We start from the raw sequence: 52,820 nt of genomic DNA on the forward strand, positions 1-52,820 counted from the left end.
CCGGCACCTGGGCCTGGCCGCCCAGGATGCCCTCGGTGCCGACCTCGCGGGCCACCCGCGTGACCTCGGCCGCGAACGAGGACAGTTCGTCCACCATCGTGTTGATGGTGTTCTTCAGCTCGTGGATCTCGCCCCGGGCCACGACCGTGATCTTCTGCGAGAGATCGCCCTTGGCCACCGCCGTGGCGACCTGGGCGATGTCGCGCACCTGCGTGGTCAGATTGCCCGCCATGGCGTTGACCGAGTCGGTGAGGTCCTTCCAGGTGCCGTCCACCCCGGGCACCGCGGCCTGACCGCCGAGACGGCCCTCGGTGCCCACTTCCCGGGCGACCCGGGTCACCTCGGAGGTGAACAGCGACAGTTGGTCGACCATGCCGTTGAAGACCGTGGCGATCTCCCCCAGGAGGCCGTCCCGGTCGGTCGGCAGATGGGTGCCGAAGTCGCCGTCCCTGACCGCCGTGAGGCCCACCAGCAGCTGCCGTAACTCCGGCTCCGCGACCGTGCCGACGCCACGGCTCTTGGGCGCGCGCGCCGCGGTGCGCTGCCCCGTGCCAGAACTCGCCACCATGGTTCTCCGCCCCTCGAGTAGCGGTCCCGCCCACCGGGTGCCCCTCAGGGACCGGTGAGCCTTCGGCCCGGGAGTGATCAGACGCTCCGATGCGTCATACTGCCACATTTGCCATGCGGCAACTATTGTCCTTGTTGTGCGGAGAACGGGCTCGCGTCAGCTGGCCGGATTCCACTCCGCGGCCCGGTGCCCGCCCCCTCGGAGCCGCGTACGGTCGCGCCGGGCCCCCTTGGGTAGGGTGGTCCGGACCTCCGGCCGCTCACTGGGCGATTCGTCCGGAGTCGTCCGGGGCCGGATCCGGGCCCTGTCCGTCCGTGATCGGGGTGAGGCCGTGGTGAGCGCCGAAGCCGTCGCCGATCCCTTCGTCCACCCGGCCCTCTTCTACCGGGACGACGAGGACTATCTCGCGGGCACCCTGCCGTTCGTACGCGACGGGCTGCGCGCCGCCGAGCCGGTCGCGGTGGCCGTGCCCGGCGCCAACCTCCGGCTGCTGCGGGCGGCGCTGGGGCGGGACGGCGAGCGCGTGCGGTTCCTCGACATGGCCGAGGCCGGGCGCAACCCCGGGCGGATCATCCCCGCCGTGCTGCGGGACTTCGCGGACCGGCATCCCGGCGGCCGGGTACGGATCATCGGCGAACCCATCTGGGCCGGGCGCACCGAGGCCGAGTACGGCCCGTGCGTCCAGCACGAGGCGCTGATCAACCTGGCCTTCCTCGGCCGCGCGGTCACCATCCTGTGCCCGTACGACACGGGCGGGCTGGACGCCGACGCGCTCGGCGACGCGTGGCTGACCCATCCGGTGGTCATCGAGGACGGCCGGGAGCGCCCCAGCCACGGCTACGCGCCCCAGCAGGCCATCGCGGCGCACAACGAGCCGCTGCCCCCGCCCGCCGGGATCGCCGTCTTCTCCTTCGACGCGGACCGGCTGCCCGTCGCCCGCGACTTCGCGGTCGCGGCCGGTGAGCGGTTCGGCCTCACCGGGCAGCGGCTGGGCGATCTGGCCCTGGCCGTCGCCGAGTTGACCACCAACAGCGTGGTGCACGGCGACGGCCACGGCACGGTACGGGTCTGGGCGCGGGCCGGGCAGGTGCTGTGCCAGGTCGAGGACGGCGGCCGCCTGAGCGACCCGCTGGCCGGGCGGCGCCCGGCCGCGCCCGGTCAGCTCGGCGGCCGGGGCCTGCTCATGGTGCACCAGGTCGCCGATCTGGTCCGGGTGCACACCGGCCCGGACGGCACCGCCATCCGGTTCCACCTCGGCCGGTAGGCCCCGGCTCGGTCGTCAGGAGACGGTGGCGGCTGGCGGGGCCCACCGGTGGGTGCGGGGTACCGCGCTGGAGACCCCGTAGTCCTTCTTGAGCTGTTCGGGGATCGCGTAGTGCATGACGCGTCCACGGGTGAGGGAGGACAGCTCGAAGACGGCGGTGAGATGGCCGAGGCGGTCCAGGGCCCAGGCGCCGAGCGGGGAGCGGTCCTCGATGCTCTCCAGGACGCCGAGCAGATGGGGCACGGCCTTGGTGACGGTGTCCCACGGTGTGCGCGGCACCTGGAGCCAGTCGGCGCAGGTGTCGCCGATGAGGTAGCGGATGAGGGCGGAGACGATCGGGTCGAAGAAGGTGCCGGGCACCACCTCCTCGTACAGGTCGATCAGCTGCCGGGTCAGGGTCGTGCCCGCCTCGGACGGCCCCATGTGGCGGACCATGTACAGGTCGAGGAACTGGCGGGCCTCGTCCAGGGTCTTGGGGACGGCGTCCTCGGCGACGCCGAGCATCGCGCCGACGACCCGCCACGCGTAGTAGTAGGCCTCCGCGCCTTCCTGGGACATGTGGATGCCGAGGCGGTGCAGGCTGTCCAGGACGAGCATCGAGAAGAACATCTGCCCACCGATCATGTCTTCCTGACAGATCGGCGTCCCGTCGGCGTCGGTGTCCCAGCGGTTCTCGCTCTTGAGGTGGTGGCGGATGGAGGCGTGCAGGAGGCGGACCTTCTGGGCCGCGGGGATGAAGCGGCTGCCCGCCTCGAAGGCGTCGGGCTGCATGAGGTAGACGGTGAACTGGCCGGTCTCCGCCATCCGCTTGGAGGGGTACTTCAGCCCGTGGGTGGTCGACAGCAGTTTCGCGACGGGCGGGACGAGATAGCAGGCGGGCATGGAGGCGAAGGACAGGGCGGTGGTGATGTGGACGTTGTTGTCGATGAAGAACAGCCGGGCCTTCTCCATCTCCGACCAGTCCACCCAGGACGGCGGGGCGCTGGTGGCCTCCAGGTACTCGCGCGCCACGTCGGGCAGCCCGTCCGGGAGGGGCGCGCCCGCGGTGGAGACGTAGCGCATCAGCGTGTTGAACTTGCCGACCTCGCCCCGTTCGAAGAGGGCGGCGACGGTGGCGTCGGCGAGTTCGTCACCGGCCTGCCGCAGGGCGTCCATCGATGCCTCGGTGTAGGTCATGGCAGGGCTCCTTGTCTTACGGATTCGTCGGGGATCGTCCGGGAACGTCTTCACGACAGGCGGACCGCCGCCGAATGCGCCAGCGCGGTCAGGGCGGCGGTGGCGTGCGCCGGTACGTCCAGCCCGTGGAGGGCGTCCAGCGCCTCCTCGACACGCCCCCTGATCATGTCCTCGATACGGTCGGGCGCCCTCAGACGGCGCATCACCTCGCGCACCGCGTCCAGGCCGTCCCCGTCCAGATCGCTCCGGCCCAACAGACCACGCAGCAGCCCCCGTTCGGCGTCGTCGGCGAGGCGCCACGTCTCCGCCAGCAGCGCCGTGGGCCGCTGGCCGCGCACATCGTCGGCGTTGACCTTGCCGGTGCGCTCCGGGTCCCCGAACAGGCCGAGCAGGTCGTCCCGCAGCTGGAACGCCTCGCCCAGCGGCAGCCCGTACGCGGAGTAGCCCTCGCGCAGCCGCGCGCCCGCCCCGGCCAGCGCGCCACCGATCAGCAGGGGATGCTCGACGGTGTACTTGGCCGCCTTGTAGCGGATCACCTTCAGCGACGCCTCGGTGTCGGCGCCGTCCGGACCGGCTCCGGTGCGCAGGATCTCCAGGCACTCGCCCGCGATCAGCTCACGGGCCATCACCGTCCATAACGGGCGGGCCCGGACGGTGTACGCGGCGGGCAGACCGCTGGTGGCGAACAGCTGCCCGGCCAGCGCCATCAGCAGATCCCCGACCAGCATGGCCAGCGACCGCGCTGCGGTGTCGTCGTCCGGGCGGTGCCCCACGGCGTCGCGCAGTGCGATGTGGACCGTGGGCCGCCCGTGCCGCAGGGGGCTGTCGTCGATGAGGTCGTCGTGCACGACCGCTGCCGCGTGCACCAGCTCCATGGAGGCGGCCGCCCGTACCAGCGCGTCGCTGTCGGGCTGTCCGACCGAACGCCATCCCCAGTAGCAGAAGGCCGCCCGCAGCCGCTTGCCGCCCGCGACCGCCGCCTCCAGCGCCTCGGCCACCGCGCTCAGGCTCGGGTCGATGGCGGCGAACTCGTCGGCCTCCTGGGCGACGAAGCCGCGCAGCACCTCATCGACGCGGTCCTTGTAGGCGCCCGGTTCCCACGGGTCACACGTCATCGGTGGCCCTCCGGGACCGCGCGTGGCGGGCAAGGACCTCCAGGTGGGCCGGGGGCATGGCCGTGTACCGGTCCAGCGCCAGGCGCCCCCGCGCCATCAGGTCATGCTCGGCCTCCGCCGCCAGCTCCCCGGTGTCCGAGCGGCGCAGCAGCCCTCGTACCGTCCCCAGGGCCGAACCCAGCGTGCTCACCGCCAGATCGGCCAGCCCCGCGGCCAGCACCAGCGCCTGGCTGTCCCGGCCCCCGTTTCGTCCCGACTCTTGACTCATGCGATCTCCCCCACCGTTGCGCGTCCGGGCGGCGGCCACACACCGCCGTGCAGAGCCTCGCGCCACCGTGGACACGAACGGGGGAGGAAATCACGATCGAGTGACCCCTTCGCCAGTCTGTGCTGGTCAGTTGGGGTCTTTCATGGCCGTCAGTCCAGCGGTTCGATCCAGAGGTTCCGGAAGCGGACCTTGTTGCCGTGGTCCTGGAGCCGGATCGCGCCCGCCGCGGCCGATTCGGGGTCGCCGCCGCCGGTCGGGCCGTCCACCGCCACGTTGTCGTGGACCTTCTTCCCGTTCCACACGACGGTGATCCTGGCGTCGCCGGTCTTCCGGCCCTCGGTGTCGAAGCGGGCCGCGCGGAAGTCGATGTCGTACGTCTGCCAGGTTTCCGGCGCGGTGGCGGCGTTCAGGTCGGCGGCCTTCTTGTTGTAGATGGACGCGGCCTCGTCCTGGGCGAGTTTCTCCACGCCGAAGGAGTCCAGGATCTGGATCTCGTACCGCTCCTGGAGGTAGACGCCGCTGTTCCCACGGTCCTGCCCGGTGACGTCGTCCGGCAGTTTCGGCACCCGGAACTCGGCGTGCAGCCGGAAGTCGCGATAGGCCTGTTTGGTGCGGATGTCGCCGCAGCACACCTCGATGGAGTCCTCGGCGGTGTGCGGCCATTGGACGCCTCGGCCGTCGGTGTGCTGCCAGGCGGTGGAGGCGCTGCCGCCGGAGAACAGGTCGACGCGGCTGCCGGGTTTCCGTACCTCGATCATGTCGAGGTTGACGTGGCCGGTGTCCTCGGGCCGATGGGTGTAGGTGATGGTGTTGCGGCCCTTGCGTAGGGTGAGCCGCTCGGTCGTGGTGGACCAGCGGTTCCAGGCCCCGGTGGAAGGGAGGCTGGTCTGCCGCGCCTGCCCGCCGTCCACACTGACGCCGATCGTCTTGGTACCGGTGAAGGGGTTGGTGCCGTTGGCGTAGCGCAGTGCCACGTCGTAGCCGCCCTTCGCGGGTGCGTCGACCTCGAAGGTGGCGGTGGCGCCCGGGGTTCCGAAGCCGTCGACGAAGCCACCGCCGGTGTAACCGGCGTGCTCGGTGTCGATGTCCGCCCCGCCGGACAGCCGCGCCGACTCGGCGTCGTACGAGGTGACGGGCTGCTCGGGACCCGGGCGCGCGTTGAGGGTGTACCAGGCCTCGGTGGACCAGAGCTGCTCACCCTGGGCCGAGGAGAACGGGCGCGGTGAGCGCAGGTGCACCACCCGGTCGGTCTTCAGGCCGGGGATGGTGAGCCGGACCCGGCGCCGGTCGTCGGAGAGCCGTGCGGCCGTGACGGGGAGGGTCTCCTCGTCTACCTTGGGGCCGCCGTACGCCGGGGTGGGGACGTAGCGCCACTGCTCGACGGAGTAGGCGCCGCTCGTCAGCTTGGCGGCGGTCTCCTCCGACAGGGGCTTGGTGTAGGTGAGTTCGAAGCCGTCGCGGGTGGCGCGCATGGTCTTGATGTCGAAGGCGCTCTTGCCGTTCGGCGTGAGTTTCTGCAGGCCGAAGCGGAGTTTGCCTTCCTGGCCCCAGTTTCCGTCGGCGCCGAGGCCGCCCGCGTAGATCGCGCCGTCCGGCCCGGTGGAGATGCGGCTGATGCCCGCCTCCAGGCCCTGGGTGTGCCGGAACACCGCGCCCTGGTATTCGCCGTCCACCTTCTCCAGGTCGGCCCGCTGGAGTCCGCCGTAGGTGACGTCGCCGAAGAGCATCTGCCCGGCGAAGGGGCCCTTCTTCAGCAGCATCGGTGTGCTGGGCGAGTTGGCTATCTCGTTCTGCGGCAGCCAGAGCACCGGCTTGGTGACCGCGCGGTCGTCGAACGGGCCGTCCGGGTTGGTGTGGTGGTTGAAGAACCGGTCCTTCTTGATGTGGACGAGCTTGGAGGCGGGCAGCCAGCCGCCCTGGTTGTCGGTGACGAACAGCTCGCCCTCCGGGCCCCGTCCGATGCCGTTCGGGGTGCGGAGGCCGCCTGCCAGGTAGCTGACCTTTCCGGTCTTCTTGTTCACCTTGATGGTGGTGCCGCGGTTCTGGGCGGGCTGCGGATCGGTCGTCGCACCGCCCTGGTTGATGGCGACGGACAGGTTGAGATAGAAGTTTCCGCGCTCGTAGAGCAGTCCGAAGGCGAACTCGTGGAAGTTTCCGCCGTACGGCCACTCGGCGACCTTGCGGATCTCGTCCGGGGTGTTGCCGCCCTCGGTGTCGGACAACTCGGTGAGCTGGTGCTTCTCCGAGACGTACAGCTTTCCGCCGACGTACTTGATCCCCATCGGCTCTCTCAGGCCGTCGGCGATCTTCTGGTACGTGACCTTCTCGGGTCCGGTGTCGCCCGTGACGTGGTCGAGGACGTACACCTCCCCCTGGGTCTTGGCACTGCCGCCCCACGTGGTCACGGCGAGGCGGCCGTCCGGCAGCCAGTCCATCGCGGAGACCTGCGGCTCGAAGCCCTCGGGGCGCAGATCGGTGAGGGTGTAGCCGGGGTTGACCGAGGTCAGCGGGAGGCCGTCGCCGGGGGTGTCGTAGCTTCCCTCGCACTCCTTGCGGCCGGGCGCGGTGACCCGGACGACACCGGCGTCGGTGCTGAGCACGGAGTTCGGGACGAGGGTGAACTCGGCGGCGCCCGGCGGCTTCCACTGGAGGGTGACCTGCTGCTCGCCACCGCGGTCGAAGTGGTCGATCCGCAGGGGGTGGTAGCCGGGGGTGAGGGTGATCTCGCCGTCCTTGGGCTCGGCGGCGTGCAGCCCGTCGTGGTCGATGACCCTCTTGCCGCCGATGAGCAGCCGGGAGCCGTCGTCGCTGATCAGGCGGAAGGCGTAGGCGCCATCGGCGGGGACGTTGATATTGCCGATGATCTGCGACATGAAGTTGTCGCTGAAGCCGAAGCCCTCCGTGGAGGACCAGTCGGCGGTGGGGATCAGCTTGTCGACGTTGGGCGTCTGGGCCGGTTTGAGGTCGCACAGCTTGCTCAGCGGGGACTGGACATCGAAGACGCGGAGGGTGACGCCGGGTTCCTGGGGCGGCAGGTCCGCTGACGGCTTCTCGTCCGCCCCGGCCGCCGGTGTCGCGAGACCGGCGGCCATCAGGGCCGCGAGGAGCAGGCCGGGGAGTCTTCGTGGTCTACGGCGATGGCTACGGAGGCACTTGCGTGACGTCACTCTTCCTCCTGCTGGGCGCGAGGCGGCGCGACCTGCGGTGGACCGCGGTCGCGGAGTGGAGTTCGTCCACGTACGGGGAGTGCGGCGGCATTCCGCCGTGATGCACGCAGACGTCCGTACGAAAGCGCCGCCCAGCGTACGAACAACACCCCGAACCGTCCATACTTTGTCCTCGACCCGTCGAAAGTCCCCGCCCCCCGCCCTCCCCGCCCTGCTCCCGGCGGACTTCGGCGGGCCGGTCAGCCCCGGGCGACCGCGATGCTGCCCTTGAGGCGTTCACCGGCCTCGTAGACCATGTAGGGCACTCCCCCTTCGGTGCCGAAACTGGGCGCGGCGCTGCGGCCGTTGTCGGGGGCGCCGTTCGCGGAGTCGTAGAAGCGGCCGAGGTGGCGGCGGAGCGTGAAGTCCTTCCCCACCTCGGTGATCATGAGGTCGCCGCCGCTCTGCTTGTCCTTGTTGTAGACGACGAACGCGCTGCCGCCGCGGGTCAGCAGATGCGGGCCGCCGATGTTGACGGCCGAGACGTCGGTGTGGCGGACGAGGGCCTTCTGGTCGAAGGTCCAGGTGCGGCCGTCGGCCGACCAGCCCCAGTGGATGTCCCGGTGGTTGGTGGTGTTGTTCAGCATGAACAGCATCACGAAGTGGGCTTTGCGCGCGGGCAGTTCGTACGGGAAGACCCGGGCGTACGAGGTCTCATTGGTGCCCGCGGGCAGCATGGACGCCGTGAGGACCACCTTGTCGTACGTGAAGGTGATGCCGTCCTTGGAGCGGGCCAGCCGCGTCGTGTGGTTCTCGCCGTGGAAGTAGAGCCACATCTCCTTGGCGCTCTCGTTCCACATCACGTGCGGGGAGGAGACGTGGGTCACGGAGTAGTGCGGCTGCCAGCGGTTCGAGACGATCGGGTTGTGCGGGTACTCGGTGAAGGGCCCTTCGATGTGGTCCCCGTAGGCGAGGCAGATCCCGCCGGGCGCGTCGTGCGGCGCGTAGTAGAGGTAGTAGCGGCCCAGCGGTGCGGAGAGCCGCCCCTTGGTGCCCCGGATGCACGGGAAGATGATCTCGCCGGTGGGGTTGTACTTGAGCTGCGCGGGCGTCAGGAGGGTCTTGACGTAACGGTAGTCGGGGAACCCGCCGGGGGCGGCGAGCGCCGGGGAGGCCGTCGCGCCGACGGCGAGCGCCGCCGTGGTCGCGGCGGCCGAGGTGAGGAGGATGCGGCGGCTGGGGTGCTGCGGCTCGTGCATGGTGTGCTCCGTCCCGTACGTAGAGGTGGGTGGGTGCCGGAGATGAGCGGTCAGAGGGCGGTGGCGGCGGTGACGCAGAAGCCGCCGAGGGCGGCGAACCAGACGTAGGGCAGGGTGCGCGTCATCACCTGCTGGGGGCCGACCCCCGCGTACTGCGCGCTCCACACGGTCTGGGTGCTGGTGGGGTCGGCGACGCCGAACACCTGGTTGTAGGAGGCGGTGATGCCGAGGACGGCGGCGGCCGGGTAGATACCGGCCGCGATGAGGACGCCCGCGATGCCCGCGCCCAGGCCGTACACATTGAGCGGTCCGCGGTACAGGCACAGCGGCACCAGCGCCGTGAAGACCACGACGAACAGCACCGGGTTCTGCGGGCTGACCGCCGTGACGAGGGGTTCGAGCGCGTCCACGGCGCCGGGGAGCTTGACCGCGGCGAGCAGGATGCCGATGGCCACGAACAGCGTGATGGGCGCGGCGGCCACCTCGAAGCCGCCGTACAGGGTGCGCAGCAGCCTCCGGTTCATCTCGCGGGGGCGGGTGGTCGTGACGAGCGCGTAGAGCACCCCGGCGAGCAGCGAGGGGATGATCGCGAGCTCGAAGCCGAGCGCCAGCACGAGCGGTACGACGGGGGTGAGCAGCGCGTACCACGGCGCGTCGCCGAGCCGGGCGCGCCGCTTACCGGCCTTGGTACGCGGCGTCTTGGTACGTGGTGCGTTGGTACGCGGCGCCTCGGTGCGGAAGGCCCAGGTGTGTTCGACCCCGCGCCTGCGGGACTCGACCAGGACGAACATGACGGCGGCGAACAGTGCGAACGGGAACAGCTTGACCATGAAGTCGCGCACCTCGGAGACCGGCAGGTCCAGGGCGCTGGAGAAGAACTGCCACACCGGCAGTTCGAAGGGCATTCCGGCGGCGATACCCATGAGGATCGTCCCGGCGGCCGTCACCTTGGGGATGCCGACGGCGATCATGGCGGGGATGCCGATGATGCCCGCGAGCATCGCCGCGGGCGCGGAGCCGGTCACGGTGCCGACGAGGGTCGAGACGAGCAGCACGCCGAGCGCGACGACCGTGGGCCGGTCGCCGCCGAACTCGACTATCTTGCGGACGAGGGTGCCCGCGATGCCGGTCTCGTCCAGCAGTTTCCCCAGCCAGGAGCCCAGCAGGATCGCGATCATCGTCGCGGCGAGCGCGGGCGCGCCCTCCTGGAGGACCGTGTCGAAGACGCTGTCCTTGCCGGTGACCGGGGCGCCCGAGACGAAGGCGATGACCACGCCGAGCAGGACGAGCGCGAAGGCGGTGGGGAGCTTCTTGGTGAGGATCGCGGCGACACCGGCCGCCATGACGATCAGGATGACGATGCCCATGACCTACTTCTCTCTTGCCGGTGCGGCAGACGCGTGTCTTTGGGCGGTACGGCGGACGCGGCCAGGGCGGCGGACAGCAGAAGCGGGCTGCGGCCCAGGCCGCAGACGGCTTGCGCGTAGGCGTGCGCGGCGAGTTCGTCGGCGCCCGCGACGTGCGCGAAGACCCGAAGGCGCCCGAGGCGCAGCGCGGTGTGGCCGAGGGCCTGCTTGAGCGCGGTGCGCTCGGGGTCGTGGTGGAGCCGTTCGTGGACCGCCTCGTGGGCGAGGGCTGCGGCGCGGACCGAACCGGCCGGGAACCACGCCCGCCAGCCGTGGGCGGCCACCAGGCGCTCCACCGCGTCGATGGAGTCCGTGTACAGCTCGACGGTGGGCGGCCGGGAGGTGTAGCGGGCGAGCAGCCCGCGCTCCAGTCCGCCTCCGCTCTCTACGATCCGCAGCGGGGCGGGCGCCGGGGCGGGGGCCAGGGCGGCGCCGAACTCGGCGGCGGCCACGGCCCACTGACGTAGGCGCGCGGGGTCGCTGCCCTCGTGCAGCGAGAGCGAGCCGAGGAAGCGCGCGCCGTACTCGATGTCGTCAACGGCGGCGAGGCCGGTGTGCGCGAAGGTGGCGCCGGGGCGGGTCATGAGCGCTCCTCCACGATCGCGACGACGGGCTCGTCGCCCGGGCGCCCCTCCAACTCGGTGCGGGCCAGGGCGAGCAGGGGGTGCGGATCGAGCACCCCGGAGAGGTCGGCGATACGGGAGCCGATGAGCAGCCGCAGCGCCGGGGCGCGCACACCGCCGTCGCCGTAGGCGGTGGCGGCGTCCACGAGGGCGGCGAGGGTCTGCGGGGCGGAGCCGACGGTGGTGGTGTCCACGCGGGCGTCCGGGGCGTACAGCCGGATCACGCCGTCGGCGTCGACCACCCGCACCGGGTGGCGTACTCCGCGCAGCCTGCGGCGCAGTTCGGTGCCGTAGACGGTGTAGGCGGGGGTGCCCGCGAGGATGTCGACCCGGTGCGCGGGGACCTTGAGGCTCGCGGCGGCCAGCCGCAGACGTTCGGCGCCGTCGGCGCGGTGGGCCCGGTCCTGGGTGCGCAGTTCGGTGGCGCCGGTGGCGACGGCGCGTACGGTGCTGGTCTGCGGGTCGACGGTGACCTCCACCTCGACGGCACCGGCGGCGGCGCCCTGGGCGACGACGGCCCGTTCGGCCTCGGCGCGCACCGCGAGGATGTCCTCCTGACCTGCGCCGGGGATGATCCGCTCGATCTGTTCGCGCACCAGGGCGAGGGCGACCCCGAGGGGGCTGATGACCTCGCTGTGGGCGGCGATGCGGCCCTCGCGGCCGGTCGTGGCGGCCAGATGCGGGGTGACGGAGGCGGCGCCGCCGCCCCCGCCGACGAGCAGGACGGTGTCCTTGTCGAGGCGATAGTCGTCGATCATGGTCTCGACGACGCTCCGGACCCGGGCGACACCGGCGTCCAGGACCTGGGTGGCGGCGGTGTCGACATCGGTGCCGAGGGCCTCGGCCAGCGGGGCGAGCGCGGCGCGGGCGACATCGCGGTCGGCGCGCGCGAAGTCGCCCTCGGGGACCCGGCCCAGGGCGTTGGCGGCGCAGGTCAGGGTGAGGGCGTAGCGGCCACCCGTAGCGTCGAGTACGACGTGGTCCCCGGCGTCCTCGGGCAGCGGGCGGACGGTGGCGAGCCGCGCGCCCGCGAGGTCATCGGCGGAGGCGAAGCAGGCGTAGGGCAGTCCGGCGATGTGCGCGCTGCGCGGGCCGACGGCGGTCACCTTCCCATCGCTGATCCGGATCATCGAGCCGCCGCCGACGCCGACGGTGCGCACGTCGAGGGCGGAGAGGTACGAGGCCTTGCCGAGGAGGGTCGCGTGGCGCACGGCGACCTTGCCCCGGCGCACGACGCTGATGTCCGTGGACGTACCGCCCGTCTCCAGGAAGACGCCCTCGCTGACGCGTTCCTCCATGAGCGCCCCGGCGACCCCGGCCGCCGGGCCGGAGAGCACGGTCAGCAGCGGGCGGCGGCGCATCTCGTCCAGCGACATGACGCCGCCGTCGCAGCGCATCACCATCAGCGGGGCGGTGACGCCTGCCTTGGTGATGGACGCGTCCACGAGGTCGGCGGTGGCGAACATCTTCGGCAGGATCGCCGCGTTGACGACGGCGGTCCGGCTGCGCTTCCGCAGACCGTAGAGCGAGGTGATGTCGTGCGCTGCGGTCATCGGCAGACCGCGCGCGGCCGCCACCTCGCGCACCGCGTCCTCGCCCTCGGGGCGGTCCACGCTGAAGGGCTGGGTGGCGACGAGGACCTGGGCCCCGCCGCGCACCACCTGGTCGACGGCCCGTTCGACGGCGGTCCGGTCCTCGGGGTCGGCGACATGGGCGTAGACCAGCGGAAGCCGCTTGCCGGGCGTCAGTTCCAGCTTGGCGAGGGCGGCGAGGCGGCGGGTGAAGGAGGCCCCGGCCCCGGTGCCGAGGCCGAGCAGTCCGACGGTGGCCACATCGCCCTCCAGCAGGGCGTTGGTGGCCTGGGTCGTGCCGTGGGCGAGGAAGGCGACGTCCTCGGGGGCGTGTCCGGTCTGTTCGAGCAGACGGCCGAGCGCTTCGACGATGCCGTGGGCGACCCCGTCCTCGTGGTGGTGGCTGGTGGGCACCTTCACCTGCCCGAGCAGGTCGAAGGTCGTGGCGTCTACGGCCACGGCGTCGGTGAAGGTTCCGCCCACGTCGATGCCGACGCGGATGCGGTGGGTGGTCATGGTCCGGGCACCTCCTTGTGGTACCGCTCCCGGTCTCCGGTGGGGTCCAGCAGGCTGAGGCTCAGTAGCCCTCAGGTTCAGTAGCCGCGCACCTGCGGCCAGTGGCGTTCGACTCCGGCGCGGTCGAGCAGGGCGGCGAAGGTGTCGAAGTGCTTCTCCTCGGCCTGCACTTGACGCGGTTCGACGCCCCCGTCCAGGCAGTGCGCGGCGAGCGCGCCCGCGACCTCGCCGATGTTCCACTCGACGGGGTGCAGCCGGTAGCAGCCGTTGGTGATGTGGGTGGTGCCGATGTTCTTTCCGGCGGGCAGCAGGTTGCGCGTCCGGCGCGGGATGAGCGCGCCGAGCGGGATCTCGAACGGCACGGAGCCGATGTCGATGTAGTTGTCGCCACCGGTCGAGGGGTGGAGGTCGATGCGGTAGCTGCCGACACCGACCGAGTCCCGGTAGCGGGTGCCGCCGGTGGGGCCGACGAGGTCGGTCGCCACGTCCTGTTCGGTGACGGTCGTGACGGCCTTGATCCGGCGGGACTCGCGCACGTACGGGGCCTTGGCGAGGCCGTCCTCGGTGCCCATGACGTCGGGGCGCAGTCGCAGGCCGGGGAAGCCGGTGCCGCCGTCGGGGCGCGGGGCCTCGGTCTGGAGCCAGTACAGGACGGACAGCGACAGCTGCCTGGCCTCGCGCACCGCGTCGGCCGTGGTCTGCTCCCCGGCGCCGATCAGCGGCTTGAGCCAGTAGTCGTTGAGCGGCCAGTTGACGAGCGTGATGTCGGAGCCGAAGGCGCCGTCCCGGTGCAGCTTGCGCGCGAGGATGCGGCGGAAGCCGAAGAGTTCCTTGTCCCCGGCGTCGGCGGACTGGTCGGCGCTGACGGCGAGCGGGTCGGTGTCCGGGTTCGGTACGAACGTACGCGGCACCGCCTCCAGACTGCGCGGGTCGGGCGCCAGGAAGCCGAGCAGCGGGCCGGGCCAGAACTCCGGGGTGTAGCCGCGCCAGAAGTCGTAGTCGGCGGGCTTCTCGATCGTGTGGTCCTCGCCCTCGTGGTGGGAGAGCGCGAAGCAGAAGGTGATGCCCTGCTGGTTGAGCGGGTCGGCCCGCTCGGGTGCGTGCGGTTCGCCGAACTCGGCGCGGGACTCGGCGCCCAGGGCGTGTTCGACCCCGGCCAGCTCCAGCAGTTCGCCCGTCTCGGTGGCGTCGAGGACGTAGCGGGCGGTGAAGGTGCGCAGGCGACCGCCGCGTAAGTCCTCCAGGGTGACGGACCGTACGGTGTCGCCCTCGGACTCGGCGGCCACCGGGCGGTGTTCGGTGAGCAGGGTCAGCCGGCCGGCGGAACGGTACGGGGCGAGCAGGCCCTCCAGCGCGGCCAGCGCGACGCGCGGTTCGGCGCACAGCTTGCTGACGCGTCCGGCGCCGGGGTTGAGGCGGGGCAGGGCGGCGGCCTCGGCGCGCAGCGGGTACCAGGCGCGGTAGTAGCCGCGGATGGCCTCGCGCAGCGCGCGGTAGGAGGCGGTGACGCCGAACTGCTCGACCCAGGGGTGCTCGTCCGGCGGGACGGCCTGGGAGGTGAGCTGGCCCCCGATCCAGTCGGTCTCCTCGGTGAGGACGACCGTACGGCCGGCGCGGCAGGCGGCGAGGGCGGCGGCGACACCGCCGAGTCCACCGCCGACGACGAGGATGTCGGGTTGGCTGGTCACGGTCCTCCTTGGGGCGCGATGTGGCGCGTTGCGGCGGGCGTGATGCGGTCGTACGGCGTGCTGGTCGTACGGCGTGCTGCGGTCCTACGTAGCGTCAGGTGCGCCGGGGCGGGGGTCCCGCCGTGGCGCCGGTCCGGAAGGGGCAGACCACGAGGGGTTCGTCCGCCTCCTCCCCCGCGACCAGGGCGGCGAGCAGTCGGACGGCGGCGGCGCCGAGCTGGGGGCGGGGGATGTCGAACCCGGTGGGGACCGGTTCGGCCGCGAGATCGGCGGGCGGGCTGCCCAGCAGGGCGAGGCTCAGGTCGCGGGGGCAGTCGAGCCCGGCCGTATCGACGGCGGTACGCAGCGCCCGCCACGGGCCGCCGGTGTCGGTCTCCTCGGCGACCAGGGCGGTCACCCCGTCGTTCAGCCACTCCCGCAGCCGCTCGGGGGAGAGCGTGCGCGCGGGGTCGGCGGTGCGGAAGACCGCGTCGGGGCCGCCGGGCAGTCCGGCTTCGTCCAGCCCCTTGAGGAAACCGTGCTCGCGGTCGGTGGAGGCGGGCGCGTCGTCGTCCTCGCGGACGAGCAGGATGCGTCGGTGGCCGAGCGCGGCGAGCTGGACGACGACCTCGTGGCTGGCGCTCACGTAGTCGGCACCGACCCAGGCCAGCCCCTCCAACTCGTCCCTGCGGCCCACGTGTACGACGGGAAAACCGTCTCCGACCAGCCGCCGCAGCTCCTCGGTGGGCACGTGCCGCCCCAGGAAGAGGCAGCCGTCGGCGAGCCGCACCCGGCTCAGGGCGTCCGGCCCGGAGGCTCCCGCGCCGCCGGAACTGGAGCCGGTGAAGAGCACGAGGTCGTAACCACGGGCGGCGGCCTCCCGCTCCACGCCGACCAGGAAGGGGTAGTACGAGTGCTGCACGTCCGTGGGGAAGGTCGCGGTGAAGCTGAAGACGCCCAGCAGATCGTTGCGCGCGGCGGCGAGCCTGCGGGCCGCCGGATCGGGTACGTAGCCGAGGCTGAGCGCCGCGTCGAGCACCCGCTGCCGCGTCTCCGGCGAGATCGCGGCGCCCTGCTTCTTGCCGCCGAGCACGAGCGAGACCGTGGCCTGCGAAACCCCGGCCAGCCGTGCCACCTCCGCCTGCCGGGGCCGCGAGGTCCGGCCGGGTGCTGCGGGCGCCTGCCCTGACCTGGCCCGCTTGCGTGGCTTCTCCACCGGCACTCCCCCTCGGCCGTCGGCTGTTAATGCGCATTAGTAATGCGCATTAACAGGCACTCTGGGCCCCGGCGAAGCTCACGTCAAGGCCTTGTAGTCCCAGCTCGGACACCAGGGAGCAAGTAACCCGCTGGTAGCTTTCAGGGCTTTGCTGCGGCGGTCTTGGTCGAGCTTGGGGCGGGAGGCTTTCGACGCGAGTTTAAGAGCTATAGTGCTAGGCAACTAGATAAATGGAGGAACCGGTGATTGAGTTCCACCTGAACAGCCGGTCCGGCCTGTCCCCGTACCAGCAACTGGTCCAGCAGGTGAAGCACGCACTGCGCCTGGGCCTGCTGAAGGAGGGGGACCGGCTGCCGACGGTCAAGGAAGTGGCCAAGCAGATGGCGGTCAACCCGAACACGGTGCTCAAGGCGTACCGGGAGCTGGAGCACGAAGGCCTGGTGGCCCCCCGCCCCGGCGTCGGGACGTTCGTGACCCGGACGCTGGCCGACGGCACGCTCGCCGCGCACGGACCGCTGCGCAAGGACCTGCAGCGCTGGCTGACCAAGGCCCGGCTGGCTGGGCTCGATGAGGAGAGCATCGAGGCGCTGTTCCTGAACACGTTTCGTAACGCCGCCGGAGAGGACGTAGCGTGAACGCCGTCTTGCGAGCCCAGGGCCTGGGCAAGAGGTACAAGCAGCGCTGGGCGCTGCAGAACTGCGACCTGGACGTCCCCCCCGGCAGGGTGGTCGGCCTGGTCGGCCCCAACGGCGCTGGCAAGTCGACCTTGTTGAAGTTAGCCTCCGGCATGCTGACCCCGACGGCCGGCACCATCGAGGTGTGCGGTGGTCGTCCTGCTGAGGGTGTGGAACAGCTGGCCAAGGTCGGTTTTGTCGCCCAGGACACCCCGACCTACGCCGCGCTGAGCGTCGCCGACCACCTCGATTTCGGCAAGCGCCTCAACCCGAACTGGGACAACGCCGTGGCGCGCGACCGGATCCGTCGCCTCGGTCTGGACCCGAAGCAGCGGGCCGGCAAGCTGTCCGGCGGCCAGCGCGCGCAGCTCGCTCTCACCCTGGGCATCGCCAAGCGCCCCGAACTGCTCATCCTGGACGAGCCGGTCGCGGCCCTCGACCCGCTCGCCCGACGGGAGTTCATGCAGGACCTGATGGAGGCCGTCGCCGAGCACGAGCTGAGCGTCGTGCTCTCCTCCCACCTGGTCTCCGACGTGGAGCGGACCTGCGACTACGTCATCGTCCTGGTCGACTCCCGGGTACAGGTTGCCGGCGACATCGACGACCTGACCGCCTGCCACCACCGCCTTACCGGCCCGCGCCGGGACCCGGGCACGCTCCCGGCCGGTCAGCACGTCATCACCACCAGCCACACCGACCGGCAGACCACTCTCCTGGTGCGCACCGACACCGCGGTCCACGATCCCTCCTGGACCGTCAGCCCGCTCGGCCTGGAAGACATCGTCCTGGCCTACATGACCCGGCCTGCCGATGCGGTACGTGACACCCGACCCGCACTGGAGGTACTCCGATGATCTGGCTGACCTGGCGCCAGTTCCGCACTCAGGCCGCCGTGCTGTTCGCCGCGGTGGCTGCCCTCGCCGCCACCCTCGCGGTCACCGGCCCGCAGTTGGCCGACCTCTACCGGACGGCCGGCAGCGACCTGGTGGACCAGGTCTCCAGTTCGGACCAGACCCTCTACTACACCGGACTGGCGGTTGTGCTCGCCGTGCCGGCGGTCATCGGGATGTTCTGGGGCGCGCCGCTGGTCTCCCGTGAACTGGAGACCGGCACCCACTACCTCGCGTGGAACCAGGGCGTCACCCGCACGCACTGGCTGGCGACCAAGCTGGGCCTTGGTGCGGCGGCCTCCACTACCGCCGCAGGACTGGCCGCACTCGCGGTGAGCTGGTGGAGCAGCCCCATCGACCGGGCTGTCAACGGCGGTGCCGAGACGGACACGTACTTCCCGCGGCTCGACCCCGTGGCCTTCGCCGCACGCGGTGTCGTCCCCATGGCCCATGCCGCCTTCGCCTTCGTCCTGGGCGTCGCCCTCGGCCTCGTCATCCGCCGCACCCTAGCCGCGATGGCAACCGCACTCATCGCCTACGCCACCGTCCAGATCACAGTGCCGATGTGGATCCGGCCTCATCTGGGCGCCTCGGATCAGACCACCGTGCCGATCACGACCGGTATCCCCATCAGCATCCAGGAAGGCGCCAAGGAGATCGTTGCGCAGGCCGAAGTGCCCGGTGCCTGGGAAACCTCCCAACAGACGCTGAACGCCGCCGGTCAGCGGTCCTCCCTGCCGTCGTCCTTCGCCGAGTGCCTGCGCCCCGAGTCGGGCTCGCCCACCGCGCAGCAAATCGACGGCTGCATCGCCGACCTCGGTGCCCAGGGCTACCAGCAGCAGGTGACGTACCAGGCCGCCGGGAACTTCTGGGCCCTTCAATGGGCCGAGACCGGGCTTTACATCGCACTCGCCCTGGCCCTGACCGGGTTCTGCGCCTGGTGGATCCGCCGCCGAGTGACCTGACAGACGGCAGTCCCACCACGGGAGTATCCGCGAGGACCTGCTGAAGCAGCAGCGCGGGCCAGCCGGGCGGGTCGTCGTCCGGGCGGTACAGGCGGATGCTGCCGATGTTCTTCAGCCGGGGTAGCAGGCGGAAGTTGAGCAGCTCGGTGAAGGCGAACCCAACGACAGACGCGCCGTGTGTTTCGACGTAGTTCGACTCGATCTCGGCGTCCGTGCAGTGCCGTAGCAGTCCCTCGATCATTGCCGCGACCTCGGACGACGAACAGGACTTCAGCTGCGAGTAGATGCAGACGTTCTTCCGCTCCACGTGCCAGTAGATCATCACGCCGTTACCGCCGTAGCGGGCGTGGTACTCGGTCATGAAGTTGCTGGACCAGGACCCGAACGTCGGCTCGTCCAGCTCCTTCAGCTTCGGCACGGTGATCCACGGGTCGCCGTGCCGCGTGGTCACCTTCACCCCGCCCGCCGAGCCGTCCGCGAGCGCCGCCGGCAACCAGCGCAAAGCCCCTTCGAGTGCCGGTGGTACGAGCTGTAGGAGGACCGCAGGGTGGTGCGGACCTTGGCCTTGAAGACCTTCTCGTTCGCCTTCGCCTCCGCGAGCAGGGTGATCCGGGCGTCCTCGGCGGTGTCCCGGAAGTCCGAGGGGTACATCTTGATCGCCCTCGACCGCCACGCGGCCGGCAGCTTCTCCGAGCAGCCCGCGAACAGCCCCTCGGGAAGCCCGAGTCTGCGTACGTCGTTCAACTTGGTGATCTCCGTCAGCAGCGAATCCAGCCCCACCGCGCCCGGATCACGCTTGAGGAGGGCCAGCAGGCCGGCACCATCCTCGTTGTCCTCCGCGACCAGTGGCCACCTGCCCGGCGGCTCGATCTTCCTCGCCCGGCACTCGACCAGCAAGGCCTCCCGCTGGCGGTCCTCCACCAGCTCGACCGGGCATGCCTCCACAGCCAGCCACGCGGTCAGCCGCTCCTCGTCGTCCAGCGTCGCAGGCCGGAACTTCAGGGCTTCCCGGATCTGCTTACGGTGCCGCTTCGCCCCCGTCAGGTCGTACTTCGCAAGCTCAGTCGCAGGGACCTTCGCCAGACCGGCGACCTACTCGAACAGCGGGCTGTGGGAACTCCTCGATGAACTCCGGGAACCGGCCCTCCACCTCGAAGAACTTGAGCATCAGGCCGAGCCGGGTCCGAGCTAGGACTACGGGGCCGTCAAGGGTGCGTACGGGCTCGCTCGTAGCGGCTGGGGAAGGGGAAGTAGTGCTCCAAGAAGGCGTGGAGGGCGGCGGCGACGTGCTCCCTGTCGTGCTCGGGAGTGTTGACGTCGTTCAGGCAGAAGAAGTCGTGGCCACGGGAGCGGGCGAGTTCGGCGAGCGCGTCGGTGACGTCCGGCCGGGCCACGTCGATGTAGCGCAGCTTGTACTTGGCGGGCACGGCCCGGCCCGTGAGGTAGGCGTAGTGGTGGTGCAGGGATGTGGTCATCGCGATGTCGGTGACCGAGCGGAAACGTGCGCGGCTGGTGCGGGCGATGTCCTCGGCGAAGCGATTCTCCAGCTCCTCCATCACCGCGCGCCGCTGGGGGTGCGGGGTGTGCATGAACTTGTTGACGGTGAACCGGTCGTGGGTTTCGCGCAGGAGCCCCCGCACGTTCTTGCCCGCCGAGTTCGGCGCGGGGTCATCGGGGTGTGGTGCGCCCAGACCGAGCTGAAAGGGGGAGAAGGGGAGCTTGGCGATGCCGTTGCCGTGGAAGAAGTGCCCCGCGCCCACCGGACGGCCGAGGAAGACGTCGTCGTTGAGGTAGAGGTAGTGCTCCGACAGGCCGGGTATGTGGTGGAGCTGCGTCTCGATGGCGTGGGAGTTGAACACCGGCAGGACATCGGGCTCGGCGAAGATGTCCTTGTGATCCACGATCTGGATGCCGGAAGCGTCGGTGTTCAGCCAGGCAGGGGTCTGACCGTCGGTGACGATGTGGATGTTCCGTATGAACGGGGCGTACATCTCCAGGGAGCGCAGGGAGTACTTCAGCTCGTCGTGGCTGGTGTACCGGGAGACACCGGTCTCGCGCGGATGGATGCGCGGCGCCTCGCTCCCCTCGCCCCGGTGCGCCTCGCGCCTGGCTGCCAGCTCGGGGTCCGCTCCGTCGACCCAGGTGTAGACGACGTCGATGGGGAAGTCGACGGTGTCGATGCGGGGCTGGAAGAGATCCGGGTAGGTCGGGTAGGCGCGGCCCTCGATCGCGCGGGAAGCGGGGATACGCGCCTGAGCGGGCAGGGCGTCGGTGACGGCGTTGAGGCGGGGTGCGACCAGGGCGTCGGCGAGCACGGCCGGAGGCGTCTGGCTCCGCAGCGCGGCGATCCGTTCGGCACCCCGCTCGCCGTCGTCCAGTAACTGCTGTCCCTCGTGCCAGAATTCGACGTCGCAGCCATAGGAGAGATCCGCGAGTATCTGGTCGGCGGGGCCGAGCAGGATCTCGCCGAAGCGCAGGGTGTCCTGGCGTTTGAGCGAGGTGGGCAGCGCTCCGTCCGCGTACAGGACCGCGTCGGTCGGCATCGGGTCGCTGCCCGGCTTCATGACGTACAGCGCGGTGGAGCCGTAGATCTCGCGCAGGGTCTCCAGCAGCCGTTTACGGTCGGCCAGGCGCATGCCGATGACGTGGCGGACGCGGGAGCGGCCGGGGACCAGGAAGTACGGGATGGCGGCGCGTTCGAGGGCATCGCCGATCAGGGCGAGGTTACGGGCCGATGCCTCGTCGGCCCGGAAGTGACCCACGCGACGGCCGTAGTACGTCCGCCCCTCGACGGTCACCGGCCGCAGATCGCCGTCCGACTCGAGAAGTGCCCGGCGCAGCGCCTCGATACGCTCCCGGCGCCGCCGCCGCTCCGCTTCGGCCGCCGCTGCGGCCTCGGCCGCCTTGCGCTGCTCGGCGCGCTCTTCACGCAATCGCGCGGGCAGCATTCGTTCCCGCAGCGCCTCGATGCGTGACGGCATGCGCATACCTCTCTCCGTTGTGGGCCGCGAAGCGTCGGCGCAACGGAATGATGAACGGCATGCGATCACGAAGGAAAGAAGTGTGGAACTTTTGCTAAAACTTCGCCAAATAGCAGCGACGGGCACAGAGCAGAGGCTGACCGGCGGCGGGCCTAGCGCAGTACGCCGACCCGGGCGAGCACGGCACGGACCTGCCACGCGCTGGTGACGGTGACACCGGCCAGCCGGTCGGCCAGCGACCTGCGGGAACCCACCAGCGCCAACCCGGAGTTGAGGGCGAAGGAGACCACGGCCACGACCCAGCACAGCACCGAGAGCGCGATCTCACCCCCGACCAGCAGGCAGCAAGCCAGTGCGTACCAGCCGACATCGACCACCGTGGTCACCGCGGCGCGCACCGCGGCCCGGGCCCGGCCGGGCCTCCCGCCGCCGCCGCGCCGCACGACGCACAGGGCCGCCAGCGCCTGCCCTGGCGTACGGCTCATGACGGCCAGCGAGACGAAGTGGTAGACGAAGGTGAACACGACCAGTGCCGCGAACGCCTGCTGGACGGCGCTCATGGAAGACCGCCACAGCGACTCCCCGACGTCCCGGCCCACCCCCGCCACGTCGCCGTCCGAGGTGATGACCTCCCAGGCGCTCGTCCCGGCCAGGCTCGTCATATCGGGCACCTCGGCGCTGATCCGCTGGAAGGTGAGCCAGCCGAGCAGCACGGCCACCGCCACGCTCACCGCGAAGTCCAAGGCCCAGGCGCACAGTCGGCGCGTCCGAGGGGAACCGGCCGAAGCCGCCCCCTCCTCGGATGTCGCGGGTGTCGACACCGCTCGCTTCAACATCAGTCCTCCCCCGAATAGCGTGATGTCGCGGTGCCACAGTGTAGCCAAATCCCATGGGAGGCGGGCGCTTTCACACCTAACGTCCGAGCCACTGGAGCAGGCGGTCGTGGCGGAACTGGTACGTCGTGGAGGCGATGCGCAAGATGCCCGCTGTACGCGCCCACCGCATGAATCGGGTAAGGCGCCAGGGAAGGTGACGCCTGGAACAGAGCAGCAGAGCCAGATAGCGCCGTGACACCGCCGAGGTGAATCCGGGTCCGGCGGCCAGGAAGGCCGAAGCCCCCACGAGGACCGCGAGAGGCAGCGGGGCGGACAGCCATGACGCACGCCAGGACACGGCGAACGCGATGGCCCCCGTGATCGCTCCCGCGACAACACCCGCCACCGCGTCGTTGCGCAGTGCGCTGTCGGGACTCGGAAGGCCGGGTTCATCCTGGTCGGGGAGGCCGCCTCCCCTTCTGCGAGCCAGAGCGATCCCCACGTGTACGGCCACGACCAGCGCCAGCGCTCCCCCGGCGAGCCCCGCCACCAGCCCGGCGAACGCACCGAAGCCCAGGACCGTCACCCCGGCACCGGCGCCGCCAGCCAGTCCCACGGCGAGGGCTGCCGACAAGGCTGCTTTGAGATGGATGTCCGAGCGCACGGATACCGCCAGGCCGAGACCGAAGACAAGGGCGAATCCCGCGCCGTACATCACGCCGAACCCGGCGGTGAAGGCCACCGCCCCGTTCGCGGCCAGCACCGTCCCCAACGCCGCCGCGCAGGCGACGCGGCCGATGCCGCGGGCGGTGACGAGGTTGCCGAGAAGGACGCGCCGGGGCTGCGGCCAGTGGCCCGCACTGGCCAGCACAGCAGCCGAGGGCAGTAGCGCCAGCAGCAGCAGAATCCCGGCACCGGGCTGCGGAAAGTGACCCTGCCGATCCAGGCACATCACCAGGGAAACGAACGCCGGGACCCACAGGGCCACCGTGATCGCGGCGGTGACCATCCGCGGCAGAACGTTCCCCGCGATGGGCCACAGCTCATGAAGAGTGATCTCCCTGCCCGACATCAATCGTCCGCCGAAGACCCGCCCGCCGGTCTCCCGCAGGTGGCCCGCGAGCCGCGACGACCAGCGGCGGACATCACCGTGGTCGTAATGCCCTCCGCCCGGAAGAGCGTGCAGCGCGGTGACCGAGGCCAGGTAGCGCGGGAGCAGCTCATGCTCGAAGGCCGAGAGGGCGGCTGGCTGCGCCGGTTGTTCGAGGAACGGCTGGAGGAATGCCGTATCACCGTCGGCTTCGGCGACGGTGGACACCATGGTCAGCAGCCAGGGCGTGGTCAGCGTCGTGGCCAGCACGCCCGACTGCCGCTGATCGAGGTCGTGCAGCACCTCGCGCCACAATCCGACGTCGTACGCCCGGGCCTCCAGGTACTCACGCGCCTGGTGTGGCGGAACGTCCTGAAGGTCGACCGGAGCGCAGTCCTGCAGTCGGCAGCGCGACGCTCGCATGGCGTCGTACTCGTCCCTGCGGCAGGTGAGCACGAGCGCTTCCCCGCGCTCCGTCTCGTTGAGCGTGATCAGGGCTGCCCGGGAGCGTCGGCTCGGGTCGCCCTCATGCACCATCTCGTCCAGCCCGTCGAGTACGGGGAGGATCGATCTGTCGTGCACCAGCATGGCGGCGAGCGACCGGGGGCATTCCGGTAATCGGGAGAGTTCTTCCACGATCCAGTCGGCGAACGGGACAGCGGTGTCCCACGTGGCCAGGGAGACCTTGAACGGTACGGGATCGTCAGCCTCGCGGTCCTCCAGCAGCTGTATGGCCAGCTCGATGACGAGCAGGGTCTTGCCCGAGCCCGGCGCCCCCGTGATCACCATGCGCCGGGGATGAAGCTGCCGGTAGTAGTCCGCGATGTGGTCGAAGGAGCCGGTCGGCCTGGCGTTCTCCGCGTTGCGCCCTCGCTCCGGCGTGTAACGGAAACCGACGTCGATCGCCTTGAAGTCGTTTCCCAGCAGGTTCTTCCGCTCATCCCGGTAAACGCCCAGCAGCGTCCGCGCCAGATTGCGGCGTGCGGTCTCCAGGGCGTCCACATCAACGGACTGCGGCCGGTGCCAGCCCGCGATCGCTATGAAAGCGCTGACGAATGAGCCCACGACCGTCACCAGATTGGCGACGGTCGTCAAGTCGCTTCCCTGCGTGGCTTTCCAAGCGACCGCCGCGAGGAAACCAACAGCCGCCATGAACGCGAACACGCCGACCAGTGACCGCCCGTACCGCCCCAGCAGACCCAGACGCTCGACCACGTCCGCTCCTCTCGCCGCTGTGCGCGACAGCGGGATGCCTCCACAGCAATCTAGGGCACGGACGGGCAACCTCACATGCCCCCGCGGCCCCCTCGCGGCCCGCGGCCCAGGTGGGTGGTGAAGAACGTGGTGAGCTTGGCGACGGCCGGAGTGACGTGCTCGTCCTGGTCATAAAGGGAAATGTGGGTGCCGCCGCCGATGACGAAGAGTTCTTTGGGCTCGGCCGCCCTTTCGATGGCCGCACGGCTGATGTACGCCGTGTTCGCGTCGGATCCGATGATCATCAGGAGGGGGCGGGGTGAGATCAGGTGGATGAGGGCGTACGAGTCGTACTGGATGATCTGGTCGAGGCTGCGAACCGGCCAGGGCTGGACGGCGCGGGGGTGGTAGCCGCGTGGCGTGCGGTAGTACTCGTAGGTCTCGGCGTCCACGGCCTCGGTGATCCATTCCTGCCGGTGGACGGCCTCGCCGTGAGCCTCCGCGGTGCGTGCGGCTCCGGCGAGTTCGAGCATCGCGCGCCTGGCCTCCGGGGTCTGGGTGCGGCCGAGGCCGTCGCGCATCACCGTGCCCAGGTCGGCCGCGCTGATGGTGGCGACGGCCTTGATGCGCAGGTCGGTCTGGGCGGCGTAGGGGACGTAGCCGCCGGAGGCGCAGATACCCAGGGCGCCGATCCGGCCCGGATCGATCTCGTCGCGGGTGGTCAGGAAGCTCACGGCGGACTTGATGTCCTCGGCGCGCTGGAAGGGGTTCTCCAGGCCGCGCGGCTCGCCCTCGCTCTCGCCCTGGCAGGCGGCGTCGAAGACCAGCGCGGCGAAGCCCTCGTGGGCCAGGCGCTCGGCGTAGACGCTGGCGGTCTGCTCCTTCACACCGCCGCCCGGGTGGGACACGACGACGGCCGGGAGGCGGTCGGCGGTGGGCGTGTCCGGCAGGAAGAGGATCCCGGCGAGCGCGAAGTCGCCGCTGGGGAAGGTGACGTCTGTCTTCATGTCCTCGACCCTCGCAGCCATCCCACGCCGGGATAAGGGGACAGTCCTGGCCCCCCATCGGCCGTCCCCGGTGCCAGACTTGATCGCATGAGCAGCGAACTGGGCGACTTCCTCAAGGCGCGGCGGAGGGAGCTGAGCCCCGTGGCAGTCGGGCTCCCCGGCGGAGGGCGGCGGCGGGTTCCGGGCCTGCGGCGGGAGGAGGTCGCCCTGCTGGCGTCGATCAGCCCCGACTACTACACCCGCCTGGAACAGGGGCGCCGCCAGGCCGCCGAACCGGTGCTGGACGCCCTGGCGGGCGCGCTGCGGCTCAGCGAGGATGAGCGCGTCTACCTCTTCGAACTCTCGGGCAAGGACGTCGGCCGACCGCGTCGGCGACCCGCCCAGCGGGTGAGGCCGCAGCTGCGGTGCCTGCTCGACGATCTCACGAGCACCCCGGCGCTCGTCCTGGGCCGGTGCACCGACATCCTGGCGTGGAACCCGCTGGCCGCCGCGTTGTTCACCGACTTCGCCCTCGTTCCGGAGAAGGAGCGCAATTTCATACGTCTGGCATTCTTCGACCCGGCGGTACGGGCACTGTACTCCGACTGGAATTACCTGGCGCGGGCCTGCGTGGCGCAGCTGCGCATGGAAGCCGGCCGAGACCCCGGGAACCCCCGCCTGACAACGCTGGTGAGGGAATTGTCGGTGCGGGACCCGGATTTCCGAAGGTGGTGGGGCGACCATCATGTGGCCGCGCGCACCGCGGGCACCAAGACCCTCCACCACCCGGTCGTCGGCGAACTCACCCTCGACTGGTCCACCCTGGCCGATGCCGCCGACCCGGACCAGCAACTCATCGCCCTGACCGCCGCACCCGGCACTCCCTCCCGCGACGGGCTGCGCCTCCTCGCCTCCATCACTCCGGGTTCGCGCCCGCGCCGCGCGCATGCACCGTGAAGGCCGCCGTGCGGACCGTGCCCTGGTGCTTGAAGTCCAGGAACAGGCGGTACGCGCCCGGGCTCGGCGCCGTCGCCGTGAAGGAGATGCCGGGGCCGGGCCTGGTCTTGCCGTCGCCCGGCTCGCCGTTGGGGTGGACGTGCAGGTACGCGAGGTCGCCGGAGCGCAGGGCGACCAGGTGGCCGTAGGCGCCGAGGTAGGGCTGGAGGTCACGCACCGGCTTGCCGTTCTTGGTGACGGTCAGCGTGAGTTCCCCGGCCTTCCCGGGGGTCAGGCCACCGCCCAGCTCGACCTCGTAACCGTCGGCCTTGGCCGTGGCCTGGTGCGCGGGTAGCCGCGTCGGCTCGTACGCCCCGGATACGGCGAGGTCGGCGCCGAGCGTCAGCGCCTCTCCCCCCTGGGGCTTGAAGTCGGCGAAGACGCGGTAGCCGCCCGCCCGAGGCAGGTCCACGGGAGTGGACCAGGTGCCGTCGGCCGCCCGGGTCGGGTGCAGATGGCGGTATTCCGCCAGGTCGCGCGAGGCGACGATCAGGTGCAGCTCCTTGTCGTGTTCCCGGGCGTAGCCGGTGACCTGACGCCCCGTCGCGTCGCGCACGATGGCGAAGCGCAGGTCGGCGCTCTTGCCTGCCCGGAGTCGCGGAGTCTTGAGGTCGAGGGTGTAGCCCCCGTCGGAGACCTGCAGACCCCCGGGCGGGGGCCCGGAGACCTGCGGACCCCCGGGCGGGGCGGCCTCCTGGTGCTCTCCGTGAGCCGCCTTCGCGGGCTCGGGCGAGATCTCGCCGACCCCGCTGCCCACGCCGTACGCGGTGCCGAAGGTCGCGGCGAGCGCGGCGGCGAATGCGGTGATCCGTAGTCCGGTGTTCATGGCGCACTCCTCGTCTCCTGGCCGCCCGTGGCGCGGCCTTCTGCACTTCACGATACCCCTGGGGGGTACCGTGTCAAGCCACGCCCCCCTCTTGCCAAGGATACGGGTGGGGGGTATACAGGATCAGGTCACGGCCATACCCCAGCGGGGTATATGCCACCTTCCTGTGTCACGTCCGTGAGCTGCGAGGAGCAGACATGACCACCACCACACCCGGCACCGAAGAGGTCGAACTCGCCATCGGCGGCATGACCTGCGCCTCGTGCGCCGCCCGGATCGAGAAGAAGCTCAACCGCATGGACGGGGTCGAGGCCACCGTCAATTACGCCACCGAGAAGGCCAAGGTCACCTTCCGGGAGGACATCGCCGTCACGGAACTGATAGCCACCGTCGAGGCCACCGGATACACCGCCCGTGAGCCCGAGCCGGACCCCGCGCCCGCGGCGCCCGGCACCGAGACGGACGACGAGGGGGAGGCCGAACTACGCCCGCTGCGGCAGCGGTTGACCGCCGCCGTCGTGCTCGCCGTCCCCGTGATCGCGATGGCGATGGTCCCCGCGTTGCAGTTCGAGTACTGGCAGTGGCTGTCGCTGACGCTGGCGGCGCCCGTGGTGACGTACGCCGCCTGGCCCTTCCACAAGGCGGCCTGGACCAACGCCCGGCACGGCGCGGCCACCATGGACACGTTGATCTCGGGCGGCACGGCCGCGGCGTTCCTCTGGTCCCTGTGGGCCCTGTTCTTCGGCACGGCCGGAACGCCCGGCATGACGCACGCCTTCGAGTTCACCATCGTCCGCACCGACGGCGCCGGGAACATCTATCTGGAGGCGGCGGCCGGGGTCACCGCCTTCATCCTGGCCGGGCGGTACTTCGAGGCACGGTCGAAGCGGAAGGCGGGCGCGGCGCTCAAGGCGCTGATGGAACTGGGCGCCAAGGAGGTCACGGTCCTGCGCGGCGGCCGTGAACAGCTCATCCCCATCAGCGAGTTGACGGTCGGCGACCGGTTCCTGGTCCGGCCCGGCGAGAAGATCGCCACCGACGGCGCGATCGTCGAGGGTACATCCGCGATCGACGCCTCGATGCTCACGGGCGAGTCGGTTCCGGTCGAGGCCGGTGTCGGCGACCACGTCACCGGGGCCACGCTCAACGCCGGTGGCCGCCTGATCGTGGAGGCCACCCGGGTCGGCGCCGACACCCAGCTCGCCCGCATGGCCAAGCTCGTGGAGGACGCGCAGAACGGCAAGGCGGCGGCCCAGCGGCTCGCCGACCGGATCTCGGCGGTGTTCGTCCCGGTCGTGATCGCCCTGGCGCTCGGCACCCTCGGCTTCTGGCTCGGCAACGGCGCGGGGCTGACCGCCGCCTTCACCGCCGCGGTCGCGGTCCTCATCATCGCGTGCCCGTGCGCCCTGGGCCTGGCCACTCCGACCGCGCTCATGGTCGGCACGGGACGCGGCGCCCAGCTCGGCATCCTCATCAAGGGCCCCGAAGTCCTGGAGACCACGCGCACGGTGGACACCATCGTCCTGGACAAGACCGGCACCGTCACCACCGGCCGGATGACGCTGCTCGCGGTGCACACCGCCGACGGTACGGACGAGACGGACGTACTGCGGCTCGCGGGCGCCCTGGAACACTCCTCCGAACACCCCATCGCCCAGGCCGTCGCCGCCGGGGCGGCCACCCGCGTGGGCAACCTGCCCACCCCGGAGGACTTCGCCAACGTGGCCGGGCTCGGCGTCCAGGGCGTCGTCGAGGGTCACGCCGTCCTGGTCGGCCGGACCAAGCTCCTGGCCGAGTGGGCCATCTCCCTGCCCACGGAGCTGGAGCGCGCCAAGGCGGAAGCCGAAGCCGCCGGACGTACCGCCATCGCGGTGGCGTGGGACGGCCAGGCCCGCGCGGTCCTGGAGGTGGCCGACGCCGTCAAGGACACCAGCCCGGAGGCGATCCAGCGGCTGCGCGCCCTCGGGCTCACCCCCGTCCTCCTGACCGGCGACAACAAGACCGTCGCCGAGGCGGTGGCCGCCGAGGTGGGCATCGACGCCGGGCAGGTGATCGCCGAGGTCATGCCGCAGGACAAGGTGGACGTGGTCAAGCGGCTGCAGGCCGAGGGCCGTTCGGTGGCGATGGTCGGCGACGGAGTCAACGACGCCGCCGCCCTCGCCCGGGCCGACCTGGGCCTCGCGATGGGCACCGGCACCGACGCCGCCATCGAGGCCGGGGACCTGACCCTGGTGCGCGGCGACCTCAGGGCCGCCGCCGACGCCATCCGGCTGTCCCGCAAGACCCTGGGCACCATCAAGTCCAACCTCTTCTGGGCCTTCGCCTACAACGTCGCAGCCCTCCCCCTCGCCGCCGCCGGACTCCTCAACCCGATGATCGCCGGAGCCGCGATGGCCTTCTCCTCCGTCTTCGTGGTCGGCAACAGCCTCCGCCTGCGCGGCTTCCGGGCCACGGGCCAGTGACCCGGCGGAGCAGACCCGTGGCCGGAGCGGCCTTGACCCTGAAGTCGTGCGGTACGCCTCGGGCGGAGCCCCGTGCGTCAGCTCAGCCGAAGCGCAGGACGCGCGGGGCGAAGGTGGCCTCGGGGCCGTCGGCTCTGCCGACCGACCACACCGTCGCCGTGCCCGGCACCGGGGCCAGCCGCAGTATCGAGGAATCGCCCTCCCCCGCCACCGCCGGTTCGCTGTACTCGGTGAACGACTGCCCGTTCCAGGCGAGGAAATCCGGCCCGGGGACAAGTGGCGGAGAGCTGCCCGGCGGGCCCCACTTCTGGGAGCGGGCCACCGAGACCCAGGCCAGCTCGCCGGAGGTGGCGGGCGCCAGTGAGGTGACCGAGCCGAAGTCGGTGGGCAGGGTCACCCGGTTCCACGCCTGCCCGTCCCAGCGGGCCAGCAGGGGCGGGATCGGACGGCCCGGCGGGCCGCCGACGAACCCGGCCGTGCCACCCGCCCACACCTCCGTCGGCGAGACCGCCAGCACACTGCCCACGGCCGATCGGGGGAAGCCGTCCACGATCGTCTGCTGCCACGCCTGTCCGTTCCAGTGCGATACGGCCGCACCCGAGTTGGTGGCGCCCGCGGCCCAGACGTCGTCGGCGGCCAGGATGTGCAGGCCGTATACGGCTCCCGGCGGCACCGGCACGTCCTGCCAGCCGCTCCCGTCCCAGCGCAGCAGTACCTGCGCGCTGTCCCGCGAGCCGATCAGCCAGGTCTCACCGCCGCCGGCGACGGCTTTGGTCAGGACGACACCGCTCGGCGGCCGGTTCTCGGACCAGGCGGTGCCGTCGAAGCGGAGCAGGCGGGTGCCGCCCGCCGCGTCGCGGCCGACCGCCCAGACCTCGGCCGGTGAGGTCGCGGCGATGGACAGCAGCTCTCCCTGCCAGCCGATGCCGGGCAGACTCTGGCGCTGCCACGCGGTTCCGTCCCAGCGCAGCACCAGTGGGAAGCCCGGCGCCTCGCGGCCGACGGCGTCGGCGCCCACCGCCCACGCCCGGTCCGGCCCGAGCGCCACCGCCTCGTTCAGCCCGGCCTGTGGGCGTACCTGTGCCGGGACCGGAACGTGTTGCCAGGACGAGGTGTCCGCCGCCGCCGAGCCCATGAGGGTCACGATGGTCATGGCGACGGCGAGCGCCGCGACGAGAAGTCGGCGTGCCATGGTCAGCCTCCCAGCCGCTCGCTCATCAGATTCGGTTTCGTGCCGTAGATCTCGGCGGTCCCGAAGGACAGCAGCGCGAATCCGGCCTTGGTCAGGGCACGCGGCTTGACGTCGATCGCGCCTCCCCGCTCCGGGCCGTAGGAGAAGGTGGTGCGGGGGCCGTCCACCCGCGCGTATTTCGACTGGAACGCGCGGTCGCTACGCACGGGCAGCCACAGCGCGCCGTCCGGGCCGCGCGCCATGGCCTCGGTGGAGGTGTCGCCCAGCGGTGGGTAGGTCGTGCGCCAGGTGTGCCCGTTCCAGGTCATGAGGTAGGTGCGGGCCGCGCCGTCGGTGTACTGGCTGCCGCCGATCGTGACCCGGCCGGACGGTTCGGGCAGGATCGTGTGCACGTTGCTGTCCGGCGGCAGCGGCACCTTCGCGTCCCGCCACGCCGTGCCGTTCCCGCGCAGGACGGTGGTCCCGTTGCTGGTGTCCGCCCAGGCCCAGACGTCGGTGGCGGTACGCGCGGTGATCCCCATCAGGAACAGCACACCGTCCGGGGTGGACTGCGTGGTCCAGCGGGAACCGTCGTAGTGCAGCACCTTCAGCCCGGTGGCGTCCTCACCGACCACCCACGCGGCGCCCGGTACGGCGGTGAAGTCCTGGTAGGTCCAGAGGGTCTGCGGCAGCGGGACGGCGCTCCACCCTCCCGCCGTCCGGCGCAGGATCTCCCCCGCCCCCGCGCAGCCGTGGAAGATCCACGCTTCCTCGCCGACGAACCGCACCTCGCCGAGCCAGCCCGGCTCACCGGCGCCGGGGAAGGTGGTGTCCCGGCTCCACGCCGTGCCGTCCCACCGGTACAGCATCGGCCGCGGTCCATCGGCGGCGTGCTCGTACCCGGTCGCCCACGCCTCGCCCTTCCCTCGGGCGGCGAGATCGGACACGGTCACGGGCGGGGCCGCTGCCGGTACCGGCAGCGCCGACCACGTCGGCGTCACCGCCTCGGCAGGCGACACCAACGTGGCACACGCGATCACAAGGCAGACAACGACCGCACGGAGACCGTTCATGAGCCCCCCAGAGCGCGAAGGTCGCACAGCCTATGGGCGCTCACGCACCCATGAACAGGCGGCATCCGGCCGATCCCGGTGAGGTGTTGACCGTACGGCGGCTGTCACGCCGGTGGGGGCCAGTTGACGATCTTCTTGGGCCGAGGTGGTGCGTAGGTGCGCACCTTGGAGGTGGACAGGCCGAGGCGGACGAGGGACTCGGCGATCGTCACAGCGGCCGTCACCCCGTCGACGACGGGGACCCCGGTACGGTCGACGACGCGTTCGGTGAGGCCGGACATGCCGCCGCAGCCCAGGCAGATCACCTCCGCCCGGTCTTCCTCCACCGCACGGGCGGCCTGGTCGGCGATGGCGTCGATGGCCGCGGTCTCGTCCCGTTCCAGATCCAGTACGGCGAGCCCGCTGGCGCGTACGGAGGCGCACCGGGCGCTCAGACCGGCGGTGTGCAGGCGCTCCTCGATCAGCGGGACCGTGCGGTCGAGGCTCGTGACGACGGAGTAGCTGCGGCCGAGGAACTGGGCGGTGCTCGCGGCCGCCTCGGTGATGTCGACCACCGGAACGTCGAGGAGTTCCTGCAGCCCTTCCCGGCCGTGTTCGCCGTATCCGGCCTGGATCACGGCGTCGAACGGCTCCGGGTAGGCGCGGACGGTTTCCATCACGGCGACGGCGGCGAGGTAGCTCTCGTAATTGCCCTCGACCGACTCCGCCCCGAAGGCGGGCGTCAGCGCGATGATCTCGGTTCCGGGCGCTGCCACACCGGCCGCCTGCTGGCCGATCGAGCCGGTGATGGACGGTGTGGTGTTGACGTTCACGACGAGGATGCGCATCGTTCGGCCTTCTGCTGAGTGGGTCATTCGGCGGCGACGGCGATGGCCTCGCCGTCCACGTCCCGGTGCTGCACCGTGCGGTCCGCGATGACCGCGTACAGCGCCGCGGCGAGGGCGGCGCCGATGAACCAGGAGAATCCGGCCACGGCGTGGAACACGGGGGCCAGGGCCATGGTGACGGCGATGGCGGCGCTGGGGACGAAGGCCCAGACGGCCCGGGGGTTGTAGCCTCGGCGGTAGTGGTACTCGCCCTGGGCGTCGTCGGTGTAGAGGTCGGGCACGTTGACGCGGGACTTCCGCAGCAGCCAGTAGTCCGCCATGATCACGCCGAACAGCGGTCCGAGCAGGGCGCCGAGCCCGCCGAGGAAGTAGTTCACCACGACCGGGCTGTTGTAGAGGTTCCACGGCAGGATCACCAGACCGATGACCGCGCTCACGAGGCCTGCCCGGCGGAAGTTCAGCCGTCGGGGGAAGAGGTCGATCAGCGCGTAGATCGGTGCCACGAAGTTGGCCAGCAGGTTCACCGCGATGGTCAGGGTGATGAGGGCGAGTGAGGCCGCGGCCAGCAGGAACTCGTTCGGGATCGTCCGGACGATGTCCGTGGGGCTGGTGATGACGTGCCCGTCGAGCTTGAACTGCGCCCCGCTGAGCACCACGACGATGACGGCGAAGAAGAGCATGTTCACCGGGATGCCGATCACGTTTCCGCGGACGATGGAGCTGCGGCTCTTCGCGGACCGGGTGAAGTCGCAGAAGTTGAGCACGAACGTTCCGTAGATCACCACCCACAGCGCGGCGCCCTGCAGGATCTGCAGCCACATCTCGGCGCCGACGAGCGGCTCGTCGACGGACAGCGAGATCGAACCGTCCGCGCGGACGAACATCCAGACCGCGAGGGCGCACATGGTGATCAGGGTCGTGGGCGCGGCGAAGGCCATGTACCGCCGGATCATCTGCATCCCGTAGCTCACGATGAGGACCTGGAGGGTCCACAGGGCCAGGAAGGTGATCCAGCCGAGCGTCGACTGACCGAGCAGGGAGTTAGTGTCCAGGGCGCGGAGGCCGGGAAACATCGCGACGAGAAGGGCGCTCAGGACCGACGAGGCGAGGTAGGTCTGGATGCCGAACCAGGCGATGGCGACGGCGCCCCGGACGATGGCCGGTATCTTCGCTCCCTTGATACCGAACGCCATACGGCCCATGACGGGAAAGGGGACGCCCGTCTTGTGCCCCATGAAGCCGGACAGCGTCAGCAGAAGGAAGAGCAGTACGGAGGCGAGCGCGAAGGCCGCCAGAATGCCCCACACGTTGAGCCCGAGCGCGAAGAGGCCGATGGCGAACGCGTAATTCCCCAGGCTGTGCACGTCGTTGGCCCAGAGCGTGAAGACGTTATAGGCGCCCCAACGGCGCCCTTCCTTCTTCGTCGGGGCGAGATCGTACGTATACAGGCCGGAGCTGACAGCGCCTTCGGTGCCCACGCACGATCGGCCATCCACAGCAGTCATACGGCGCTCCAGAGGGGGGAAGTAGGTGGCGTACACGACTGGAGGTTTCCACAAAACGGAAGCAATCTTCCGTTCAGCGAAACGTAGTTTTCGCCAACCACGCCGTCAAGGGGTCGGACCCAGACAACTTCGCGCCTCGGATCTGGTGGCGGACCTGTGGTTGTCCCCCGGAGGAAACTGACGCTGGCAGGCTGTCCGGGCCTGCCGCCCATCGGCAGCCTTGATCCATGCCTGTATCGCACAGACCACATCGATCGCGTCGGTTACCGCTGCTCCTGCTGGCGCTGACACTCCAGGTCGGCGCGCTGACGGTCGCCGCCCCGACGGCGCACGCGAGCGCGAGGACCACCACCGATCCGGCGCGCGAACTGGCGCGCGCCGCGGAGTCGCTGCGTTCCACCGAGCCCGGCGCCCCCGGCGGCGATCTGCGCCCGCTGGGTCGCATGATCGGCTCGGCGAAGATCGTCGGGCTGGGCGAGGCCACCCACAGCTCCCGGCAGTTCTTCACGATGAAGCAACGCGTCCTCCGGTACCTCGTCGAAGAGAAGGGCTTCACCACCTTCGCGCTGGAGGCGCCCTGGTCCACCGGCCTGGTCCTCAACGAGTACGTGTTGCACGGGAAGGGCGACCCGGAGAAGATCATGCGGAAGGAGTTCCAGAGCTCGTACCGGATCTGGAACACCCGCGAGTATCTCGATCTGCTGAGATGGATGCGCGCCCACAACGTCCGCCACCCCGACCACCCCGTGCAGTTCATGGGTGAGGACAACGGCTACGCGGGACCTGAGCTCTTCGACCGGGTCACGGACTATGTGTCCGCCCACCACCCGCGGCTGCTGCCGGAGTTCCGCCGCTCCTACCGCGAGCTGCGGCCGACCGGGAGCGTGGAGGAGACCGTCAACGGGAACCTGGCCAAGCCCCTCGCCGAGCGCGAGCGGATCGCCGCGAACGTGCGGCGCGCCTACGAGCTTCTCCGGGCGCAGGGGCCGGACGGGGACCGGCGGGCGTACGAGTGGGTTCTCCAGCACGCCAGAGCCATCGCCCAGACCGGCACCCTCTACGCGTACTACGACTTCGACGACCCGCAGAAGATCGCCAGGGCCATGCTCTACCGCGACCAGATCATGGCCGAGAACACCGTGTGGTGGCAGCGGCACACCGGCCACCGGATGCTGCTGTCGGCCCACAACGGCCATGTCTCCTACGAGTCCGACAACCCTGAGCAGTATCCGAAGACCCAAGGCGAGTTCATACGCGAGAACGTCGGGCCCGAGTACGTGAACATCGGCTACACCTTCGGGCAGGGCTCGTTCAACGCGATGGATCTGACGGATCCGGAGGAGCCCTACCGCCGCTTCTCCGTGGAGCCGCTGGGCGCGGGCAGCAACGAGGAGGTGCTGGAGCGCGTCTCGCGCCGGGACTACTACGTCGATCTGCGGACCGTGCCCGAGCCGACGCGAGACTGGCTGCTGGCGAAGCGGCTGACCCGCTCCATCGGCAACTCCTGGCCGGAGAGCCCCTACCAAACCTCGCTCAGCCGCCAGTTCGACGTGCTGATCCACCTCCATCACGTCACGGCCGCGGATCTCCTGCCGACGACCCGGGACTGAGTACGGAGCATCAGCAACCGCGCCACCGACGGTTGCCGCTGGTCAGGGGCGGGACGCAGACTGTGGCCCGGCCCTGACCACGGGCCGATGCCACCGCCGGACCGGAGAGTGAAGCCCGTGACCACGTCGATCACCGAGATCGAGACCCATGGCGTCGAACGCATACCGGACGAGGACCGGTCGGCCCGTCCGATCGACCTCTTCCGGCTGGCCTTCGGCGGCGCCAACACCTTCGCGACGTGCGTGCTCGGCGCCTTCCCCATCCTGTTGGGGCTGTCCTTCCCGCAAGGTCTCGCGGCGACCGTCCTCGGCCTGGTCGCCGGGGCGCTGCTGCTCGCCCCCATGGCGCTGTTCGGCCCGGCGAACGGCACGAACAACGCGGTCTCCTCATCGGCACACCTGGGAGTGCACGGCCGGATCGTCGGCTCGTTCCTCTCGCTGCTCACCGCGATCGCGTTCTTCTCGATCTCGGTGTGGTCCTCGGGTGACGCGCTCATCGGCGGGGCCCACCGGCTCGTCGGCGTACCGGAGTCGGAGGTTTCGTACGGCGTCGCCTACGCGGTGTTCGCGGTGCTCGTCCTCATCGTCTGCGTCTACGGTTTCCGCTTCATGCTGCTGGTCAACAAGGTTGCCGTGATCGCCGCGTCGGCGCTCTTCGTGCTGGGCGCCGTCGCCTTCGGCGGTGATTTCGACCCCGGCTACGCGGGCACCTTCGACTCGACCGCCGACCCGCTGTTCTGGCCGTCGTTCATCGGCGCCGCGCTGATCGTGCTGTCCAACCCGGTCTCCTTCGGTGCCTTCCTCGGTGACTGGTCCCGCTACATCCCGGCCGCGACACCGCGCCGCCGGGTGATGGGCGCCGCGTTCCTCGCCCAGCTCGCCACCCTGCTGCCGTTCGTCTTCGGCCTGGCCACCGCCTCGGTCATCGCCACCAAGGCCGCCTCGTACGTCGACCCGGCCGCCCCCAACTACGTCGGCGGGCTGCTGGCGATCTCGCCCGGCTGGTACTTCCTGCCGGTGTGCCTGATCGCGCTGATCGGCGGCCTGTCCACCGGCACCACCGCGCTCTACGGCACCGGCCTCGACTTCTCCAGTGTGTTTCCGCGCTTCAGCCGGGTCCGGGCGACGTTCCTCATCGGGGCGCTGTCGATCGTGTTCGTCTTCCTCGGCCGGTTCGCCCTGAACCTCACCCAGTCCATCTCGACCTTCGCGACGCTGATCGTCACCTGCACCGCGCCCTGGATGGTCGTGATGGTTCTCGGCTATGTGACCCGCCGTGGCTGGTACGACGCGGAGGCGCTGCAGGTCTTCAACCGCCGCCAGCGCGGCGGCCGTTACTGGTTCACCCACGGCTGGAACTGGCGCGGGATGTCCGCCTGGCTGGTGTCCGCCGTGGTGGCGCTGCTCTTCGTGAACCTGCCGGGCCAGTTCGTCGGCCCGCTGGGCGACCTCGCGAACGGGGCCGACATCTCCCTGCCGGTCGGCCTCGCCCTCGCGGCCGTGAGCTACCTCGGCCTGCTGACCGCGTTCCCCGAACCGCGCGGGGTGTACGGGCCGGACGGCCCCCGTCTCGTACGGGCGTCCGCCGCCGACACCCCGCCCATCAGCAAGCAGCGACCGCTCAGCTGAAGCTGCCGAGCTTTCCCTTGTGGAAGACCAGCGGCTGCCCGGGCCCCGCGGCCATGCGCAGCACGCGGGCGACGACGATGAGGTGGTCGCCGCCGTCGAGTTCCTGGGTCACCTCGCAGTCGATCCAGGCGACCGCGCCGCTGATGTGCGGGGCGCCGTCAGGGGACGGGTGCCACTGCACATCGGCGAACTTGTCACCGCTCTTGCGGGACAGGGAGCGGCAGACCGCGTCCTGTCCCCCGGCGAGAATGCTGGCGCTGAAGCGGACCCCGCCACGGACCTTGGGCCAGCTGCTGGAGGTACGGGCCACACTGAAGGCGACCAGCGGCGGGTCGAGGGAGAGCGAGGCGAACGTGCCGACGATCATGCCGACGGGCTGGGCCGTGGACGGCTCGATGCCGGTCACCGCCACCACGCCGGTCGGCAGGTGGGACATGACGTGGCGGAAGTCCATCTGGTCGAGCTGCTGCTCGGTGGCGTAGGTGGTCATGGTGACGCTCCCTTCGAGGTGGCCAAACGGTGAAGTGGGGGTGTGCGGGCCGTCAGACCCGTGCTCCGCTGAGGGTGACCCGCTGCCGGTCGCCCTCGGGGAGGGCGGAGCGGACCTTCGAGGCCGGGTGGTCCGGCAGCGTGCTGCGCCGACCCGCTCCGTAGAAGCTCTCGCGGAGCGTGGTGGCGTTCTCGTCGTAGCTCTCGCGCGCCAGGCCCTGTCGGCGCAGCTCCGGAAGGGCCAGCTCGATGAAGTCCTCCCAGCCACCGGGCTTGGTCGCGTAGCTGACGTTGAAACCGTCGAGGTCGGCCACGTCCCGCCACCTGCGCAGCTCGGCCGCCACCGTCCGCGGCGAGCCGACGATGACCGCGCCGGTACCGCCGATGCCGATGAACTCGGCGATCTGGCGGGTGGTCCAGGTCCGCGTGGGGTCCGCCTTGGAGAACATCTCCACCATCGAGCGCGAGCCGTCCACCTCCACGTACTCCAGCGGCATGTCCGGGTCCACGCCGCTCAGGTCGATCCCGGTCCAGCCCGCGAACCGGGCCAGTGCGCCCTCGTAGCTGACGTTGCGAAGGTGGCGCTCGTACTTCTCCCGCGCCTGGGCGTCGGTGGGCGCGACGATCACGGTGATCAGCGCGAGGACCTTGACGCTCCGCGGGTCGCGCCCCGCCTCGGCCACCGCGGTACGGATCTTGTGGACGCTGCGCCGGGTCAGCTCGGGAGTCATCGTGTTCACGAAGACCGCTTCGGCGTTCTGGGCGGCGAAGAGCATTCCCCGGGAGGAGGCCCCGGCCTGGAAGAGCATGGGGGTGCGCTGCGGGGACGGCTCGCACAGATGCAGCCCCGGCACATCGAAATAGGTGCCCTGGTGGTGAATCGGATGGACGCGCCGCGGGTCGAGATAGGAACCGGCCGCTGCGTCGCGGATGACCGCGTCGTCCTGCCAGGAGCCCTCCCAGAGCTTGTAGCAGACCTGCAGGTACTCATCCGCCATGTCGTAGCGCTTGTCGTGCGGGATCTGCGTGCCGAGCCCGAGATTGCGCGCGGCCGATTCGTTGTAGGAGGTGACGATGTTCCAGCCGACCCGGCCGGCCGTGAGGTGGTCCAGCGTGCTGAACTTGCGGGCCAGGGCGTAGGGCTGTTCGTACGTCAGGGACGAGGTGACGCCGAAGCCCAGGTGACGCGTGGCCGAAGCCATCGCCGAGACGACCAGCGCGGGGTCGTTGATCGGAAACTGGGCGGCATCGCGCAGGGCGGCGTCCGGGGACCCGCCGTAGACGTCGTGGTAGCCGACGGTGTCGGCGAAGAAGATGCCGTCGAAGCAGGCCTCTTCCAGCATGCGGGCCGTGTCGGTCCAGTAGCTCAGGTCGGTGTATCGCCGGCCCTCGTCATCCGGGTCGCGCCAGGAACCCGCGGTCAAATGCGCGGGAGCGGACACATCGAAGGCGAAGAACTTCAGCGGCTGATTGCTCATGCTGCGCTCCAGAGTGATGTGGAACGTTCACTAAGCGAACGTCGCGTTCATGTTGCGACGCCCAGAAGGGTCATGTCAACAGAGTGGATGCGGCTGCTTTACGTCGAACCTGAACGCCGCGTTCGATTAGCGGTCGCCTGGAGACACAAAAAAGCCGCCGCACATCGCGGCGGCTGAACAGCCCGGTCACTCAGATACGGAGTCCTGCCAGAACACCTCGATCAACCGGTCGACGATGGTCTGCATCTGCTGAAGGGCCTCGGGGATCTGGGCCCGGCTGAACCGGTACCGGGGCCCGTTGACGGTCAGGACCGCCACCAGAGTGCCGGACGAGTCGCGGAGGGGGCGCGACAGCGACAGCAGCTCCTCCTCCAGCTCGTTGTCGATGACGGCGAAACCCTGCTCACGGACCTCGTCCAGCTCCCTGAGCAGGGTCGCCCGATCGGTGATGGTGCGCGAGGCGAAGGACTCCAGCTCCTTCGGCAGAAGGGCGACCACCTTCTCCACGGGCATCTCCGCGAGCAGCACCTTGCCGGTGGAACTGGCGTGCAGGGGGTAGTGCAGCCCCACCATGTTGTGCTGCACGATGCCCACCACATGTGACCCCGTGGCCTCGGCGACCACTTCGAGCCCGTCCTGAAGATCCGGCACCGAGAGGGTCACCTGCTCGTTGAACTTCTCCGACAGCTCCTCCAGCAGCGGCTGCGCGCGGGCGACGAGACCCGCGTGCGGATCCGCGTAACGGCCGAGCCGCGCCAGCTCCCAGCCGAGGATGTAGTTGTTGCCGACGCGGTCGACGAACCCGCTCACCTCGAAGCTGTGCAGCAGGCGAAACGCGGTGGGCCGGGAGATCCCCGTGGCTTTCGCGAGCGTCGTCACGGTGGCTCCGGACCGGGGCTGGGCCGCCAGCTCGCGAAGCAGCCGCACACCCTTGGTCACCGACTTGTTCGTCATCTCTACCGGTGCGGACGCGTCGCTCATGGGGCCCCTTCGTGGTGCAGAACGCTGCGCGCGCACGCAGCTCAAACCTTCCTCTCTGCCACTCTAACGTCTACATGTTCAGATACTGAACGCACAGCGGGTCCGCCCCCGTGGGGCAGCCCGGGCCTTCAGGCCGGGGTCTTCCCCGGACGAGGCCTGCCGCGGTGCGGGGCGGAGGTCTCACTCAGCGGCCGGCCGGTGGTCTCCGGTGCGAGGACCTGGGAGACCACGGCGCCGACGACACAGACTCCGGCCGCGATGAGCATGCTCGGCCCGGGGCCGAGGTTGTGCATCGACCACGGCAGCAGGAAGGTGCCCAATCCGGCGCCGACGCGGCTGAAGGCGCAGCCGAAGCCGGTCCCGATGCCGCGGATCTCGGTGGGGAACACCTCGCCGGGATAGACACCGGTGATGGCCGTGGGGATGGCGTTCGTGAAGGCGAAGACGAGGAAACAGACAAGGACCAGAGCGGGCGGCGCGGAGGTCCACAGCCCGATGATCAGGAGGACGAGCGCGCACACCCACTGGGTGGGAATGATCAGCTTGCGGCGGCCGACACGTTCGATGAGTGCCAGGGAGACCAGCACGCCGACCAGGGCGAGCCCGTTGAGGCCCAGGGCCCCGCCGAAGCCGTCGCCGAGACCGTAGTCGGACAGCACGCTGGCCGCGAAGGTGGCGATGGCGAAATACGGGGTGACGGTGCAGAACCAGAACACGGAGACGAAGGTCGTGGTCCGCCAGTAGTCACGGGAGAACAGCATCCCGAAGGTGCCCTGACGGGTGGTTTCACCGGCGAGGTCGAGGACGTCGGCGGGGGATTCGAGATAGTCGTGGGCGATCCGGTGCGCTTCCTCGGTACGGCCCTGGTTCATCAGCCAGCGCGGCGACTCGGGGAGGCCGAGCCGGGCCAGGAACAAGATCGCCGCTGGCACGGTGCTGGAGCCGAGGATGATCCGCCAGTCCGCCGAGAACACCGAGCTCATCGCGTAGCCGACACAGAAGGCGAACATGAAGCCGACGTACCAGGCGACCTCCGAGAGGGACATCAGCCGTCCGCGCAGGCGCGCCGGGGCGAATTCGGCCAGCAGTGGCCAGCTCACTGAATAGTCGGCCCCGATCGCGATCCCCATCAGCAGGCGCACGCCGAACAACTGCCAGGTCGAGTCGACGAAGAACTGCAGGACCGAACCGACCAGGAAGAGCGCCAGGTCGAGGGTGAACGTCGGCTTGCGGCCGAGTTTGTCGGCCAGCCAGCCGCCCAGCGGTCCGCCGATGAAGATGCCGATCAGGGCGGACGCCCCGGTCAGCCCTTCCCAGAACAGGGACATGTGCAGCTCGGCGGTGGCGGCGGCGATGGCGGTCCCGATGATGCCGAGGATGTAGCCGTCGATGAACATGCCGCCGACGGTCAGACCGGTCAACTTGATCATGAATCGCCGTTTGTCGACCGGACCGGCCTCGTCCGTCGCCACGGGATCGGATTCGTTGATGGTGGTCACACTTCAGTCCTTCCTGAACAGAAGGTGTTCAAATACTGAGCACCACGACCAAAATTTTCGGAAGCGTGGCATGAACATCAAGGCCCGTCAAGGCTTCCGGACAGCCCTGCGACTCTTGACAGCAGGGCACACGCGACCCACCATCACACTCACCTTGCTTGAACGTTCAGTTCACTATGTGAACGCCAGGAGATGTGGGTGGCTTCCATGCAGACGTCCGAACTCCACGACATCGCTACGGCACTGCGCACGGCGCGAGCCAGCGCCAAGCCCGTCACCGCGCCGACGACGACCTGGCCCACCCTCGACGCGGACAGCGCTTTCGCGGTCCAGCGGATCGCCATGGAAGCGGCCATCGCCGACGGCGACCGCCTGGTCGGTTACAAGCTGGGCAACATCGCCAAGGTGATGCAGGACGCCTTCGGTCTCGACCAGCCCGACTACGGGTATCTGCTCGGATCGACGTTCGCCTACGAAGGCGTCCCGCAGGAGCGGCAGCGCTACATCGAACCGTTCGTGGAACTCGAACCGGCCTTCATCCTGGGGCGCTCCCTCAGCGGTCCCCACATCACCGTCGCCGACGTCATCAACGCCGTCGAGTACGCCGTGCCCGCCATCGAGATCATCGACTCGCGCGTGGAGAACTGGGCGATCGGCCTGCCGGACACCCTGGCGGACAACGGCTCGACCGGCGCCGTCATCCTCGGCGGAACACCACGCCGCATCGCCGACCTCTCGCTGAGCGACACCCGAGGGGTCCTGCACTTCAACGGCCGCCAGGTCATCGAAGGAAGCACCAGGAACATCCTCGGCAACCCTTTCGCCGCCACCGCATGGCTCTGCAACCGGCTCGCCGCCTACGACATCGCCTTCGAACCGGGACAGGTCATCCTCCCCGGCAGTTGCCTGCGGGCCGTGCCCATGAACGAGACCGGCCACTGGGCGGGCACCTTCGAGGGCTGGGGAACGGTCGAGTTCGACGTGTCCACGGCGTAGTCGGCACCCGTCACACGGATAAGGCCCGTCACACAGGAAAGGGCAGACATGGAACAGCAGGCAGACGTGGTCGTCGTCGGAGCGGGAGTCGCCGGACTGATCACCGCGCGCGAACTGAGCCGCCAGGGAGTGCGGACCGTCGTCCTCGAAGCGCGCGACCGGATCGGCGGCCGGACCTGGACCGATCACCGTCTCGGCCGGGACCTGGAGATCGGCGGCACCTGGCTGCACTGGGTCCAGCCGCACGCCTGGGCGGAGGTCACCCGCTACGGGCTGGACGTCACCCGCGGGCCCCGCTCGGAGGAAACGTACTGGCTCGCCGGTGACGATGTGCGCCGCGGGACGCTGGACGACTTCATGAACCTGATCAACCCGGGCATGACCCGGCTGCTGGAAGACACCATGAAGTGGATCCCCCGCCCCGACGCACCCCTGACCGTGCGGCGGCTGGCCGACGTCGACCAGTTCACCCTCCAGGAGATGCTCGACGAACTCGACCTGCCCGTCGAAGAGCGCAACGCCAACGAAGCCGCCTGGGTCGGACACTTCAACGCCCCGCTCCCCCAGTGCGCCTACCTCAGCGCCCTGCGCTGGACCGCCGCGACCGCCGGCTCCTGGCACCTGATGCACGAAGCCTCCGCGATCTTCCGGCTCACGGACGGCACGCGGGGCCTGGTGGAAGCCATCGCCGCCGACTCGGGCGCCGACATCCGCCTCGAAGCCCCGGTCCGCTCGATCACCCACGACGAGCGGGGAGCCGAGATCACCTACGGCGACGGCCGCACCCTCCGGGCCCGGCGCGTGGTGATCACCCTGCCGCAGAACCTGCTGCACCAGCTCGACGTCACCCCCGCGCTGCCGGAAGACAAGATCCACCCCAGCCTGGAGAAGACCGCCTCCCGGGGCGCCAAGGCATGGATCCGGGTGCGCGGCCCCATCACCCCGTTCTTCGCCTACTCCTCACAGCACCACCCGCTCTCCGTGGTGCGCACCGAGTTCATCGGGGCGGACGACGCCGTACTGGTCGCCTTCGGCGCCGACTCCTCCCGGGTCGACGTCAACGACCCGAAGGCCATCGACGCGGCGCTACGGGTCTGGCGCGATGACCTCGACGTGCTCGAAGTCGGCGGGCACGACTGGATGGCAGACCCCCACTCCCAGGAGACCTGGCTGATCCAGCAACCGGGCCAACTCACCCAGTATCACGAGGCGTTGCAGGCGAGCACCGGGGTCCTGCACTTCGCGAGCAGCGACTTCGCGAACATCTGGGCCGGTTTCATCGACGGCGCCATCGAAAGCGGCACCCGAGTGGCCCGCCACGTCCACACCAGCCTGGAACAGCGGCACTGAAAACACACCGCCAAACACCGACACCGACACCGACGAGGAAACACTGCATGACCACCACTGCGGACGCCCTGTCCACGACCTCCACCGAGCAGCTCGATGAGCAGGTCCGAGCGGCCCAGACGGCGTACGAGCAGGCAACGGAGGTGCCGCCGCGCCGACGGGCGGAGTGGCTGGAGGCCATCGCCTCAGCGCTGGAAGAACACGCCGAGGAACTGGTGCCGCTGGCCGAGCAGGAGACACACCTGACCACGGGACGTCTCCAAGGCGAGCTGAAGCGCACCGTCTTCCAGCTCCGGTTCTTCGCCGACGAGATCGTCCGCGGCGAACACTTCGCCGCCACCATCGACCACGAAGACCCGTCCTGGGGCATGGGGCCACGGCCGGATATCCGGCGCGTCAACGAACCGCTCGGCGTCGTCGGCGTCTTCGGTGCCTCCAACTTTCCCTTCGCCTTCAGCGTGATCGGCGGAGACTCCGCCTCCGCGCTCGCCGCCGGATGCGCCGTGGTGCACAAGATCCACGAAGGCCACCGTGCCCTCGCCGTGCGCACCGGGCAGATCGTGACCGAAGCGCTTCGGGCCGCCGGTGCCCCGACGAGCCTGTTCTCCACGGTGACCGGACGTGACGCGGCACAAGCCCTGGTGGACCATCCGCTCGTGCGGGCCGTCGGGTTCACCGGCTCCCCGACCGGAGGACGCGCCCTCTTCGACCGCGCCTGCCGCCGTCCCGTTCCCATCCCCTTCTACGGAGAGCTGGGCAGCGTCAACCCCGTCTTCGTCACCGAGAAGGCCTGGACCACCCGCCGGGACGAGATCCTGGCCGGTTACGCCAACGCCTCCACCATGGGCATGGGGCAGTTCTGCACCAAGCCCGGACTCCTCTTCGTGCCCGCTTTCGACGGCGACGAGGTCACCGACGTCCTCCGCCGGGAACTCGGCACCAAGCCGCTCACGGCGCTGCTGACCCCGAACCTGCGCGAAGCGTTCGACACGGCACTCGCTTCCGTGCGGGCCCTGCCGCGGGTGGACGAGCTGATCGCCGGCGACGATGCCGAGTCCCCCCGGCCGACGGTGCTGATCACCACCTCGGAGGCCGTCCGGGAAGACGCCACCGTGCTGGAACGGGAGATCTTCGGACCGGCCACGGTGATCATTCAGTACCGTTCCGAAAGCGAGCTGGAGGAACTCGCGTCGCTGCTGGGCGGACAGCTCACCGCCACCCTCCAGGCCGAGCCCGACGAGCAGCTCACCGGCCTGGTGGGCGTGCTGCGCGACAAGAGCGGCCGGGTGCTGTGGAACAGCTGGCCGACCGGCGTCACCGTCTCCTACGCCCAGCACCACGGGGGCCCGTACCCGGCCACCACCGCTCCCGCCACCACCTCCGTGGGCACCGCCTCGATCGGCCGGTTCATGCGGCCGGTGGCGTACCAGTCCTTCCCAGAGGGCCAGCTCCCACCGGCCCTGCGAGAGGCGAACCCCTGGGCCATCGCGCGCCGCGTGGACGGACACCACACACAGAACTAGCCGTCGGCACACATGAAGGAGGAACACGGTGAGGTTTTCGGGAAAGGCCGCCATCGTCACAGGCGGCGCGGGAGGCGTGGGCAAGGGTCTGGTACGCACGCTGACGCGGGAAGGGGCCGCTGTCATGGTGGCCGACGTCTCGGCGGATGGATGCCGGTCGCTGGCAAAGGAAATCGAAGCGGCGGGCGGCGCGATGCAGTTCAGCGTCGGTGACCTGCGGGAGAAGGCCTACTGCGAGCAAGTGGTCGCGGACACCCTGGAACACTTCGGCAGGGTGGACATCCTGGTCAACAACGCCGGGATCATCCCCCGGGGAACGATTCTGGAGACCTCCGACGACATGTGGCACACCGCCCTCGACGTCAATCTCACCGCGATGTTCTACCTGTGCCGAGCCGCCATTCCCGCCATGAAGGAACGTGGCGGAGGCGCCATCGTCAACACGTCTTCCGTATGGGGCGTGTACCCGGGTCCGCAGCACCTCGCCTACTGCACCAGCAAGGGAGCGGTAGCCGCCTTCACCAAGAGCCTGGGGCGCGACCACGCACCCGACGGCATCCGTGTGAACGCCGTCTGCCCGCACGAAATCAACACCCCCATGCTGCGCTCCGGGTTCGAGCGCCGGGGCCTGGATCCGGATCAGGCCGTCGCGGAATTGAACAAGACCGTACCGCTGGGACACATCGCGGAACCCGAAGAGGTCGCGGACGTCATCGCGTTCCTCGCGTCCAGCGAGGCCCGCTACATCGCCGGGGAGACCGTCGAGGTCACCGGCGCCAAGCCGGTGGCGAACTGAGGAGAAGGGAGAAGCACGGTGCAACTGGACGGAAAAATCGCCCTGGTGACCGGCGGCGGGCGCGGCATAGGCCGAGGCATCGTGGATCGTTTCCTGGAGGAAGGAGCGCGGGTGGCGGTCGTGCAGCGCCAAGCCCTGGACGCCGCGCTTCAGGACCACCCGCGGGTCGCTCATATCCAGGCCGACCTGAGTATCCCGTCATCGATCGCGACGGCGGTCGAGGGGGTCGTGGAGCGGTTCAGCGGGATCGACATCCTGGTCAACAACGCCGGGATCATGTTCGAGCGCGGTGTCTCCCACATTCAGGTGGAGGAGTGGGACCTCATGGTCGCCGTCAACATGCGCGCACCGTTGTTCCTGGCCCAGGCGGCTCTGCCGCATATGCGCGGACGCGGAGGCGGAAGCATCATCAATATCGGCTCCATCGAAGGGCTCGGGGCGAACCCTGGACATACGGCCTATTGCGCCTCCAAGGCAGGTCTCCATGGCCTGACCCGCGCCCTGGCGGTCGACCTCGGCGAACACAACGTCCGCTGCAACGCGATCGCGCCCGGCTGGATCACTTCCGAACTCAGCGAGAACTACCTGGCGTTGCACCCCGACCCGCCCGCGGCCCGTGACGCTCTCCACCGCCTGCACCCCCTGGGGCGCGTAGGCCAGCCCACCGATGTCGGCGACCTCGCCGTATATCTCGCGAGTGACAAGTCGGGCTTTCTCACCGGAGAGACCGTGGTGCTCGACGGCGGACGGACCGCGAAACTGCCCACACCGTCCTCATAGCTCCCTCCGCGTACGTACCGACCCCCTTCGCGATCAGCCCGCTAACCTGTATACAGAAGCGTGTGCGGCGGATCGGCGAGGAGTTTCATGGCCCGGGCGACTGGTAAGGGCGAGGCGGTCTACGAGCGGCTCAAGGGGGACATCGAGTCGCTTCGGCTGCGGCCGGGGGCCAAGCTGAGCGAGGTTCAGCTGGGTGAGGAGCTGGGTGCCTCGCGTACGCCGGTGCGTGAGGCCATCCGGCGGCTGGCCCAGGAGGGGCTGGTCGATTTCGCGCCGGGTGAGATGGCCCGGGTCGCCGCCATCTCGCTGGGCGGTGTGCGCGCGCTGTTCGAGTTCCGGATGCTGCTGGAGCCCCGGGCCGTCACGGCGGTGGCGACGGCGGGGGCGTCGGATGAACGCGTACTGGGCCCGTTCCATGAGCTGCTGGAGCGCCTGGAGGAGTTCGACGCCTCGTTCCGCGCGCTGGACACCGCCGCGCAGGTTCGGTCGTACCAGGAGTTCTACGACCTGGCCGAGGGCTTCGACCAGGCGGTCATCGCGGCGTGCCGCAATCCGTATCTCGCCCGCACCATCCGTGATCTGCGCAGTCAGACCGTCCGTCTGCGGAACATCTCGCACAGCGGTCCGCGGCGCATGCTGACGTCGCTGGAGGAGCACCGGGCGATGCTCAAGGCGATCACACAGGGAGACGCCCGAGCGGCGAAGGCGGCCTGCCTGCACCACCTGGCGCAGACCCTGCAGGCGCTCATCGACAGCCTGACGGGCGAGGATCCGACCTTCGGGGCCGACGTCCAGCTCTGACGGGCAGCTCTGACATCCAGGACTGACGAGCAGGACTGACCCGCAGACCTGTGGTTTCGGCGGGGCATGTGATGTATACAGAGATGAATACATCTGCTGATGCGAGGTCCGTCTCATGCCGTACACCGTCGGTGCCGCCGACCTGCTGGGGTTCGCCGCCGCCACCTCCGAAGCCCACGGCGTTCCCCCCGGGGACGCCCAGCTGCTCGCGGACACTCTCGTGACGGCGGAACTGTGGGGGCATCCGTCCCACGGGATGCTCCGCCTGTCGTGGTACCTCAGCCGTATCGCGAGTGGCGCGACGGTGGCGGTCGCCACCCCCGATGTCGTGAGCGACAACGGCGCCGTCCTCGTCGTGGACGGCCGCGACGGTCTCGGCCAGGTGATCACCGACCGCGCCGTGACCTGGGGTGTGGAGCGCGCCGGGCGGCATGGGATCAGCGCGGTCGCGGTGCGCGGCTCGGGCCATTTCGGGACGGCCGCGTACTTCACCCGCAAGGCCGCCGAGCAGGGCTGTGTGGCGCTGCTGGCCACCAATGCCAGCCCGGCGATGGCGCCGTGGGGCGGACGGGAGAAGCGGGTCGGCACCAACCCCTGGTCGATCGCCGCCCCGGGTGGCCGCTACGGCACGGTCGTGATGGACATCGCCAACACCGCCGTGGCGCGCGGCAAGATCTACCACGCCCGGGAGCGCGGCGAACCGATACCCGAGGGCTGGGCGGCCGACGCCGACGGCGTGCCGACCACCGATCCGCGCCAGGCCATCGAGGGCCTGATCCTGCCCATGGCCGGCCACAAGGGCTATGCCATCTCGTTCATGTTCGACGTGCTGGCGGGTGTCCTGACCGGCAGTGCGTTCGGCACTTCTGTCGTCGGCCCCTACCAGCCGACCGGCCGCAGCGGCGTCGGTCATCTGCTGATCTGCGTCGACATCCGGTCGATGGCCGATCCGGCCGAGTTCGAGCGGCGGATGGAAGCGCTGATCGAGGAGACCAAGGCCACCCCCACGGCCCCGGGCACCGCCGAGGTCTTCGTCCCGGGCGAGCCGGAGGTCCGTACTGCCGAGCGCCTGAGGACCGAGGGCATCACCGTCGCCGATGACACCTGGGCCGCCCTGGCGAGCATCGCCGACGCCACCGGTGTCCCCCTGCCCACCCCCGCCTTCGAGGAGCTTCCCGCATGATCGCGCTGACCGTTTCGCTCCAGGTCGTCCCCGGCCGCCGGGACGACTTCCTCGCGGCCATCGAGGAGAACGCCGGGCGTTCCTTCACCGATGAGCCCGGTTGCCGGTATTTCGACGTCGTGTGCGATCTGGCGGACGACCACCACTTCGTGTTCCACGAGATCTACGACGACGAGGCGGCCGTCGAGGCCCATCGCGCCGCCCCGCACTTCACGGTCTGGCGCGAGGCCGCCGGGAAGTACGTCGTCCCCGGCAGCCAGGTCAACACGCTCTCCCGTCGCCTCTTCCACCACTCCTGACCGAGAACGGAACTCGCCATGTGCACCAAGCCCGCGGCACCCAACCTGCTCATCCACCCCGACGAGGTCGAACGCTTCGACCGTGGCGGAGGCGTCGCCACCATCCCCTACGTCGGCAAGTGGAACTCCGAAACGGCCGTCATCACCACCGGCCAGACCGTTTTCCAGCCCGGTACGGGGCTGCCTCTGCACAGCCACAACGTCGAGGAGTCGGTCCTGATCCTCGAAGGCGAGGCGACCGCGGAGATCGACGGCGAGTTCTTCGATCTGGAGGCCGGGCAGGCGACCTGGGTCCCGGCCGGTGTCCCGCACCGGTTCTTCAACCGGGGCGCGGGCGTCATGCGGATCTACTGGGTCTACGGCGGCCGGAACGTCACCCGCACCATCACCGCCACCGGCGAGACCTTCGCGCACCTTTCCGAGCACGACAAGGGAGGGGCGGCCACCGCATGAGCGGCACCATCACGACCGTCAACCCGGCGACGGGTGAGGCGATCGCTACGTACGAAGGCTGGGACGCGGAACACGTCGAGGCCGCCGTGGCCCGGGCGCATGCCGCACACCGCGCCTGGGCCCTCGTCCCGGTCGCCGAACGGGCCGCCCGTGCGGGCCACCTCGCCCGCACCCTGCGTGCGCGCGAGGACCACCTGGCGTCCCTGGCCGTCCTGGAAATGGGCAAGCCCGTGGCGGAAGCGGAAGGAGAGGTCGAGAAGTCGGCGGTGACGGCCGAGTACTACGCCCGGCAGGGGCCCGGCATCCTCGCCGACGAGCGCGTCGAGGTCGACGGAGCGGAGGCCTGGGTGGCGTACGAACCGGCCGGGCTGGTGCTGGCGGTCATGCCGTGGAACTTCCCCGTCTGGCAGGTCATGCGCTTCGCCATCCCCTCGCTGGTGGCGGGCAACGGCATCCTGCTCAAGCACGCGTCCAACGTCACCGGCAGCGCGCTGGCCCTCCAGGACCTGTTCGTCGAAGCCGGTTTCCCCGAGCACCTGGTGACCACGCTCGTGATCGGCGACGGCGCCGTACCCGAGGTCACCGCGGGGCTCATCGAGGACGACCGTATCGCCGCCGTCACCCTGACCGGAAGCAACCGGGCGGGCGCGGCGGTCGGATCGGCGGCCGGGCACGCGGCGAAGAAGTCCGTTCTGGAGCTGGGCGGTTCGGACGCCTTCGTCATCCTCGACGACGCCGACATCGCGGCCGCCGCGGCGGCCGCGGTGCGGGCCCGCTTCGCCAACTCCGGGCAGAGCTGCGTGTGCGCCAAGCGATTCATCGTCAGCGCCACCGTGGCGGACGCCTTCACCGCCGCGTTCGTGGCCGGTGTCGAAGCCCTGCGCGTCGGTGACCCGCGCGACCGCGACACCCAGGTCGGCCCGCTCGCCCGTGACGACCTGCGGGCGGCGATCCAGCGGCAGGTCGAGGAGTCCCTCGCGGCCGGGGCCCGGCTGCTCACCGGGGGCAAGGCCCTGCCCGGCGACGGCTATTTCTACGAGCCGACCGTCCTGGCCGGCACCGGGCCGGGGATGGCGGCCTTCGACGAGGAAACCTTCGGGCCGCTCGCCGCCATCGCCGTCGCCCGGGACGACGAGGACGCCGTCCGGCTCGCGAACGCCACGCCGTACGGGCTCGGCCTGAGCGTATGGACGGCCGACCCCGCCCGTGGCGTCGCCCTCGCCCGCCGCGTCACCAGCGGGGCGGCTTTCGTCAACGCGATCGTCGCCTCCGATCCGCGCGTGCCCTTCGGCGGCACCAAGCGCAGCGGATACGGCCGCGAACTGGCAGCCGCCGGTATCCGCGAATTCACCAACACCCGCACCTACTGGGTGACCGCGCCCAGGCCAGAAGCGTCATGTGAACCGAGCGCCTGGTGTCGGTAGTCCCTGGGTGGCATGCCGTACTGGGCGCGGAAGGCGCGGGTGAAGTCCGCGGCGTGGGCGAAACCCCAGCGGGCGGCGATCTGGTGGATGGGGGTGTGCCGCAGCGCCGGGTCGGTGAGGTCGCGGCGGGTGCGTTCGAGGCGTTGGTGGCGGATCCAGACGGCGACGGTGGTGGTGCCTTCTTCGCGGAAGAGGCGGTGCAGGTGGCTGAGGGAGATGTGGTGTGCGTCGGCGATCACGCGGGGGGTGAGGTGGCGGTCGGCCAGGTTCCGCTGGATGAAGGAGTGGATGCGCAGGGTCAGCGTCCGCCGGCGGGTTTCCGGGGTGAGGTTGTCGTCGGCGTGGAGTTCGTGGGCGAACAGTCCGGACACCAGGTCGAGCAGGATGGTCCCCAGCCGGGGGCCGTCGGCGGGCTGAAAGGAGGTGCTGTCCGTCGTGACGGTGGTGAGGAACTGCGCCAGCAGGGCACCGAACCCGTTCTGCGCCGATATCCGGCGTCCGAGCAGCTTGTTGACCTTGTTCCCGGTCAACGTCAGCATCTGCTTGGGGATTTCGACCCCCACCCCCTTCACCGGGCCCGCGTGGGAGTCGAACGGCTGCGAGAAGTCGACCACGCACAGCTCCCCGGCGCCGGGTACGGTCTCCTGCCCGGCGTGGACCATGCCCATGGTCCCGCTGGCGACGATCGTCATGTGGAGCAGTTCGGGATCGGCCTGCCGGATCAGCTTGGGGGTCCGGTGAAAGCTCACCGCCTGGAAGGCCGTCGGCCACACGTACACGGCGCCGAGTTCCAGCACCCGCATGGATGCCCGGAAGTCGTCGGCGTGGTCACTGCTCATGTCCATCGGGGCGACTGTCTGGATCATCAGCTCGCGCCAGTAGTCGAACCGGTCCGCGGCGGATACGTCCTCGCTTCGGAACACCGTCTCGTGCACCATGGCCCTTCGCTGCCCTCACTGTTGAATGCCTGCCCCCCGTCGCCCCGCCTCAAGGGGCCCGGCACAGTCTCCTTGAGGACCCCGGCAAAGCTCGAATCGGCCTGCGAGAACAGGCCGAGAACCCGCACGGCAGCTCAGGCGCCCGTCGCCACCGCCACACCCAGCAGGAGCAGCACGACGCCGGTGGCCACGCCCAGCCTCCGGTGCACCACCGGCCGGGAGACCAGGGCGCGCCCCCGGTTGACGAGCCAGGTGAACAGCAGATACCAGCAGGCGTTGACCAAGGCCCACACCCCACCGAGAGCCGTGCTGGACAGGAAGACGGGCCCCGTCGTCGTGAC

At 70.2% G+C, this 52,820-nt stretch carries 44 protein-coding genes and 2 pseudogenes (1 of these 46 only partly in view); 18 read left to right on the forward strand and 28 right to left on the reverse strand.

Annotated features, from left to right (window positions below; all coding sequences use genetic code 11):
• Positions 1-568 carry the start of a HAMP domain-containing protein gene (locus ACWC5C_RS35825; protein WP_450882469.1) on the reverse strand. Its footprint begins 3,716 nt before the window's first position, so only the first 568 of its 4,284 coding nucleotides appear in the window; it begins with the start codon at positions 566-568; its stop codon lies off the left edge, out of view.
• 334 nt (positions 569-902) lie between these two features.
• Here ACWC5C_RS35825 and ACWC5C_RS35830 point away from each other — a divergent pair, with 334 nt between their 5' ends.
• A complete protein-coding gene (locus tag ACWC5C_RS35830) occupies positions 903-1,832 on the forward strand; it encodes an anti-sigma factor RsbA family regulatory protein (RefSeq protein WP_450882471.1) in 930 nt (309 codons plus the stop codon).
• Positions 1,833-1,847: 15 nt separating this feature from the next.
• Here ACWC5C_RS35830 and ACWC5C_RS35835 read toward each other — a convergent pair whose 3' ends face one another.
• The 10 genes from ACWC5C_RS35835 to ACWC5C_RS35880 all read right to left on the reverse strand — a co-directional run bounded on the left by ACWC5C_RS35835 (position 1,848) and on the right by ACWC5C_RS35880 (position 15,795).
• On the reverse strand, positions 1,848-3,008 hold the full coding sequence (locus ACWC5C_RS35835) for an oxygenase MpaB family protein (RefSeq protein ID WP_450882473.1): 1,161 nt from the start codon (positions 3,006-3,008) through the stop codon (positions 1,848-1,850).
• A 50-nt stretch (positions 3,009-3,058) separates the two neighbouring features.
• Entirely contained in the window at positions 3,059-4,123 is a 1,065-nt protein-coding gene (locus tag ACWC5C_RS35840) for a polyprenyl synthetase family protein (RefSeq protein WP_450882475.1), read from the reverse strand.
• Entirely contained in the window at positions 4,113-4,391 is a 279-nt protein-coding gene (locus tag ACWC5C_RS35845) for a polyprenyl synthetase (RefSeq protein ID WP_450882477.1), read from the reverse strand. Before ACWC5C_RS35845 ends, ACWC5C_RS35840 begins: the two co-directional genes overlap by 11 nt.
• Before the next feature lie 149 nt (positions 4,392-4,540).
• Positions 4,541-7,558: a family 16 glycoside hydrolase gene (locus ACWC5C_RS35850; RefSeq protein ID WP_450882479.1), complete on the reverse strand. Its 3,018-nt coding sequence runs from the start codon at positions 7,556-7,558 to the stop codon at positions 4,541-4,543.
• Between the two features lie 239 nt (positions 7,559-7,797).
• Complete coding sequence (locus tag ACWC5C_RS35855) at positions 7,798-8,796, reverse strand: hypothetical protein (RefSeq protein WP_450882481.1); 999 nt, start codon at positions 8,794-8,796, stop codon at positions 7,798-7,800.
• A 50-nt stretch (positions 8,797-8,846) separates the two neighbouring features.
• Positions 8,847-10,163, reverse strand: coding sequence for a transporter (locus ACWC5C_RS35860; protein ID WP_450882483.1), 1,317 nt, complete (start codon positions 10,161-10,163; stop codon positions 8,847-8,849).
• Entirely contained in the window at positions 10,145-10,786 is a 642-nt protein-coding gene (locus ACWC5C_RS35865) for a hypothetical protein (RefSeq protein ID WP_450882485.1), read from the reverse strand. The genes ACWC5C_RS35860 and ACWC5C_RS35865 overlap by 19 nt, the downstream gene beginning before the upstream one ends.
• Positions 10,783-12,912 carry a hydantoinase/oxoprolinase family protein gene (locus ACWC5C_RS35870; protein WP_450882487.1) on the reverse strand — a complete coding sequence of 710 codons (2,130 nt, stop codon included), beginning with the start codon at positions 12,910-12,912 and terminating at the stop codon, positions 10,783-10,785. The genes ACWC5C_RS35865 and ACWC5C_RS35870 overlap by 4 nt, the downstream gene beginning before the upstream one ends.
• A gap of 77 nt (positions 12,913-12,989) precedes the next feature.
• Complete coding sequence (locus ACWC5C_RS35875; protein WP_450882489.1) at positions 12,990-14,600, reverse strand: FAD-dependent oxidoreductase; 1,611 nt, start codon at positions 14,598-14,600, stop codon at positions 12,990-12,992.
• Positions 14,601-14,694: 94 nt separating this feature from the next.
• The gene (locus ACWC5C_RS35880; RefSeq protein ID WP_450882491.1) at positions 14,695-15,795 is read right to left on the reverse strand and encodes a LacI family DNA-binding transcriptional regulator; all 1,101 of its coding nucleotides are present in this window, start codon (positions 15,793-15,795) and stop codon (positions 14,695-14,697) included.
• A gap of 230 nt (positions 15,796-16,025) precedes the next feature.
• Between ACWC5C_RS35880 and ACWC5C_RS35885 the strand changes: the two genes are divergently transcribed.
• Genes ACWC5C_RS35885 through ACWC5C_RS35895 form a run of 3 tightly spaced genes read left to right on the forward strand, consistent with a single transcriptional unit; the run spans position 16,026 to position 18,324 of the window.
• Entirely contained in the window at positions 16,026-16,430 is a 405-nt protein-coding gene (locus tag ACWC5C_RS35885) for a GntR family transcriptional regulator (RefSeq protein ID WP_450882493.1), read from the forward strand.
• Positions 16,427-17,323, forward strand: coding sequence for an ABC transporter ATP-binding protein (locus ACWC5C_RS35890; RefSeq protein ID WP_450882495.1), 897 nt, complete (start codon positions 16,427-16,429; stop codon positions 17,321-17,323). Before ACWC5C_RS35885 ends, ACWC5C_RS35890 begins: the two co-directional genes overlap by 4 nt.
• Positions 17,320-18,324 (forward strand): transporter, encoded by a 1,005-nt coding sequence (locus ACWC5C_RS35895; protein WP_450882497.1) that lies wholly within the window; start codon positions 17,320-17,322, stop codon positions 18,322-18,324. The genes ACWC5C_RS35890 and ACWC5C_RS35895 overlap by 4 nt, the downstream gene beginning before the upstream one ends.
• Positions 18,325-18,403: 79 nt before the next feature.
• Here the strand turns inward: ACWC5C_RS35895 and ACWC5C_RS35900 are convergent.
• The 6 genes and pseudogenes from ACWC5C_RS35900 to ACWC5C_RS35925 form a co-directional block, all read right to left on the reverse strand.
• Positions 18,404-18,721: pseudogene (locus ACWC5C_RS35900) on the reverse strand (Tn3 family transposase); the annotation flags it as partial.
• 56 nt (positions 18,722-18,777) lie between these two features.
• Positions 18,778-19,269: a hypothetical protein gene (locus tag ACWC5C_RS35905; RefSeq protein ID WP_450882498.1), complete on the reverse strand. Its 492-nt coding sequence runs from the start codon at positions 19,267-19,269 to the stop codon at positions 18,778-18,780.
• Positions 19,270-19,529: 260 nt separating this feature from the next.
• Positions 19,530-21,305: a stealth family protein gene (locus tag ACWC5C_RS35910; protein WP_450882555.1), complete on the reverse strand. Its 1,776-nt coding sequence runs from the start codon at positions 21,303-21,305 to the stop codon at positions 19,530-19,532.
• 152 nt (positions 21,306-21,457) lie between these two features.
• On the reverse strand, positions 21,458-22,141 hold the full coding sequence (locus tag ACWC5C_RS35915; protein ID WP_450882500.1) for an RDD family protein: 684 nt from the start codon (positions 22,139-22,141) through the stop codon (positions 21,458-21,460).
• A gap of 76 nt (positions 22,142-22,217) precedes the next feature.
• Positions 22,218-24,425, reverse strand: a complete 2,208-nt coding sequence (locus tag ACWC5C_RS35920) for an NACHT domain-containing protein (RefSeq protein WP_450882502.1) — start codon at positions 24,423-24,425, stop codon at positions 22,218-22,220.
• A gap of 71 nt (positions 24,426-24,496) precedes the next feature.
• Positions 24,497-25,411 carry an alpha/beta hydrolase gene (locus ACWC5C_RS35925; RefSeq protein WP_450882504.1) on the reverse strand — a complete coding sequence of 305 codons (915 nt, stop codon included), beginning with the start codon at positions 25,409-25,411 and terminating at the stop codon, positions 24,497-24,499.
• Between the two features lie 87 nt (positions 25,412-25,498).
• On the opposite strand from ACWC5C_RS35925, the gene ACWC5C_RS35930 reads away from it, so the two are divergent.
• On the forward strand, positions 25,499-26,347 hold the full coding sequence (locus ACWC5C_RS35930) for a helix-turn-helix domain-containing protein (protein ID WP_450882506.1): 849 nt from the start codon (positions 25,499-25,501) through the stop codon (positions 26,345-26,347).
• Here the strand turns inward: ACWC5C_RS35930 and ACWC5C_RS35935 are convergent.
• Complete coding sequence (locus tag ACWC5C_RS35935) at positions 26,307-27,212, reverse strand: hypothetical protein (RefSeq protein ID WP_450882508.1); 906 nt, start codon at positions 27,210-27,212, stop codon at positions 26,307-26,309. The two genes, ACWC5C_RS35930 and ACWC5C_RS35935, sit on opposite strands and share 41 nt — an antisense overlap.
• Before the next feature lie 197 nt (positions 27,213-27,409).
• Here ACWC5C_RS35935 and ACWC5C_RS35940 point away from each other — a divergent pair, with 197 nt between their 5' ends.
• Positions 27,410-29,674 (forward strand): heavy metal translocating P-type ATPase, encoded by a 2,265-nt coding sequence (locus ACWC5C_RS35940; RefSeq protein WP_450882510.1) that lies wholly within the window; start codon positions 27,410-27,412, stop codon positions 29,672-29,674.
• Positions 29,675-29,756: 82 nt separating this feature from the next.
• Here the strand turns inward: ACWC5C_RS35940 and ACWC5C_RS35945 are convergent, their stop codons facing one another.
• From ACWC5C_RS35945 to ACWC5C_RS35960, 4 genes are all read right to left on the reverse strand, one after another.
• Entirely contained in the window at positions 29,757-30,866 is a 1,110-nt protein-coding gene (locus ACWC5C_RS35945) for a hypothetical protein (RefSeq protein WP_450882512.1), read from the reverse strand.
• Between the two features lie 2 nt (positions 30,867-30,868).
• A complete protein-coding gene (locus ACWC5C_RS35950; protein ID WP_450882514.1) occupies positions 30,869-31,918 on the reverse strand; it encodes a hypothetical protein in 1,050 nt (349 codons plus the stop codon).
• 104 nt (positions 31,919-32,022) lie between these two features.
• Complete coding sequence (locus ACWC5C_RS35955; protein WP_450882516.1) at positions 32,023-32,745, reverse strand: aspartate/glutamate racemase family protein; 723 nt, start codon at positions 32,743-32,745, stop codon at positions 32,023-32,025.
• A 23-nt stretch (positions 32,746-32,768) separates the two neighbouring features.
• Positions 32,769-34,250: an NCS1 family nucleobase:cation symporter-1 gene (locus ACWC5C_RS35960; protein ID WP_450882518.1), complete on the reverse strand. Its 1,482-nt coding sequence runs from the start codon at positions 34,248-34,250 to the stop codon at positions 32,769-32,771.
• 227 nt (positions 34,251-34,477) lie between these two features.
• On the opposite strand from ACWC5C_RS35960, the gene ACWC5C_RS35965 reads away from it, so the two are divergent.
• A complete protein-coding gene (locus ACWC5C_RS35965; RefSeq protein ID WP_450882520.1) occupies positions 34,478-35,860 on the forward strand; it encodes an erythromycin esterase family protein in 1,383 nt (460 codons plus the stop codon).
• A gap of 117 nt (positions 35,861-35,977) precedes the next feature.
• Positions 35,978-37,489, forward strand: coding sequence for a purine-cytosine permease family protein (locus ACWC5C_RS35970; RefSeq protein ID WP_450882522.1), 1,512 nt, complete (start codon positions 35,978-35,980; stop codon positions 37,487-37,489).
• On the opposite strand, the gene ACWC5C_RS35975 is transcribed toward ACWC5C_RS35970, so the two are convergent.
• From ACWC5C_RS35975 to ACWC5C_RS35990, 4 genes are all read right to left on the reverse strand, one after another.
• The gene (locus tag ACWC5C_RS35975; protein WP_450882524.1) at positions 37,482-37,979 is read right to left on the reverse strand and encodes a flavin reductase family protein; all 498 of its coding nucleotides are present in this window, start codon (positions 37,977-37,979) and stop codon (positions 37,482-37,484) included. The two genes, ACWC5C_RS35970 and ACWC5C_RS35975, sit on opposite strands and share 8 nt — an antisense overlap.
• 52 nt (positions 37,980-38,031) lie before the next feature.
• Positions 38,032-39,456 carry an LLM class flavin-dependent oxidoreductase gene (locus tag ACWC5C_RS35980; protein WP_450882526.1) on the reverse strand — a complete coding sequence of 475 codons (1,425 nt, stop codon included), beginning with the start codon at positions 39,454-39,456 and terminating at the stop codon, positions 38,032-38,034.
• 186 nt (positions 39,457-39,642) lie between these two features.
• The gene (locus ACWC5C_RS35985) at positions 39,643-40,437 is read right to left on the reverse strand and encodes an IclR family transcriptional regulator (protein WP_450882527.1); all 795 of its coding nucleotides are present in this window, start codon (positions 40,435-40,437) and stop codon (positions 39,643-39,645) included.
• A gap of 128 nt (positions 40,438-40,565) precedes the next feature.
• Positions 40,566-41,936, reverse strand: a complete 1,371-nt coding sequence (locus ACWC5C_RS35990) for an MFS transporter (RefSeq protein ID WP_450882529.1) — start codon at positions 41,934-41,936, stop codon at positions 40,566-40,568.
• A gap of 198 nt (positions 41,937-42,134) precedes the next feature.
• Here ACWC5C_RS35990 and ACWC5C_RS35995 point away from each other — a divergent pair, with 198 nt between their 5' ends.
• The 10 genes from ACWC5C_RS35995 (at position 42,135) to ACWC5C_RS36040 (ending at position 51,541) form a co-directional block, all read left to right on the forward strand.
• Complete coding sequence (locus tag ACWC5C_RS35995; protein ID WP_450882531.1) at positions 42,135-42,932, forward strand: 2-keto-4-pentenoate hydratase; 798 nt, start codon at positions 42,135-42,137, stop codon at positions 42,930-42,932.
• A 48-nt stretch (positions 42,933-42,980) separates the two neighbouring features.
• Positions 42,981-44,282 (forward strand): flavin monoamine oxidase family protein, encoded by a 1,302-nt coding sequence (locus ACWC5C_RS36000; RefSeq protein WP_450882533.1) that lies wholly within the window; start codon positions 42,981-42,983, stop codon positions 44,280-44,282.
• A gap of 47 nt (positions 44,283-44,329) precedes the next feature.
• Positions 44,330-45,805, forward strand: a complete 1,476-nt coding sequence (locus ACWC5C_RS36005; RefSeq protein WP_450882535.1) for an aldehyde dehydrogenase (NADP(+)) — start codon at positions 44,330-44,332, stop codon at positions 45,803-45,805.
• Positions 45,806-45,833: 28 nt separating this feature from the next.
• Positions 45,834-46,601, forward strand: coding sequence for an SDR family NAD(P)-dependent oxidoreductase (locus ACWC5C_RS36010; RefSeq protein ID WP_450882537.1), 768 nt, complete (start codon positions 45,834-45,836; stop codon positions 46,599-46,601).
• An 18-nt stretch (positions 46,602-46,619) separates the two neighbouring features.
• Positions 46,620-47,381 carry an SDR family NAD(P)-dependent oxidoreductase gene (locus ACWC5C_RS36015; RefSeq protein WP_450882539.1) on the forward strand — a complete coding sequence of 254 codons (762 nt, stop codon included), beginning with the start codon at positions 46,620-46,622 and terminating at the stop codon, positions 47,379-47,381.
• Between the two features lie 87 nt (positions 47,382-47,468).
• Positions 47,469-48,182, forward strand: a complete 714-nt coding sequence (locus ACWC5C_RS36020) for a GntR family transcriptional regulator (RefSeq protein WP_450882541.1) — start codon at positions 47,469-47,471, stop codon at positions 48,180-48,182.
• 115 nt (positions 48,183-48,297) lie between these two features.
• On the forward strand, positions 48,298-49,365 hold the full coding sequence (locus tag ACWC5C_RS36025) for an Ldh family oxidoreductase (protein WP_450882543.1): 1,068 nt from the start codon (positions 48,298-48,300) through the stop codon (positions 49,363-49,365).
• On the forward strand, positions 49,362-49,664 hold the full coding sequence (locus ACWC5C_RS36030) for a putative quinol monooxygenase (protein ID WP_450882545.1): 303 nt from the start codon (positions 49,362-49,364) through the stop codon (positions 49,662-49,664). The genes ACWC5C_RS36025 and ACWC5C_RS36030 overlap by 4 nt, the downstream gene beginning before the upstream one ends.
• Positions 49,665-49,682: 18 nt before the next feature.
• Positions 49,683-50,117: a cupin domain-containing protein gene (locus ACWC5C_RS36035; RefSeq protein ID WP_450882547.1), complete on the forward strand. Its 435-nt coding sequence runs from the start codon at positions 49,683-49,685 to the stop codon at positions 50,115-50,117.
• Positions 50,114-51,541: an aldehyde dehydrogenase family protein gene (locus ACWC5C_RS36040; RefSeq protein WP_450882549.1), complete on the forward strand. Its 1,428-nt coding sequence runs from the start codon at positions 50,114-50,116 to the stop codon at positions 51,539-51,541. The genes ACWC5C_RS36035 and ACWC5C_RS36040 overlap by 4 nt, the downstream gene beginning before the upstream one ends.
• Here ACWC5C_RS36040 and ACWC5C_RS36045 read toward each other — a convergent pair.
• Together ACWC5C_RS36045 and ACWC5C_RS36050 are read right to left on the reverse strand one after the other, a co-directional pair.
• Positions 51,481-52,479 carry a helix-turn-helix domain-containing protein gene (locus ACWC5C_RS36045; protein WP_450882551.1) on the reverse strand — a complete coding sequence of 333 codons (999 nt, stop codon included), beginning with the start codon at positions 52,477-52,479 and terminating at the stop codon, positions 51,481-51,483. The genes ACWC5C_RS36040 and ACWC5C_RS36045 overlap by 61 nt on opposite strands.
• Before the next feature lie 134 nt (positions 52,480-52,613).
• Positions 52,614-52,820: pseudogene (locus ACWC5C_RS36050) on the reverse strand (hypothetical protein); the annotation flags it as partial.

The sequence above is a fragment of the Streptomyces sp. NPDC001700 genome, assembly GCF_053596435.1.

Excerpts from the sequence above, each read along its gene's own strand:
- ACWC5C_RS35950 (WP_450882514.1), bottom strand. The coding sequence starts at position 31,918 with ATGAACGGTCTCCGTGCGGTCGTTGTCTGCCTTGTGATCGCGTGTGCC.
- ACWC5C_RS35835 (WP_450882473.1), bottom strand. The coding sequence starts at position 3,008 with ATGACCTACACCGAGGCATCGATGGACGCCCTGCGGCAGGCCGGTGAC.
- ACWC5C_RS35965 (WP_450882520.1), top strand. The coding sequence starts at position 34,478 with ATGCCTGTATCGCACAGACCACATCGATCGCGTCGGTTACCGCTGCTC.
- ACWC5C_RS35910 (WP_450882555.1), bottom strand. The coding sequence starts at position 21,305 with ATGCCGTCACGCATCGAGGCGCTGCGGGAACGAATGCTGCCCGCGCGA.
- ACWC5C_RS35935 (WP_450882508.1), bottom strand. The coding sequence starts at position 27,212 with ATGAACACCGGACTACGGATCACCGCATTCGCCGCCGCGCTCGCCGCG.
- ACWC5C_RS36040 (WP_450882549.1), top strand. The coding sequence starts at position 50,114 with ATGAGCGGCACCATCACGACCGTCAACCCGGCGACGGGTGAGGCGATC.
- ACWC5C_RS35855 (WP_450882481.1), bottom strand. The coding sequence starts at position 8,796 with ATGCACGAGCCGCAGCACCCCAGCCGCCGCATCCTCCTCACCTCGGCC.
- ACWC5C_RS35930 (WP_450882506.1), top strand. The coding sequence starts at position 25,499 with ATGAGCAGCGAACTGGGCGACTTCCTCAAGGCGCGGCGGAGGGAGCTG.
- ACWC5C_RS35925 (WP_450882504.1), bottom strand. The coding sequence starts at position 25,411 with ATGAAGACAGACGTCACCTTCCCCAGCGGCGACTTCGCGCTCGCCGGG.
- ACWC5C_RS36000 (WP_450882533.1), top strand. The coding sequence starts at position 42,981 with ATGGAACAGCAGGCAGACGTGGTCGTCGTCGGAGCGGGAGTCGCCGGA.
- ACWC5C_RS35980 (WP_450882526.1), bottom strand. The coding sequence starts at position 39,456 with ATGAGCAATCAGCCGCTGAAGTTCTTCGCCTTCGATGTGTCCGCTCCC.
- ACWC5C_RS36030 (WP_450882545.1), top strand. The coding sequence starts at position 49,362 with ATGATCGCGCTGACCGTTTCGCTCCAGGTCGTCCCCGGCCGCCGGGAC.
- ACWC5C_RS35845 (WP_450882477.1), bottom strand. The coding sequence starts at position 4,391 with ATGAGTCAAGAGTCGGGACGAAACGGGGGCCGGGACAGCCAGGCGCTG.
- ACWC5C_RS36025 (WP_450882543.1), top strand. The coding sequence starts at position 48,298 with ATGCCGTACACCGTCGGTGCCGCCGACCTGCTGGGGTTCGCCGCCGCC.
- ACWC5C_RS35860 (WP_450882483.1), bottom strand. The coding sequence starts at position 10,163 with ATGGGCATCGTCATCCTGATCGTCATGGCGGCCGGTGTCGCCGCGATC.
- ACWC5C_RS35840 (WP_450882475.1), bottom strand. The coding sequence starts at position 4,123 with ATGACGTGTGACCCGTGGGAACCGGGCGCCTACAAGGACCGCGTCGAT.
- ACWC5C_RS35865 (WP_450882485.1), bottom strand. The coding sequence starts at position 10,786 with ATGACCCGCCCCGGCGCCACCTTCGCGCACACCGGCCTCGCCGCCGTT.
- ACWC5C_RS35985 (WP_450882527.1), bottom strand. The coding sequence starts at position 40,437 with ATGAGCGACGCGTCCGCACCGGTAGAGATGACGAACAAGTCGGTGACC.
- ACWC5C_RS35940 (WP_450882510.1), top strand. The coding sequence starts at position 27,410 with ATGACCACCACCACACCCGGCACCGAAGAGGTCGAACTCGCCATCGGC.
- ACWC5C_RS35895 (WP_450882497.1), top strand. The coding sequence starts at position 17,320 with ATGATCTGGCTGACCTGGCGCCAGTTCCGCACTCAGGCCGCCGTGCTG.
- ACWC5C_RS35955 (WP_450882516.1), bottom strand. The coding sequence starts at position 32,745 with ATGCGCATCCTCGTCGTGAACGTCAACACCACACCGTCCATCACCGGC.
- ACWC5C_RS35915 (WP_450882500.1), bottom strand. The coding sequence starts at position 22,141 with ATGTTGAAGCGAGCGGTGTCGACACCCGCGACATCCGAGGAGGGGGCG.
- ACWC5C_RS35975 (WP_450882524.1), bottom strand. The coding sequence starts at position 37,979 with ATGACCACCTACGCCACCGAGCAGCAGCTCGACCAGATGGACTTCCGC.
- ACWC5C_RS36045 (WP_450882551.1), bottom strand. The coding sequence starts at position 52,479 with ATGGTGCACGAGACGGTGTTCCGAAGCGAGGACGTATCCGCCGCGGAC.
- ACWC5C_RS35945 (WP_450882512.1), bottom strand. The coding sequence starts at position 30,866 with ATGGCACGCCGACTTCTCGTCGCGGCGCTCGCCGTCGCCATGACCATC.
- ACWC5C_RS35960 (WP_450882518.1), bottom strand. The coding sequence starts at position 34,250 with ATGACTGCTGTGGATGGCCGATCGTGCGTGGGCACCGAAGGCGCTGTC.
- ACWC5C_RS36035 (WP_450882547.1), top strand. The coding sequence starts at position 49,683 with ATGTGCACCAAGCCCGCGGCACCCAACCTGCTCATCCACCCCGACGAG.
- ACWC5C_RS35870 (WP_450882487.1), bottom strand. The coding sequence starts at position 12,912 with ATGACCACCCACCGCATCCGCGTCGGCATCGACGTGGGCGGAACCTTC.
- ACWC5C_RS36005 (WP_450882535.1), top strand. The coding sequence starts at position 44,330 with ATGACCACCACTGCGGACGCCCTGTCCACGACCTCCACCGAGCAGCTC.
- ACWC5C_RS35885 (WP_450882493.1), top strand. The coding sequence starts at position 16,026 with ATGGAGGAACCGGTGATTGAGTTCCACCTGAACAGCCGGTCCGGCCTG.
- ACWC5C_RS36020 (WP_450882541.1), top strand. The coding sequence starts at position 47,469 with ATGGCCCGGGCGACTGGTAAGGGCGAGGCGGTCTACGAGCGGCTCAAG.